Here is a 46,774-nt window from a genome sequence, read left to right as displayed (position 1 = left end):
ATTTGCTCCTTGTCCATACTTTCATCGATCATCCCGGAGATCTTTACGTATCCTCCCAGTGGCAACCAGCCTATGCCATAGACCGTTTCCCCAATTTTCTTCTTGACCAGAGCGAATTTTACATCAAAAAAGAGAAAGAATTTCTCGACCCGAGTCTTAAATATCTTTGCAGGAATAAAATGCCCCAGTTCGTGTAGAATAATTAATATAGATAAGCTAAGTAACAGCTGAAGGGCTTTCACCACAAATGGACTCATAGTCGTAAAAATTAAGGCACAAAAGTAATCTATTCTACCTTGTTAAAAAAATTATTAGCAGCTTGGCATAGGTCGTGCCAAACTTTAATACGTTACATCCTTCAAAAAAGTATTTTAGGTAGTAATTTTGCACAAAATTATATTTGAAGATGCTTCAGTTCTTTGCTAAATATAAATTCTTCGGAGTGGTTCTCTTGGTGCTTTCCGTGATCATCATTACCATTATCTACTATATTCTGAAACCTACGGTTGTCCTGCCTGTGTACCAACCTTCGGAGGTAAATGCCGAATTAGTCGACAGTACTCTTCAGCATGTAAAGAAATATCACACTATTGGAGATTTCTCACTTACCAACCAAAACGGACAACAGATCACACAAGAAGATTATAAGGATAAGATTTACGTAGCCGATTTCTTTTTTACCACCTGCCAAACCATCTGTCCTATTATGACCGATCATATGGTCAAGATACAAAAAGAGCTAAGGAATGACACTCAAGTATTGTTGCTCTCCCATACCGTGACCCCCGAGATCGATACCGTTGCACAACTTAAGCGATATGCAGTGGAAAAAGGAGTGAACGATGCCAAATGGAATTTGGTCACCGGCGACAAAAAACAAATCTACAATCTGGCACGTAAATCGTATTTGGCTGCAAAGGACAATCCGTATAGCCCTGACGACCTGATCCACACAGAGAATTTTGTACTTGTTGACTCTAAAAGACGTATTCGCGGTTTCTACGACGGAACCAATCCCGAAGCCATTTCACAGCTGCTGAAAGACATCCAAATTCTTAAGAAGGAAGATTGATCTTTTTTGGGCGGAAAATGTTTTTCCAACTGCCTTTTTTCTGTTACTTTTGCCTTGTTTAAAATCAATCTAAATAAACTTAATGCTAACGATCGCTTCATTAAAAAAAGGCCAACGCGCTGTTATCAAAGAGTTTTCGGTGGAAGTGGTTCCACTGAAACTTTTGGAGATGGGATGCCTTCCCGGCAATGAAGTTTTTTTGGTGCAAACAGCCCCTTTTCAGGATCCTATGTACTTAAACATAAACGGCAGCCATCTAGCTATTCGAAAAGAAACGGCCGCACAGATTGAAATTGAATTGATACCTTAATGGCCCGACAAATAAATGTTGCTCTTATTGGAAATCCGAATACGGGAAAGACCTCCGTATTCAACAGACTTACGGGTCTCAATCAAAAAGTGGGGAATTATCCCGGTATTACGGTAGAAAAAAAACAAGGTGTCTGTAAATTGGATCGCGGTCTAAAGGCTCATATTCTCGACTTGCCGGGTACCTACAGCCTAAATGCTTCGTCATTGGATGAGAATGTGGTCATTGAACTCTTACTCAATAAGAACGATAAAGACTTTCCCGATGTGGCTATTGTGGTGGCAGAGATCGAAAACCTAAAACGGAATTTGCTGCTCTTTACTCAAATAAAAGACTTGGGTATTCCTACCATCCTCGCCATCAACATGAGTGACCGGATGAAACGAAAAGCGATTTCCTTAGATATTGATCGTTTGGAAGCGACCCTTGAAACCAAGATCGCGCTTATTAGTTCGCGTAAGAACCAAGGTTTTGAGAACCTAAAGGAACTTATCACCAATTACGGTCACCTCTCTACGGCTCCCTGCGTGAATGCATCGTCCATTGCCCCCGAATATTTTGACCGACTACGTAAAGCCTTTCCGAAGCAAGACCTATACAAGCTATGGCTGGTCATTACGCAGGATGTTAACTTTGGAAAATTAGACCGACAAGAAATGCAGGGTGTGGCGACTTTTCAAACCGAGTCGAAGAGTAATTTAAAGCGGCTTCAGCAAAAGGAGACCATTGCCCGCTATCAATTTATTAATAACGCCCTCAAAGAAACCCTTACGGTAGATACGGCCAATGCCAAGGATCTTAGAAGCAGGCTGGACCGCATTCTTACCCATAAAGTCTGGGGATATGTTATTTTCTTCGGAATCTTACTGCTCATTTTTCAAGCTATCTTTGATTGGAGCAGCTATCCAATGGATTTTATTGACAGTTCTTTTGCACGTTTTAGCGAATGGACCAAAAATTCACTTCCGGCAGGAGATTTTACGAATCTTATTGCCGAAGGTATCATTCCCGGCCTAGGCGGTATCGTTATATTTATACCACAGATCGCTTTTCTGTTCCTGTTCATTTCCATCTTAGAAGAAAGCGGATACATGAGTCGCGTTGTCTTTCTTATGGATAGAGTCATGCGGCGCTTCGGCTTAAGCGGAAAAAGTGTCGTTCCTTTGGTATCAGGAACTGCCTGTGCAATTCCTGCCATCATGGCCACGCGAAATATCGAGAACTGGAAGGAACGGCTTATCACTATTTTAGTTACACCGTTTACCACATGCTCGGCCCGTTTACCGGTATACCTCATTATCATCGCGCTTGTCATTCCCGAACAACGCGTGCTTGGTATTTTCAGCCTTCAAGGGCTAACCTTAATGTTTTTATACCTGTTAGGCTTTGCTTCCGCCATCTTTTCGGCCTATTTATTGGATCGTATCTTAAAAATACGCAGTAAGACCTTTTTTGTCGTAGAGATGCCTAATTATAAGCTACCCTTGTTCAAGAACGTGGTGATCACTGTCGTCGAAAAGACCAAATCATTCGTAGTGGGAGCAGGTAAGATCATTTTAGCTATTTCGGTGATTCTTTGGGTGCTCGCCTCCTACGGTCCGGGAGACTTTAACAATGCTGAGTCCATTGTGGCACAGGAGTTGGAAGGTACCAACCCTTCCGAAGAGGAGATCGAAACACGTATTGCTTCCTATAAGTTAGAACATTCTTACATTGGCATCCTTGGCAAGGGAATAGAACCTGCGGTACGTCCTCTGGGCTACGACTGGAAGATCGGGATTGCTATCGTGAGTTCTTTTGCCGCACGGGAAGTATTCGTAGGAACGCTTGCTACTATTTATAGCGTTGGGAGCGAGGAAGAAGAGACCATAAAAAACCGTATGGCTGCTGAAGTAAACCCTGTTTTGGGCACTCCGCTGTTCAATTTTGCCAGTGGTGTTTCACTCTTGCTGTTCTATGCTTTTGCTATGCAGTGTATGAGTACCTTGGCGGTTGTTAAAAGGGAAACCAATAGTTGGAAATGGCCCTTGTGGCAGTTGGTAGTAATGAGTAGTATCGCCTATGTGGTAGCTTTGGCTGCGTATCAATTTTTAAAATAATATCTTTGTAGTATGCAAACTATTCTAGTCCTTATCACATTCTGTTTAGCGACGGGCTACTTATTAAAGAAGTTCGTTTGGAATCCTATTTTTGAAGGACGTCAAAAAACCCCGGGAACTTTAGACGGAGGAAAGACCAAGTGTGGTAAAAAAGATTGTGGTTGCCATTAGGCTCAACGCGTTTTTTCAGAAACTAAGAGCACATAAGATCTATCCCCAGTATCTTCACTTGTAGGATATGGCAGTACTCCAACAGCTTCTAAAAATTGATCCTTTGTGTTGTAAATTTCTGTTTCTTCAACTTCTCCGGGTTTGGTAGCGCCTAATAACAATTCTTTAAGTAGTACAGCCTTTTGATCAATTTCTACTGCTATTTGTAGTCGAATACGTCCTTCCCAAATACAATTTACATCTTTTGGACAACGCGAATCTTCCAACACTTCTTTAAATGTAATGGCAACATCTCCCAGGATAACTTTTTCTCCCAAAGGAACTTTTATGGCAATGGTAGGAACTTCAACAGGTATTTCCGTTTGAGCGTTCGACGAATAAGTGAGTGCAAAGGCACATAATAATAGCAATTTTTTCATAGCGGTAAATTTACGCTTAAAGGTACGATCTAAACATTAACCGCGAAAAAGAAAGAAGTCGTCTTTCATGGTTTCAATGCGTTCATCCTTATTGGTAAGAATGTATTCAAGGGCGCGTTGTGTGAAATCATTGCCTTTGTCTGTGAGCGAAACGACCTCATCCTTTATGGTAATCATGTTATTTTTGAGGGCAAGGTCTACCACTGTTTTAGAACGTACCTTTTGCCAATTGATATGCTCATTTAAATGATTGATGTGCCGTTCGTTTTCTTCGGAATGGTTATTCAAATGTAGTAAGAACGTAATGAGAGAGACTTCGGTGCGTTGTTGTTTCTGCCGATACAGTACTGCCAGCAGTCCTTTTTGTGGTGCAAAGAGATACACTCCTAAGAAGACCAGCCCCAGTACGCTAGTCATAGAGCCTGAAATGGACGCATCCAATACATGCGCCACCCAATACCCGCCAATCGCTGCAAAAAGTCCGAATCCTATGGAAAGACCAATCATGCGCTTTAGATCGCTCGTAAGCAGGTAAGCAGTTGCTGCGGGAGCGATCATAAGTGCCACCACTAAAATGGCCCCTACGGCATCGAAAGCTCCTACAACCGTTACCGATGAAACAGACATCAATCCATAGTGCATGACCACGGGAGAAATACCTAATGCCGAAGATAACCCCGCATCGAAGGTACTCACCTTTAATTCTTTAAAGAACAAAAATAACAGACTTACTGTGATCAAAAGAATGCTGCCCATAAGCCAAAGAGACTTCGGACCTACATCCATACCCGATAGTATAAGTCGGTCAAAGGGAGCAAAGGCCAATTCTCCCAAAAGTACAGCGTCAATATCCAAATGCACATCGTTGGCGTTCTTTGCAATGAGGATGACACCAATGCTAAAAAGGGCCGGAAAGACCAAGCCAATAGCGGTATCTTCCTTCACCAAGCCCGTTTTTTGGATGGTCTCCACCAAGACGACCGTAATAACACCGGTAATCGCTGCCAGAAGGATTAACAAAGGGGAGTTTAGGTCCTGTGTGATGAAAAATCCGGCAACAATGCCCGGAAGTATGGAATGACTAATCGCGTCGCTAATAAGGGCCATTTTCCGAAGCACCAAAAAAACACCGGGAATCGCACAGGAAATGGCGACAATAGCAGCAATTACTTGTATTTCGATCTGCGGACTAGTCATGTGTTTTGTTATAAAGGTTCATTGCTTCATTAAAACCCTTATGGGTCAAGGCCCACTGTTGTCCTTGGAGGGTGATCCATTCTTTATCCTCCATCTGCTGAAGGGATTTTTTGGTAAACCCTTGAAAATTATTAAGAATACGGATGGCGTGCGGATGCGAGATATTGTCGTGCGTTTTTGCAATCCCGTACATGAACTGAAGGGTTTTCTTCAATTGAAGGTCTTTACGGTTATTTCTGAAACGGATCTCTCTAAATAATAATCCCCTTCCCGGAGAAAAAATAAATGAAAATACCACAAAGACCGTCGCCACCAGAACGATCACCGGTCCTGTGGATAGGTTATTTTGACTCGCACTAATAGCGGTACCTATCACTCCGGAAAGAATACCGAAGATGGCAGCCAATAAGATCATCATGCTCAATCTATTGGTCCACTGCCTTGCCGCTGCGGCAGGTGCCAATAACATGGCACTCATTAAAACAACGCCTACAGTTTGTAAGCCCAATACAATAGCCAATACAATAAAAAAGGTGATCAACACATCGATGAATTTGGTGTTGAAGCCCAATGTTTTGGTATAATCGGCATCAAAGAGCAATATTTTAAACTCTTTCCAAAAGAGCAACAAGATGCAAAGACTAATCCCTGTAACGATCAACATGAGTCGTACATCATCTTCCACCAAGGTAGCCGCCTGCCCAAATAGATATTTATCCAACCCCGCCTGATTGGCGTTGGGTTGTTTCTGAATAAAGGTGAGTAACAGCATTCCGAAACCAAAGAATAGGGAAAGCACAAGGCCTAGGGCCGTATCGCTTTTTAGGTGAGTCTTTGAGGTCATTCCTTTAATCCAAAAAGTCCCAATTAATCCACTTACCAAAGCCCCCAATAGCAAAATATTGGTATCCTTAGCTCCTGTGATAAGAAAAGCCAAAGCGATGCCCGGCAAGGCTGCGTGAGAAATCGCATCACCTAAAAGGCTCTGCTTCCTCAGTACGGCAAAACTTCCTAACATTCCGCAAATTGCTCCCAGCACGGCTGTTCCCAACGTAATAGTACGAAGGGTGTAGTCGCTAAAAAGAAGTTCGAAATATTCGGAGAAAGTCATAATAAGTTTCTAATTACTATTTCAGTTTAAAGAGTGAAAAAAATCTCCAATCGAATGGGGCAAGATTAAATGCCCGATATCCTAATACGCTTCCCTTTTTCTCTACTCTTTACTTATTAATAGCCACCTTGTAATTAATGCCGTACGTCTTGGTCAAATTGTCGTCGTTAAAGATCTCTTTTACGGGTCCGGTGGCTATCTTTTTTACGTTCAAAAAGGTCACCCAATCAAAATATTCGGGGACGGTCTGCAGGTCGTGATGTACGACGATAAGGGTTTTTCCGGCTTTTCGTAGTTCTTTCAAGATATTGATAATGGCGATCTCGGTGGTTGCATCAACACCTTGAAAAGGTTCGTCCATAAAATAAATAGCGGCATTTTGCACCAACGCTCTTGCCAAAAAAACACGCTGTTGCTGACCCCCGCTCAACTGACTTATCTGTCGGTTCTTAAAAGAAAGCATCCCTACTTTTTCCAACGCTTCAAGCGCTGCCTTTTTTTCCTTTTGTCCGGGACGTTTTATCCACCCCAAACTCCCGTAAGTGCCCATCATCACTACATCCAATGCCGTGGTAGGAAAGTCCCAGTCAACACTGCCTTTTTGCGGAACATAGGCTACCAATTTTCGCTGTTCTTCGTAGGGCTTACCATATATGGAAATACTCCCCGCAATGGGTTTAATAATCCCTAAAATAGCTTTTATCAAGGTAGATTTCCCGGCACCATTGGGACCTACAATCGCCATGAGCACTCCTTCAGGGACCGCAAGATCGATATCCCAGAGTACCGGCTTATAGTTATAAGCAACGGTTAGGTCATCGACTTGGACTGCGAGTGGCGTTTTCATTTACTTAAGCGAATTAACGATGGTGTTCACATTATAGCGGAACATACCAAGGTAGGTTCCTTCTTCGGTGCCGGCATTTCCAAGTGCATCGCTATACAGCGAACCTCCTATAGTGACTTCAGCGCCTTTGGACAACACAGCTTGTTGCAATGCTTCAATGGTTCTTCTGGGTACAGAACTCTCCACAAAGATAGCCTTTACCTTCTTTTCAATGATAAAGTCGGATAGACGCTGCACATCCTGAACTCCTGCTTCTGTTGCAGTCGAAAGCCCCTGCAGACCAACCACTTCAAAATCGTATGCCTTTCCGAAGTAATTAAAAGCATCATGTGCGGTAACTAAAATGCGCTGCTGCTTCGGAAGTGTTGCTATCGTGGTTTTAATTTCAGCTTCCAGATCTTTTAGTTTTGTGACGTAGTTCTCTTTGTTCTTCTGAAACGTTTCAGCGTTTGCTGCATCAGCTTCAGAAAGTATTGCGGCTACTTTTTCAGCAAATTGAATATAATAATGAATGTCAAACCAAACATGCGGATCATAATTGGAGGCAAAATATTCAGAACCGATCAATGTATTTTTATCCAGATACTCTGCCAATGCGACTTGGGTCTTATCCTGTGTCTCCATCTTTTCAAAAACCTCGACCAGCTTCCCTTCCAGGTGTAAGCCATTATAGAAAATGATATCGGCGTTGTAAAGTTTTGACACATCACCCTCGCTCGCTTTGTAGAGGTGTGGATCGACTCCGGCGCCCATGAGGCCTTGCACGGTCACTGCATCTCCTCCAATGTTCTTAACCAAGTCGGTGATCATGGTCGTAGTAGTGACTATGTTTAATTTATCGGACGGGTCCTTCGTTTCTTTGCAGCTAAAGAAACTTACGGTAAGTAAAAGTATGAGGATTCTTTTCATAATAATTATTTTGGTAATCGCATGCTTAGACCGGCACTTAACAGAATGTCTTGCCCGCTGGTTATACTTCTTCCTACGGTGGCATCCAATTGAAAATTCGGTGCGACAAGGAACGTGAGTCCCGCATCCCAATAATGATTGGCCCTACTATCTTCCGGGAGATCCCCGTACAGTTCGGCATACAATCCCATTTTTTCGGTAAGTTGATAGCCGTATACCAACGTATACACATAGGCAGCTTCCGGGCTGTCATTTCCCCATTGGGCACCTATATTATAAGCCAGTCCGGCGCGGTCGCTTAAAGTATGAGCCATGGAGAACCGAAAATCGACTCCCGTTGTTTCAGGTCGGAAATCGTCTCCTGCCGTAAAGGGAAGAAACAAATGTCCTAAGAGGCCAATTTCGGGAAGCCAGCCGTTTTCTTCGGCAATTTCAACCTTCATACCAAGGAGGAGGGGCGAGAAACCAGAAAGCACATTCCGGTGTTGTATAGTATCGATCTTGGTTCTTATTTCTTCAAAATTCCACCCTAATCTCACCTCAAAATTATCTAGGACTCCGTAGCGTAACAAGGTTGTGTTATATCCCAAGGTTTCGGTTTGAATTAGGCCTTCATCAAAAGATTCATAGAATGCTCCCGTCTCAATTTGAAGCATTGCTTTCGGTACTGTATTGGGAGATTCGGTTGCATCCGGACGGTCGGTGATCATTTCTGGAACGACCCCCTCTTCTTGACACATTAATTGTAAAGTAGTTAGGCCGAAAAGGCAACACAATATGGTTTTTATATTTTTCATTTTAATTGGTCTGTACATAGAGATTCTCTGCTATCTTTTGGGAAATAAAGAATTGGTCACTGCCCACTTGAATGATCATGGAGCCATCGAAGAATTCCTTACCAAGCACTTTAATCTTGGTCCCAATACTTATTTTACGCTTATCCAAATACTGAAGGAATTCACCACTCGACTCCTTTACTCCTACACAAACACCTCGCTGGTTCTTTTCACATTCCGACAGTAATTTCTTTTCGGTGCGTTTTACATTACCATGTTTGTCGGGAATAGGATCCCCATGCGGATCGAAATCCGGGCTGCCTAAGAATTTATCAAGGCGGGCAATAAGTTCATCGGACTGGATATGCTCTAATTGCTCTGCGATCACATGGACCTCATCCCAATGGAAATTGAGTTTTTCTACCAAAAACACTTCCCACAAACGGTGCTTTCTTATCACATTGGCTGCAATCTTACGCCCTGAGGGTGTAAGTAAGGTACCTTTGTATTTTTTGTAGGAAAGGAGGTCCTTTTCGGCCAATTTCTGTACCATGTCTGTCACCGAAGACGGTTTGGTATCCATGCGCTCGGCGATGGCATTCGTGCTTACTTCCCCCTGATTCTCATGCTCCAGATGGTAAATGGCCTTAAGATAATTTTCTTCTGCTAGTGAAAACATAGGGCAAAGGTAAAACTATTTTTCTATTTATACTATAAATATTTTTACCCTTGTCTAAAAATTAAGACTTAATGGAACACTGAGGGAGTTCTTTTTATTGTTTCCAATTAAAATCCTCGCTCTTTTTGAAGTTGTTCGTACGCTTCTTGGACTTTTCTGAATTTCTCTTCGGCTCCTTGTTGGTAGGCTTCATCCATGTGTTGCAACTTGTCCGGATGGTATTTTTTGGCCATGGTACGATAGGCGGCTTTGATCTCATTTATAGAGGCCGATGGATCGATTTCTAGGATCTTGTATGCTCGGTCGGGGTTTTTGAAGAACATGGCCTTGATACTCTCAAAATCGCGAAATTGAACCCCTAGGAAGCCGGAAATACGATGAATTTCCTGCACTTCCCTATCTGAGACATGCCCATCGGCATTGGCAATACTAAACAGAAAATGGAGTATCTGTAAACGGGATTCATAGCGTGTTCTGGAGCGAAGCAAACTGCAAATGGTATGTGCAGAGATCTGGCGCTTTTTGATCACGTCATTAAATACCCGAAAGATTGCATTGGCTCGTTCGGTTCCATAGGCCTGTACAAAGTACTGTCGAACATAATCCAATTCGCTTTGGTTCACGGTTCCATCTGCCTTGATCACAAGGGAAGCCAGCGATAACAGATTTAGTTCAAAGTCGGCAGGAGAAACATGATCCCTCCTTTGTTGCTGAAAGACTTGTTGAAAAGCACCACCACCGGCACTTTTCGTGGTAAGATTGTCCAATAAACTTCCAAGTAAAAATCCTAAAATTGCTCCGGGAAACCGAAAAAAAGTAAAGCCTAGAATGGCTGCGATCCAACGAATCATGTATTTGTAATTTCAATAAATAAAATGCGACCAAAGATAACTAATTCAACAGAGAGTTTTGACGTTGGAAGCTGCTAAGATCCCCTTAAAATTGGTTATCTTTGCCGTAAATTTGTTACACAATTAAAAGTAAAATGCTATGTATCCACCAGAATTAGTAAAACCCATGCGTGAAGACCTAACAAATATAGGTTTCGACGAATTGTATACTGCCGAGGACGTAAATGCAGCCTTGCAGAAGGAAGGAACCACGTTGGTGGTGGTTAATTCGGTATGTGGTTGTGCTGCCGCTAATGCACGTCCGGGAGCAAGAATGTCTCTTCAAAACACTAAAAAGCCCGATCATTTGGTAACTGTATTTGCAGGTGTAGACCGAGAAGCTGTTGATGCTGCCAGAGCACAAATGGTGCCATTTCCACCAAGTTCTCCGTCCATGGCCTTATTTAAAAACGGAGAGTTGGTTCACATGCTTGAGCGTCATCATATAGAAGGACGACCCGCCGAAATGATCTCGGAAAATCTTAAGGGCGCCTACAACGAATATTGCTAAGATATTCCTTCAGCATAAACAGGAAAGACCACCATTCTGCAAGAAGGTGGTTTTTTTATATTTTTATACTACGACTGAACTATCCTTCGGCATGAAACAAGCAGCTAGAATATTGAGTTATCCAATATCGGTAATCTTTTATTTCTTTTTTGGAATCAATCTCCTATTGTTCCATCCTATACAATGGATCTGCTTGCACCTTTTTGGATATCAAGCACATAAAAGCAGTGTAGATTATTTCAATTGGTGGATCCTGCGATGTTTAAATATTCTGGGGACCACTTTCAATATGAATCTTCATACAAGCATCCCAAACAATCTCCCCATAATTATTGTATCTAATCATCAAAGCATGTGGGACATCCCTCCCATTATCTGGTACCTACGCAAATACCATCCAAAATTCATCTCGAAAATCGAGCTTGGCAAAGGCATCCCATCCATATCATTTAATCTGAAACACGGCGGAAGTGTCCTTATAGACAGGAAGAATCCCAAACAAGCTACGGAACAAATCATTAAGATTGCCCAATATATATCTCAATACAACCGAAGCGTGGTTATTTTCCCGGAAGGAACCCGAAGTCGTGATGGCATTCCGAAACCATTCAAACGACGCGGACTTGAGACTTTGTTTCAACATGCTCCCGAAGCGTACGTACTTCCGGTAAGTGTAAGCAATTCCTGGAAATTACAACGTTACGGTATGTTTCCCATGCCTTTAGGGGTTCAATTGAAATTTATAGCCCATCCGGCGATAAAAGTTTCCGACTTCAGCACAGATGAGCTGATCGATAAGGTAGAATCCATCATCAAAGCGGGGGTGGAAACTTAAGATTCATCAAACAATCGCAGTTGTGGTTCTTTAAGGGCTTGGTATGGTGTTGTGTTCAATGGCGCAATAGGATCATGATGTAAATACTTCTTCTTGGCGAGTTCCATAGTATCTTTAATTTGCATTGCAAATGTTCCTTCGCCACGCATTCGCCGCCCAAATCTGCTGTCGTTAAGAGTTCCGCCATGGCATTCTGCGATCTGGTTCAAAATACGTTCTGCGCGATCCGGGAGGGTTTTTTGTATCCAGTCTGTAAATATCTCTGCAATCTGCCCATTAAGCCGAACGACCGTGTAGGCGACATCCCGTGCTCCCAGTGTGGCTACTTTTTTTACTAAAGGTAAGATCTCATGACTGTTGAGGGAAGGAATGATGGGTGCCATCATTACCCGTACGGGTATGTTGTTTTCTGAAAGCACTTCTACAGTCTTTAAACGTTGTGCGATACTTGCCGTTCTGGGTTCAAGCAAACGTCTGGTAGCTTCGGAAAGTGATGTGATGGATATATTAACCTGAACTAAATTGTCCTTGGCGAGTTCCTTCAGGATATCAAGATCCCGAAGGATAAGGGAATTCTTTGTAATGATTCCCACCGGATGTTTCCATTCCAGGAATACATTTAGACAACTTCGCGTGATCTGAAGGGTTCGCTCTATAGGCTGATAACAATCGGTATTTCCGGAAAAAACAATGGGATAGGCTTTCCAAGATTTACTTTTTAATTTATCGCGCAATAATTGAGGTGCGTTCCGTTTTACCAAAATCGTCCTTTCAAAATCCAATCCTGCACCATAGCCCCAATACTCATGACTGTTTCGTGCGTAGCAATAGACACAACCGTGTTCACAGCCTTGATAGGGATTTGCTGAATAGCCCATTCCTACATCCGGACTGTCGACCCTATTCACTAATGTTTTAGGGAATACATCAATATACTTGGTCTTATTTGAATCTGCCGCTTCATCTTCGGCATGGCAAAAATTTAAAAAATCATTTCGAATTTCATGATGAAGCTCGAAAAAACGGTTATGTACCTGTTTTTGGGCACCACGCCCTTTTATGGGTTCTTGAGACATGAATACTTTTGAAAATGAACTATCAAAAATATTCATTATTTGGAATTATTCCAATTTATTTTGGAATTATTCCAAATTATTTACCCGGAAAATTTGCTTTCCGCTTTTCCAAAAATGCCTGTGTTCCTTCGTGGAAATCGGCCGTACCGAAGCATTTTCCAAATTGCGTGATCTCTTCTTCAAAACCATTCTCTCCATCTTCGTAGCCTGCATTAATAGCGGTTATAGCCGCGGCAATAGCCACCGATGAATTACGTATGATCTTTTGTGCGATCTTTTGTGTAAACTCCATGAGTTCCTCCAGTGAGGTGACGTGATTTACCAGACCGTATTGCAGTGCTTGATGTGCATCGATCATGCCAGCCGTCATGATCATTTCCATGGCCCTTCCTTTCCCAACCAATTGAGGAAGTCGTTGTGTACCACCATATCCCGGAATAACTCCTAAAGACACCTCCGGAAGACCCATTTTGGCATTTTCGCTGGCGATCCTAAAATGAGCCGCCATAGCAAGTTCCAAACCACCACCAAGTGCAAAACCGTTTACCGCAGCGATCACAGGTGTGGAAAGGTGTGCTACAAAATCAAACAGTTTTGCTTGTCCTTCTGCTGCTAACTGTTCTCCTTGTGCCACCGAAAAATCTGCAAATTCGCTAATGTCGGCTCCGGCAACAAATGCTTTTTCACCGCTTCCGGTAAGAATAATAACCTTTATCCCCTTGGCCGCATCAGCTTCTTTTAGTGCCTTGTGAAGCTCCTTGATGGTGGCACTGTTCAGGGCATTGAGTTTGCTGGGTCTGTCGATCGTAATGATAGCAATTCCTTCATTCTTATCTAAACGAATATTCTCGTATGTCATGGTAACTGTTTTTGTGGTGTTTGGTTATTATCCTTTTAAAATTACTATAATTTTCTGGGGAATGCCACTTTAAATGTGGTTCCTTTTCCTTCTTCAGAATTAAAATAGATGGATCCTTCATACGTTTCAACAATTTTTTTAACCATTCCTAATCCAAGTCCCATTCCACTCGTCTTGGTAGTGAATTTAGGCTCGAATACCTTGGTCTTGTTTGCTTCAACTACACCTATTCCATTGTCTTGCACCGTGATCACCGCATTCGCTCCCTCGGGATATACACGAACTTCTATACGAGGGTGGTCCGGTGCACGTTGTTCTATGGCATGAATACTGTTCTTGACCAAATTAGTGATCACACGAATAAGTTGTGTTCTGTCGAATTTAGCAATAAGGTTATCTTCTTCGGAAAAGAAATAGATATAGTCTTCATTAAAAATGTCTAAAGCCAGTTTGGTGATCTTAACCACATTCAATGTTTCATCCTGTTGGGCAGGCATTTGGGCATAGGTCGAAAAAGCCGAAGCGATAGAACTCATGGTATCAATTTGCTGAATAAGTGTATTGCTGTATTCCTCCAATTTCTTTTCAACATCGGGGTCATTCGGATTAAATTTTCGCTGAAAACTTTGTACTGTAAGCCGCATAGGTGTTAAAGGGTTCTTTATCTCATGTGCTACTTGTTTTGCCATCTCTCTCCAGGCAGCTTCCCTTTCGTTTGCGGCTAATTGGGCCGCACTGCTCTCCAATTCATCGATCATTCGATTGTATGCATTTACCAACGTAGAGATCTCTTGTGTCGTGTCGTTAATGAGTATACGCTTATTACGTTTGTTTAAGCGGGTTTCGGTGATCTTTTGGCTGATAGCGTTCAGGGATCTGGTGATGTATTTGGAGAGGAAATATGAGATCGCTATGGCAATAAGCAACATAAAAATGTATGCGTAACCAAGCCGTGTAAGGTTTTCTTTAAGTTCTTTATTAAGAAACCCGTCATCCTCAATATAGGGGAGGTTTAGGATTGCTAACGGCTTAAAATAGCTGTCGGTGATATATGAATAGGAGGATTGATATTCCTGACCATCTTCGGTGAATTGCTCGACAAAATGCTTGGTTTGAGAATTCTCCAGTGCATCGATCACATAATCGGGCAAAGTCGTATCTGTGGTGTCCTTGTAAAATGTGGCCTTAGACGATTTAAGGAGATTTCCTTCCAAGTCATATAGATACAGTTCAAGATTGTGAATGTTCTTGATCTCGTAAATCTTGTCCTTAAAAATCAATGGGATGTTCTGGGTGTCTACAGGATAGGTCGTGGTCTTGAGCGCATAGTTAATATTCTCACGAATGGCTGTTTCTTTTCGCAGCAAACGTTCCCGATGGTAATCTTCGGCCTCTTCCCGATATTGATAAATGGTTACGGCCGCAATAAGGATAGAGGCCCCAATTACAATAAGCAACATGGATAGAAAGATTCGAAAACGTAAGGATTTGGTAAATCTCATTCTAGTACATATGTTTCAGAAAGATAGCAATAATTACACCAAAGCGGCTGCTCTTTTACATTACAGGATTTCAGAAGGAGGTACAACACAAAAACCGTGATTTTTCATTCACTGTTTTCGTTGCGTTCACGCCATCGCTTGTAGAAGCGATATCCCAGCATAAGAAGCAGCGAAAAGAGCATGAGGCCTACTACGCCGTAGATCCAGTTCACTGCATTTTTCAGAATCACCAGAAAAACGACGGCAAATAGAATGATGGTTGCACCTTCATTGAACAGTCGCATAAAGTTTGATGAATAGCGAACCTTGTCGTTTTGAAGCTCTTTGTAAATGCTGTGACATTTAACATGGTAGAAAATCAACGCTATAACAAACCCAAGTTTAACCTGCATCCATGCATCGGTGAGGTAAAAGGGGCGCAGTGCGATCACCCAAATTCCAAAACCCAGCGCTAAGATCATACTAGGCCAAGTGATGATGGTCCAAAGGCGTTTGGCCATGATTTTAAATTGTTTGCCAAGAATCTCCTTTTCCGGAGAGACCTTGTGGAAGGCCTCAATTTGGTATACAAAAAGACGTACGATATAGAACAATCCCGCAAACCAAGTTATAACAAAGATGAGATGCAGCGATTTAATATAATTGTATTCCATTATTCCTTCCCTTCTTCAACAAACAAATAATTTAAATTCCGGGCGTTGAAAGCGTCATTAAATTCTTTAATCTCTTTAGACACCAAGGTATCAAACTTCATCAATTCTGCATCGATCTTTTGTGTGAGTTCATTCTTAACAGCAACATCCTGCCGGGTTGGCGGAAAGTCGTCCATTCCTACCAAACTGTTTAAGTGCGCGAGTTTGTTAGTAAGTCGGATCGGGAAATTGAGCGGATCCTGACCACTCTGATTTTGTGTTTGATACAATGCTTTTTCTATTTCGCTGAACGCTTCACTAAGCGACTTCGCTTTTTCCACTAAAGGCTGTACAGATTCATTGTCTTTATATTGTTTCTGAAACGCTTCTAGTTGTTCATTGATCTTTCGGATCTTTTTGATGGATTTGTGCGCCTTGTCCACTGTTGCATTGACGTCTGTTATAAAATCAAATTGTCGCTGCATACCGTCTTGATCAGTCTCGGCATTGGCGTCCGGCAGAACGGTAAAAGATTGTGTTTGCACCTCATCACCCACTTCCAGAACCACCTTATACGTGCCGGGAACCGCCTGCGGAGCTTCTGTACTGGCCCACCATAAAATCATTCCCTTAAGTCGTTCTGCACCTTTACCTCGAAGATCCCAGATATGGAGATTCGCTCCCTTCTTCACTTCCAATTTGTCCTCTTTGTTTTTTGAGCTGAAAGATTTTATAGTGTCATTCTTCGTATTGAGATAACTTAATCGAATCTCTTTTTCCGAAGGATCCTTCACATAAAAATATGTCATCACTCCATTGGGATGATTCATTCCGCTGGTAAGGGATCCCGAACGTGAATTTCCATCCATGCGGTAGGTGTCTTTTGGTTTGAATAAAAATACATCCTTATCTTTCGCATTCGCCAATTGGTGAATGACCGTAAGATCATCGAGGACCCAAAGACTTCTCCCCTGTGTGGCCACAATAAGATTATTTTGTTTTACGGCGAGATCGGTAATGGGTACAATGGGTAAATTAAGCTGAAACGACTGCCAGTTGCTTCCGTCATCAAATGATATGTACATTCCGGTCTCGGTGCCGGCATACAGCAATCCCTTTCGTTTTGGATCTTCCCGAAGCACACGAGTAAAATGTTCTGCCGGAATTCCATTGGTAATCTTCTTCCAAGTTTTTCCGAAGTCATTTGTTTTATACAAGTAAGGAGCAAAATCCCCCGTCTTATACTTTGTTCCGGCAACATAGCACGTGCCTGCATCAAACACCGAAGGTTCCACACTATTAATCATCATCCATTCGGGCATACCTTTGGGAGTTACATTTTCCCAGGTTTTTCCGCCGTCTCGGGTTACATGCACGAGTCCGTCATCGCTTCCGGTCCAGATCACTCCCGGGGTCACCGGAGATTCGGATGCGGCAAATATGGTTCCATAATATTCTACCGATGTGTTATCCTGTGTGATAGGTCCTCCCGAAGATTTTAGCTTGCTTGGATCATTTCGCGTAAGATCTGGGCTGATCACGTCCCAGCTTTCTCCTTCATTTGTAGTGCTATGCAAATGATTGGAAGCTGTAAATAGTTTATTTGAGTCATGCGGTGAAAAGAAAATTGGGAAATTCCATTGGAACCTGTACTTCATAGCTTCGGCTCCATGCCCCATGGGATTGTCCGGCCAGACGCTTACGCTGCGCACCGTACCTGTCTCATGGTTGTATCGTGTCAAGAAGCCATCGTAACTGCCGCCGTAAACAATATCATTGTTCTCGGGATCTACCGCAATATGAGCACTTTCGCCCCCCGCTGTAGATTCCCAATCGTCTTCATCAATACTCCAGCCCTCGTTACGATGCTTGATACGAATGGTTGAATTATCCTGTTGCGCTGCATAGATTCGGTATGGGAATGAATTATCGGTGGTGACCCTGTAGAATTGTGAGGTGGGCTGATTGTAATAGGTGCTCCAGGTTTCCCCGCCATCGTAGGTGACCTGTGCTCCTCCGTCGTCACCTATAATCATTCTATTAGGATTTTCCGGTGCGATCCACAGGTCGTGGTGATCTCCGTGCGGTGCATTGTAGGTTTCATAGGTTTTACCTCCATCGGTGCTCTTATGGTAATTCACATTAAGAACGTACATCACATCTTCATCGACCGGATCGGCATAGATTCTTGTATAATACCAAGCCCGTTGTCTCAGTTTGCGCTCACTGTTAATATACTCCCAAGTTGCTCCACCATCGTCACTTCTATAGACGCCTCCTTTATCTTTATTTTCTACAATGGCCCACAGTCTGTCGCTATTGGCTGCAGATACCGTAATCCCGATGATCCCTAAGGTGTCGGTTGGGAATCCTTTGTTCTTAGATATCTCTTTCCATGTTTCTCCACTATCTGTACTTTTCCATAAAGCAGAACCGTCTCCGCCACTGCTTAAACTATATGGTGTTCGCTGTACATTCCAAGTTGAGGCATACAAAACACGCGGATTGTTAGGGTCCATTATGAGATCCACAGCTCCTGCTTGCTCATTCGCAAAGAGCGTTTTCCGCCACGTCTTTCCACCGTCGGTACTTTTATATACCCCCCTATCCTGGGTAGGTTTATAGATATTACCCAACACTGCGGCATACACAATGTTATGATCTTTCGGGTGAATGGCGATGCGCGGTACATGCCGACTTGTTTCAAGCCCCATTAGTTTCCAGGTTTTACCGGCATCTTCAGATTTCCAGATCCCGTAACCCGATGATACATTCCCACGTACCGTCTTTTCTCCTCCGCCTACATAAATAACATTTGGGTCATCATTGGCGACCTCGATCGCTCCTATAGAACCTCCAAAGAATCCGTCTGAGATGTTCTTCCAGTGTCTTCCTCCATCTTTAGTTTCCCAGATTCCGCCTCCTGTCGCGCCAAAATAAAAAAGATTCGGTTTTCCGGGAACGCCGGTTACGGCTGCACTTCTTCCGCCACGGAAAGGGCCGATAAGCCGGTATTCCAAGGCATCGAGTTGCTGGGTGTTGTATGTTTGTGCTGAAGCTTTTTCAGAAGTGATTCCGAAGCAAATAAAACAAAGAAAAAGAGCGAGTTTTAGTAAAGAGCGATTCATGAGATTGTAAAAAGTTTTGTTTAAAGATAGTGGTTCCCTTCGGTTTCAAAAAATCTATACGATCATTTTCCGAACTTCGCGATTCAAATAATAACCGGTCACGATGGTCGAGAGCACATCGGCAATTGGGAATGAAATCCAGACGCCCCAAACACCAAAATATTGAGGAAGAATTAAAACCAACGGAATGAGGAAAAACCCTTGTTTGGTCAAACTAAGCAGGAGGGCTGGCGTCGCTTTTCCAATGGCCTGAAAATAAGAAGCGCCAATAAGCTGGATCACAATGACCGGGGTTGCGGCAAAAACCCACCGCAATGCATCGGGAGTTCGTTGTAGAATCTCAGCATTATTAGAAAGTGTTACAGCATCCAGTGCATCGTTATTACTTATAAAAATAGAAACGATATCGGTTGGAAAGACCATGATAATTGCAAAAATAAGAAGCGCCAATGCTCCGGAGTATTTAATAGACGTATTGATTGACTCGCGAACGCGCTTGTATTGTTCGGCTCCGTAATTATATCCGGCGATGGGCAGAAAACCTTGATTAACCCCTATTACCGGAAACAGTGCAAACATAAGCATCCTACTAATAATACCATACGTAGCCACATCCAGCGCATCCCCATGAGTGATCAATACGTTGTTAAGTAGTACGGTCATCACGGCAATAGTGCCTTGACGTGCAAGGGTAACAAAGCTCAAACTGCTAATTTCGGAAACTAGTTTCTTATGAAGTGTGAACGATTCCCAACGAAGCCTGAGCTCGCTTTTTGCGAAGAAAAACCACAGTATAAATACAAAACATACAGCATAACTAATAAAAGTAGCCCAAGCTGCACCTTCCATTCCATAATCGAGGACATTGATAAGAATATAGTCCATAAAGATGTTCCCAATGGCAGGAAGCATCATAGCGTACATAGCAAATTTTGGTTTGCCTTCGGCGCGTATCACATTATTGCCCATCATACACATAGCCAACATGACGATTCCATAGAGTACGATCCGATAATAGGTGAGCGCCAGATCTTTAAAAGATTCATCAGCGCCAAAAAATTCTATAAGGTCGTGCTGAAAAATTAATCCGAGTACCGCCAGCAAGCCCGAGCTCAAAAATGTAAGTGTGATCTGGTTGCCAAATACCCGAAGTGCTTTTTTGTCGTTGCCGGATCCCAATGCTCTGGATAGTACGGAGCTTCCGCCAATCCCAATCGAAAGACCTATGGCTCCAATAAAGAATGTAATAGGAATCACCACGGTAATGGCTGAAATCGCTAAAGGACCGATCCATCTTCCAACGAAAATGGTATCTACGATCATGTTCAAGGACATGACCAAGATCCCAATAGAGGCAGGCACCGCCTGACGTATCAACAATGTACTGATAGAATCCTTACCAAGCGTATCCGATCTCCGTTCGTTGGCCATTAAGCTATTGCTGTGTTTACATCCACAATGCGCCACGCATCGATCCATCCGGTTAGGATGTCTGCCCAGTCGTCGCGATCGTTCAAACAGGGAATGGTCGTGAACTCCTTACCACCTACTTCGTGAAAGATCTCTTCGCCTTCCATAGCAATCTCTTCTAAGGTCTCCAAGCAATCACTAACAAATGCCGGAGTTACAACAACGAGTTTTTTGACGCCTGCCTTTCCCATACGTTCTATAGTCCGATCTGTGTAAGGTTGCAGCCAAGGGTCAAAACCTAAGCGCGATTGAAATGACAAGGAGTATGTCCCCGGAGCCAAGTTCAAATTTTCGGCGACCAAGCGAGTTGTCTCATAACATTGATGACGATAACAGAACTGATGCGCCGGAGAGGGCATGATGCAACAACTGTTGTCTATAGTACAGTGTGATTTAGTGATATCACTTTTTCTAATATGGCGTTCCGGAACCCCATGATAACTAAAAAGCAGATGATCGTATTCCAGAGTGTCTAGCGTTTCTGAAATGCTTTTCGATAAAACGTCAATATACTCGGCTTTGTGATAGAAAGCCGGCAAGGATGTGATCTCTAACTGCGGAAAGAATTCATTTTTGAGTGCTGCGATCGCCACCTCGATCGTTTCGGTGGTAGCCATGGCAAACTGCGGATAGAGTGGCACTACTAGTACATCATCTACTCCTTTGTCTACCAATTCCTGAAGTCCTTTCTTTAAGGTCATACTACCATATCGCATGGCCAAAGCAATAGGCACTGTGGTACGATCTTGTATTTTTTTCTGAAGGCGCTCTGAGATCACAATAAGTGGAGAGCCTTCCTCCCACCAGATACGCTCGTAAGCGGCAGCCGATTTTTTGGGACGTGTGTTCAAGATAATCCCACGTACCAATAAGATACGGGCCCAACGCGGAACATCAATGACCCTTGGATCCATTAAGAATTCATCCAGATATCTTTTAACATCCTTTGGGTTGGTACTGTCCGGTGATCCGAGATTCACAAGGAGAACTCCTTTCATGATACTTTTTTTAGTTTCGGAACAAAATTAGTTTTTAAAACTGCAAGCGTCAAATCGCTTCCCTATTAAATACCAATCTTTCCATTAGTTATTTTTATGCCGTAAGGCTCATCAAGTATTTTTTTGGGGTGGTGCCGAAGCGTTTCTTGAACGAGGCAATAAAATGACTTGCTGTACTGTAGCCTACCTTGAGTCCAACCTCATTTACATTGTGATTCCCTGAAGCTAACAACTGCCTGGCCACTTCCATTTTGTAATCAAAAAGAAAGCTAAAGACAGAATCCCCATAGATCTGCTTGAATCCTTCTTTTAATTTGTTGATGGGAAGCTTGATCTCTTCCGCCAGTTCCTGTAACGTAGGAGGTTCTGCCATTCTTGCAATAATGATCTCTTTTGCCTTCTTTATTTTTAGCACATTGTCTTCATCTGCTAAAAATGGGCATTGTTCCACATTCGCTTCCGCAGGACGATTAAAGTACAAACTAAGCAATTCGTAAGCCTTGGCCTTGAAATACAGTGGTTTTATAGAGGGATGTAAATTATAATTCATCAATTGATTCAACACGATTGCCATGGAGGGCGATATGGTGGCATCTTTGTAGTACTTCCGGTCCTTATTCTCATCACTTAAAAAGTGAATGTAGTTGGCTTCTTTGGAAAAAAGGCTGTGGAATTTTTCAATAGGCAACAACATGGAAAGCACCCAAGATTGGCTATTCACCCGTAGGTTCAAGGGAAGATCGCGCTGCGGGTTATACAATAATAACGAACTATCCTCTTGCAATGGCAGTCCGTAGGCACCTTCGTTAAAACTAAAATGTGCCGCTCCCTTTACACAAAAATGAAACTGTATAAAATGCGCCCCGATCTCTCTGGTAAACACTTGGCTGTCAATAGTTTCATTGTTGAATTTTAAGATAAAAAAATTAGCATCTACCGATACTTCTTCATAATAACTTTGAGCGACATTTTTTTGTACTTCCATAAAGCGGCTGAGCAATTTTATTTAGAATCTATCTAAATAAAAAATAAGTAAGAATTTGTTAGAATCGCGAATTTACAGTATAAAAACATGACAAATATCAGTTTTTAGGCAAATTTAACAGCCAACGATACAATTGATACCGCTGGCGTTATTTTTTAAATTAGATTGCGATTACTTTTGCGCCATCAGGTATGAAAAATAACGGTATAAAAACATCTTCGCTTTCTTCGGATGGGAACTTTTATGCGATCGGATTGAACTACAAGAAAGCCGATGCAGAAATTAGAGGTCACTTTAGCATTTCTGAAGAAGCTCAGGCAAACATGCTTCAACAAGCTAAGGAAGAAGGTATTGTATCTTTAAGTGTCATTTCTACTTGCAATCGAACTGAACTTTATGGCATTACACAGCATCCCTTTCAGCTTATAAAACTTTTATGCCAACACACGAACGGGACCGTAGAAGAGTTTGAAAAAGTAGCATACATCCACAAGAATAAGGATGCCGTAAACCATCTTTTTAAAGTAGGTACCGGACTGGACAGTCAGATTCTTGGAGATTTTGAGATCATCAGTCAGTTGCGAAATGGGTTCCGGCGGGCTAAAAACATGGGTGTGATGGATCCTTTTTTGGAGCGATTGGCGAATGCCGTGATCCAGGCCAGTAAGCGCATTAAAAATGAAACCGAGATTTCTACCGGGGCTACGTCAGTGAGTTTTGCGGCCGTTCAGTACATCATGGCTCGTGTTCCTTATGTTTCAGAAAAGAACATTTTACTCTTCGGAACGGGTAAAATTGGACGAAATACATGAGAGAACCTTATAAAGCACACCAAAAACGAACATATTACCCTCATCAATCGCACTAAGAATAAAGCAGAAAAAATCGCCGGAAAGTTCAATTTGGTTGTAAAAGATTACGCAAACATTCAAAGTGAGATTGCGCAAAGCGATATTCTTATCGTTGCTACCGGGGCGCAGCATCCCACCATTTCTAAGGAGCTGTTGTTCCTGAAAAAGCCATTATTGATATTGGACCTCTCCATCCCTAAGAATGTTTCGGAGGATGTAACCAAGAATCCCATGGTGACATTAGTTCACTTAGACAATCTTGCTTCGGTGACCGACAAGACCTTGCAAAAACGAGCGCAGCAAATCCCAATGGCCGAAGCTATCATTCACGAAATAATGACCGATTTCAATAATTGGGCAGAGAACCGAAAGTTTGCGCCTACCATTAAAGCGCTAAAATCGAAGTTGGCAGAGATTAAGGCCGGTGAGATCGATTTTCAACGTAAAAAGATCGATAATTTCAACGAAGAGCAAGCTGAGATCATTAGCAACAGGATCATCCAAAAGATCACCACACATTTTGCGAATCACCTTAAAAGCGATTCGGTTTCTACTCCGGAAAGTGTCGAATTGATTAAACAAGTCTTTCAACTTTCAACCGCAGAGTCGTGAGCAAGACCATTAGAATTGGAACAAGGGACAGCCAGTTAGCGTTGTGGCAGGCCGAAACAGTCCGGTCGCAACTAGAGTCTTTGGGCTATGCGACACAATTAATCCCTGTAAAATCAACAGGCGATCTCGTACTGGATAAGCCTTTGTATGAAATGGGTATAACAGGTATTTTCACCAAAACATTGGATGTAGCCATGTTGAACGATAGCGTAGATATTGCTGTCCACAGTATGAAGGATGTGCCTACCCTTTTGCCTAAAGGCATTGTCCAAACCGCGGTATTGGAACGTGCTTCCTCAGAAGATATTATGCTTCCAAAGGGTGCTTTTAATCCAGAGGCACCTGCTACCATTGCTACGGGAAGCCTCCGCCGAAAAGCGCAGTGGTTACATCGGTATCCACATCATCAGGTGGTGGATCTGCGCGGTAATGTAAACACCCGTTTGCAGAAATTAAGAGACCAGCCGTGGCAAGGCGCTATTTTTGCAAAGGCGGGTCTGGAACGAATTGACCTGCTTCCTGAAAATTATATCCCCTTGGACTGGATGGTCCCTGCGCCGGCACAAGGTGCCATGGTCGTGGTGGCATTGGAAAAGGATTCCTTCTGTCGGGATGCTACAATCCAGTTAAATCATAAGGATTCTGCGCTTTGTACTCAGGTTGAGCGGGAATTCCTAAATGTTTTGGAGGGTGGCTGTACCGCTCCAATAGGTGCCATTGCCCAGATTTCACAATCTACGCTGCGTTTTAAGGGCGTGCTATTCTCGTTGGACGGCACGACCAAGATCGAGATAGAAAAAGATGTCGAAATAGATGCCTGTGATCACTTCGGAAGGAAATGTGCAGAAGCCGTATTAAACAATGGGGGATCTGAATTGATGAAACAGATAAAGCATGCGTCGTCCTAATGCTACTATACTTTCTACGAAAAAGCTATCGGCAGCGCAAAAGGAATTACTCTTGGGCTCTGGTTTTAGTTTTTTAGAGTACAATGCCGTAAAAATTGAATTTTTAGACTTTTCGGCACCGAAAAGCATTAAAAATGCCATTTTTTCGAGTAAAAATGCTGTTAAATCGATTAAAATACGCTATCCTGAATTTTACAATGGAAGCATTGAAAATTGCTTTTGTGTAGGTGAATCGACAGCAGCACTTTTGGCAAAAAATGGACAAAACGTAGTGAAAAAGGCGCCATATGCTTCAGAATTGGCAGAATTCTTGACAAAAACCCTTAAAAACGAACAATTTTATTTTTTCTGTGGAGCGGACCGTCTTGATGAACTTCCTTCAGCATTAGAAAAGGCAGAAATGACCCTTTTTGAAGTAAAAACATATAAAACCGAACTAAATTTGAAGAAATTCGATCAAAAATTCGATGGAATTCTATTTTTTAGTCCGAGTGGGGTGCGAAGTTTTGTGCAAATGAATGAGTTGGATTCCAGTATCGCCATTTGTATTGGGAAAACAACCGCTTCCGAAGCTAAGAAATTTACAAAACACGTTGAGGTGGCCACTACTACTTCGGTGGAAAGTGTGATTGCTAAAGCCGCAAAAATATTAAGAACATCATAAAAGAATTGATTCAATATGATTAAGAACGATCTATTTTTAAAAGCCCTTCGTGGCGAAACTGTGGACCGCCCACCGGTTTGGATGATGCGACAAGCCGGACGGTATCTCCCCGAATTTCAGGAAATAAAGGCCAAATACGATTTTTTTACGCGTTGCCAAACCCCCGAACTTGCCAGCGAGATCACGGTACAGCCCATTCGCAGGTATGGCATGGACGCCGCTATCTTGTTTAGTGATATTTTAGTGATTCCACAAGCTATGAACATTCATGTAGAGATGAAGCCCGGTGTAGGTCCTTGGCTCCCGGAACCCATCCGTTCTAAAAGGGACTTGGACCGAGTGATCGTGCCGGATATTAACGAGACGCTTGGGTATGTCATGGAGGCCATAAAAATGACGAAGGAAAAATTGAACGATGAGATCCCGCTAATTGGTTTTGCCGGCAGCCCTTGGACCATCCTATGTTATTGCGTGCAAGGTCAAGGAAGCAAGAATTTTGACAAAGCCAAAGAATTTTGTTTTACCCAACCCGAGGCGGCTCACGAATTGCTTCAACGAATCACAGATACAACCATTCTTTACTTGAAGGAAAAAGTAAAGGCCGGAGTCAATGCCGTACAGGTTTTTGACAGTTGGGGTGGCATGTTATCCCCTACCGATTATCAGGAATTCAGCTGGAATTATATACAACAGATCATTGATGCCCTAAAAGATGAAACGCCGGTGATAGCGTTTGGAAAGGGCTGTTGGTTTGCATTGGATACCATGGCAAAAAGTGGCGCTGCAGCTTTAGGTGTAGACTGGACCTGTTCTGCTCGTAACGCTCGATATCTTACGGGAGGTGCTATTACCTTACAGGGAAATTTCGATCCTACGCGATTGTTTAGTCCTCCTTCAGAAATAAAGAAAATGGTCACGCAAATGATCAATGACTTCGGAAAAGATCGCTATATCGTGAATCTGGGGCATGGAATCCTGCCCAATATTCCATTGGAAAATGCGGGGGCCTTTATAGAAGCGGTAAAAGAATATAAAGCAGAAGTGTGACAATTTGGGCGCGCATACAAAAACTGAGCCTTGGCCAACTCTGGAAGTTGTCCATCCTATTTTTAAGCAGACCCCGCCTCATTGCTCCTACACTGCGTGCCACACATAAAACCATGGAAATTTGTGATCGCTTGTACGGCAAAGAACATCACAAGAGCACAAGAGGGAACGCATTTAGACATGCCTTCTGGAATTATTTGATGTGTCATGAGCACTATAAATTGGTCAAAAATGAACAAAAAGCGGTCATTTGGGCAAAAAAAGTGACAGATTTATATGAAAAAGTGACTCAAAACTCGATTATGGATGAAAAAATGGATTTGCATAATAATAAGATAGGTCGCGTTCAATTCCAACTAAATACTCTATTAAATGAGGAAGAAATGGTATCTTTTTTCACTGAAAAAGCCAAAAAAGCGGTAAAAATTACCTCTGTAAATGAAAATTACCCTCAAAATGAATTAGTTTATATTATAGCGCAATGATCCGAAACGTTCTCAAAGGAATACAAGCATACCGTACAGCTTGGCCGCTCATTAACAAACTAAATCTGTGGCAGTACTTTGCTGTTCCCATGGTTATAAGTTTCTTAACTGGGTTGCTCATAGGTTTTGCTGCTTGGGGGCTTTCAGACGATCTAGGTGCATTCTTCTCTTTGGCATGGGTCTGGGAGTGGGGTGCAGATGTGGTGCGTACCATAAGCGAAATCTTGGCAGCCATGCTTATTGTGGCTTTGGGGCTTATTTTATACAAACATATTGTTATGGCGGTGAGCGCGCCTTTTATGTCGCCTGTTTCTGAAAAAATAGAAACACATCTTATGGGCACAACTCATACCCACAGAAATACTACCAATGCAAGTCAGCTGTGGCGCGGCATTAGGATCAACATTCGGAATTTAGGTATGGAACTGCTCCTAACCGTCCCCATTCTCTTGTTAAGCCTCATTCCCGTGATAGGGGTCGTCGCTACTCTATTGCTGTTTTTAGTCCAAGCTTTCTATGCCGGCTTCGGAAATATGGATTACACCCTGGAACGGCATTTATCCTATGCCGAAAGTGTACGCATTGTCAAACAGCATCGCGGAATTGCCGTTGGAAACGGAATCGTTTTTATGGCAATGTTGTTCATTCCCGTCATCGGGATCATCTTGGTCCTTCCATTATCTGTTACGGCAGCTAGTACTGAAACTATTGCTATTTTAAAAGAAACACGGCGGCTTGCCCCAAAAGAACCCACACAAAACCTATCGCAATGAAAGAACAGTTTGTCGCATACATCCGTTCCCTTCAAAACACCATAACTACTGCGTTGGAAGCTGTAGACGGTGTTGCTGCTTTTACCGAAGATCTATGGGATCGACCGGATGCAGTTACCGGGCAAACCACGGGAGGTGGCGGTGGCCGCAGTCGGGTCATCGAGAATGGTGCTGTATTTGAGAAAGGCGGTGTGAATATTAGTGAGGTGCACGGCAAGCTACCGGAATCCATGCAACAATACTTTGGTGTCACCAACGCCGATTTCTTCGCATGTGGATTGAGTTTGGTGCTCCACCCCAAAAATCCCTTTGTCCCAACCGTACATGCCAATTGGCGCTATTTTGAATTGTACAGTCCCGATGGAAATATTGTGGAACAATGGTTTGGAGGCGGACAGGACCTCACGCCCTATTATCTTTTTGAAGAAGACGCCAAACATTTTCATACAGTGTGCAAAGAAGCTTGCGACAGTCATCATCCCGATTTCTACGAACAATACAAAAAAAGATGTGATACCTACTTTTACAATGCACATAGAGAAGAGGCCCGAGGGATTGGCGGATTGTTCTTTGACTATTTAAAAACAACCGAAGACATGAGCATGCAAGATTGGTACGCTTTTGTGACAGAAGTTGGCAATAGCTTTTTGAAAAGCTACGTCCCCATTGTGGAAAAAAGAAAAGGACTTCCCTTTTCTGAAGCGAACAGGAACTGGCAAGAAATACGGAGAGGACGGTATGTGGAATTTAATCTCGTTCACGACAAAGGAACCTTATTTGGTCTAAGAACCAACGGCCGGATTGAGAGTATTTTGATGAGTTTGCCGCCAGTAGTGCAATGGAGATATGATTATCATCCAGATGTTGGTAGTGAGGAAGAAAAATTACTAGAAGTACTGAAACATCCTCGTGAGTGGATCGATTAACTTAAATGATTAGAGGTTCGTTCATGACTGAGCCTAAAATTGAGGCTCATCAGAACGGATAAAAATAAAAACAAACGTTATGTACCCATTAAGAAGAAACAGAAGACTGCGAACCTCAGAGAACATTCGAAGCTTAGTGCGTGAGACCATCCTTTCGCCTAAGGACTTCTTGGTGCCTCTTTTTGTCGTGGAAGGCAAAGGTATCAAAGAAGAGATCGCTTCCATGCCTAATTATTACAGATACAGCCTGGATCTTCTTGCCGGCGAGGTAAAAGATCTGGCTTCTCTGGGATTGAAATCGGTGTTGCTGTTCGTAAAGGTATCTGAGGATCGTAAAGACAATACCGGAAAAGAAGCACTCAATCCGGAAGGATTGATGCAGCGCGCCATAAGAACAGTGAAAGACGCAGTGCCGGATATGTTGGTAATGACCGATGTGGCCCTAGATCCTTATTCAAAATTTGGCCATGACGGGATCGTTTCAGAAGGAAGTATCGTAAACGATGACACCAATGCTGTTCTTGCCGAAATGGCGCTTTCGCATGCAAAAGCCGGAGCCGATTTCGTTGCACCCAGCGATATGATGGACGGACGTATCTTCGAGATACGCTCGCTTCTTGAAGACGAGGGTTTTTATGATACGGGTATTATGAGCTATAGTGCTAAATATGCCTCGGCTTTTTACGGTCCCTTCAGGGATGCGTTGGATTCGGCGCCTGTGAACATACAAAATGTACCTAAAGACAAGCAAACCTACCAAATGGATCCTGCAAACAGGAAAGAGGCAATTAAAGAGACCCTCATGGATATACAGGAAGGCGCCGATATTGTCATGGTTAAACCCGGCTTGTGCTATTTGGATATTGTTCGAGATATTCGTGATGCGGTAGATGTTCCTGTGGCGGTATACCAAGTAAGTGGAGAATACGCCATGGTAAAAGCTGCAGCTCAGAAAGGGTGGTTAGATCACGATGCAGTCATGTTAGAACAGCTTACGGCCATTAAAAGAGCCGGCGCGCATGTGATCGCTTCGTATTTTGCAAAGGATGTAGTGAAATTAACTTTATAATTATTACAGGGTTTTTCCTGTTTTTTAAAAGTATTCTCTTTTGTATTTTGCTAAGATATATTATATAAAAAATGACAGCGGTAATTGGAATATTAAATAAAAATGCTGTGGCAATCGCAGCAGATTCGGCAGTAACTATTACTGGAAGTAACGGAAGTAAAATATATAATACTGCAAACAAAATTTTTACATTATCAAAATATCATCCCGTATCAGTAGTTATATATAATTCCGCTAACTTTATTGCTACACCTTGGGAAATAATCATCAAACTATATAGAAATAAGCTAGGCAAGAATTCTTTTTCCTCATTAAAAGAATATTCAGAAGATTTTTTTAAATTTTTAAAATCAAATAATTTTTTCGCCAGTAAAGAGACAGTTGACCATTTTATTCAATCCTTAATATATTTTTCTATAGAAGATTTTGTTCGAAAAGCGTATGAATCTGCAATGACAAATGAAGAAAATTTAATTATTTCCTCAGAAAAAGATAGACTTAAAGTATTTAGAGAATATATAGTACAAATTCTTAATCAAGAGATAGTAGAATTAGAAAAAAGCGAACAACTTGAAGACTTTAAGTCACTTACAAAAGAACATTTTGATGAAATCACAAAAAAAACAATAAATAAAATATTTGATCAAGAATACAAAGAATTAGCTAATAAAAAAATTAGAGAAAAATACTCTATGTTTTTATTTAATTATTTTAAAAGCAAAATGTTTTATGGTCAATGGAGTGGCTTGATTTTTGCCGGTTATGGAGAAAACGAAATCTATCCTTCAACAATAAGCACAAAAGTAGCAAGTGTCTTTGATGATAAGATAAGGTTCTATACAGAACATGTTGAAAATATAAATGATAGTAATACTGGCTCAATAATGCCTTTTGCCCAAAGAGACGTAATAGATACTTTAATTACTGGTATTAGTCCCGATATAGACGAAACATTATTTTTTACATTTAACAAATTCTTAAAAGGGTATAATGATCAATTAATTAACTTAGTAATTGAAGCTAATCCTAAGTTAGCTGAAAATTTAAAAAAACTTGATATAAATAAAGTTTCAAAAGATTTTATAACTGAAATTAATAAGGTTAGAGATATTAAACATGTTAAACCTACTGTAAGTACAGTTTCGATTCTTTCTAAAGAGGATTTAGCCGAGATGGCCGAAAGTTTGATATATTTGACATATTTAAAAAGAAGAATTAGCTCTCATGAAGAATCTGTTGGAGGACCAATAGATGTTGCGTTGATCTCCAAAGGAGATGGATTTATCTGGATTAAAAGAAAACATTACTTTGAAGAAAAATTTAATCCCCAGTTTAATAGAAACTATTTTAACGCCTAAAGAATTAAAAAATGTTTACAAAAAGAAATAGAATAGAGCAAAGTAATCTTTCTCTTTCCTTTATAAAAAAGTTAACAGATAAAAATGAAAGAGAATCAATGTTGATTGATGCTGAAACTGATCCAGAAATAATTTCTGATATTATTTCAGAAAAGCTTTTAAAGACTGTTCAAAAGACTTTACGCTCTTAATCTAACTTTATAACTTTTTATTAATTCATCTGATGTTTCTATTCAATGAAGCACACGTTACTTTTCCTTTTCATGAGCTATGGAGTCGTCCTCTTTGGCCAGCAAATTACTGTAAAAACTGCATTTCTTGAAAAATGGGAAAACTCAAAAAGCTACTTGTTGACTATAGCCGAAGCCATGCCCGAAGAACTCTATGATTTTCGACCCACCGAACGGCAAATGACCTTTAAAGAGCAATTGGTGCACATGAAGAGCAATATGGATTGGCTGAGCTTGACCTACTTCACCCAAGAAACCTTCGATCGCTCGAACATACCTTTACCTGAAACCAAAGCGGCTACGATCACCCTGCTTACTGAAGCCTTCGAGAATACGGCTACCCTCATTCAAAACACTTCCGAAGCCGATTTTGAAGCGGTCGTGGATTTCTTCAGCGGACCCAAAAGCAAATTGCAGATCCTTAATCTGCTTCAAGATCATGTTAGCCACCATCGCGGACAGCTTATCGTCTACCTGAACCTCAACAATATAGCCCCGCCGCCTTACGTAGGCTGGTGATCTTTTCTGAAGAAATATTTAGCAAAACTTTTACAGTACGAATTGGTTTTTCGCATACATTTACCGCGTGAAACTGAGACACATTTGTAGTATCGTGATGCTGCTGTTTGCCTTCTTGGCAAGTACAACAGCATGGAGCTATTCGGTGCCCGAAAAGGCTTCGGAAGGTCAACTTGTTTCTGAAGCAGATACATTCAAGGACGTCCCGGCCAAATCGCTTACCATAGAGCATCAAGGGGTTTCAGAAGGATCTCAAATCAATTCCGAAGAGCAAATCCTTTCACTTGTATGGTTTACTTCTACTGTAAATTTTTCAGAAAAAACTACCCGAAAGGACACTCCGGTAGGCTATTTTTCTCGTGCACAGGACCTGCGCCGATTGCTATCGCTTCAAATTTTTCCTTTCCATTTTTTTTGGTGAGCACTGACTGTTTAAAGTGTTATTCCTACGTAAGAATAGCTACTGTGACTTTGTCACACCCTTAACATTCATTATTTCACTAAAAAATTATGCAACATGGAAACAAGTTCTGTCATTATTGACATCATCTTACTATCAATTATTATCGTACCCTTAGCATTTTTGGTTGTGTACACCACCCGCGGGGAAAAAAAGGCAAAAAGAAAACTGCAACAGCTTTGCAAAGCCAACGGAATCACGTTATCAACCTTCGAAATCAACGGAGATACATTGCTGGGTCTGGACCCCGAAGGAAAAAAATTGATTCTATCACACCGCAAAGACATCGAAAAAGAGTTTCAGGTGATCGACCTGCAAGAACTGAGAGAATGCCGCTTAAAGACCGTAAAACTATCTAAGCACACCTTAGATTGGGTGGGACTGGAATTGCTTTCAGCAACCACTAAAAAAGACATTCCTTTCTATCTTGAAGAAGATGAAGAAAGTCCCGCAACCGATTCTTTAGTATGTTTGCAGCGGGCAACGAAATGGGAAAAGATGATAAAACCCCTGCTAAAAGCATCATAAACAATAAAAAGGGCGGTATTTACCGCTCTTTTTTTGTAATTAACATTCCATTGTAGTAAAAAAGCGTTTAAATCTTTAATTTAGTCGAAACTTATATTCTAGCAATGACGCTACTTATCGTATACGCTGTACTTTCTATTTTCTTTTCTTTTTTGTGTTCTATTCTTGAAGCAGCATTATTAAGCTTCACACCCACATTTATTAGGGTGAAGACACAAGAAGGGAAACGCTATGCAACCGTTTTGGGGAATTTCAAAAAAGACATCGACAAACCGCTTATTGCCATACTTACCCTTAACACTGTGGCGCATACAGTAGGGGCCATATTGGTAGGGGTTCAAGCTGAAAAGCTTCCCTACAAGATTGATGTTTGGGGAGTCAATATCGTTGGGATTGTTTCTGCCATTATGACGCTGCTTATCTTAATTGTCTCGGAAATTATTCCCAAGACCATTGGTGCAACGTATTGGAAACGACTGGGTCCTTTTACGGCCATCTTTCTAAATGTTATCATTTTCCCGCTAAAATATACGGGAATCCTTTGGCTATTGATGCTTACTACAAAATTGATCGGTAAATCGGCACATGTGAGTACCATGAGCCGTGAGGAATTTATCGCCATCACCGATGCTGCCGAACAGGAGGGCGTTTTTGAAGAGAATGAAAGCGCAGTGATCAAGAACCTGCTCATTTTCAAATCGGTTACAGCCAAAAATGTGATGACCCCGTTTCCGGTGGTTACAAGCGAGGACGAGTCCATGACCTTAAGTGAATTTCATAATGCGCACAAGAACCTGCGTTTCTCGCGAATTCCCGTTTACAAAGAAAAGAGTTATAACATCACGGGCTTTATCCTGCGGGATGATCTGCTCGAAGAGATCGTAGAAGAACACGGCAGCAAGACTCTTAGTGATATTAAACGTGAAATGAACATTGTACAGGACGATACTCCTATTCCTAACTTATTCGACACCTTTATAAAAGAGCGGGCTCACATTGCCATGGTGGTTGATGAATTTGGCAATACTACCGGTATCGTGACCATGGAGGATATTATTGAAACCTTGCTTGGACTGGAGATCATGGACGAAAGCGACGCCATAGAAGATATGCAGGCGCAGGCAAGAAAGAACTGGGAGCGTCGTGCCGAGCGTATGGGAATTCAATTACAAGACCCTAACCTGGAAGAGAACGAAGAATGAAAACGGGTTGGCTCGAAAGTCCGATAGGACTCATACAATTGGAAGGAACTGCTTCGGGACTTGCCAAGGTATCTTTTGTTTCCGCTTCGGAAGGTATGGCTTCGGAAATTCCTTCCGAATTGGAAGAGGCAGCAAAACAACTTACGGAGTACTTCGCCGGAGACCGCTCTCATTTTACCATCGCACTTGCAGCTGAAGGGACCGAATTTCAGAAGAGAGTATGGAAACTACTTACCCAAATTCCCTTCGGAAAAACAGTTTCCTATCAAAGTATGGCCAACCGGCTTGGCGATCCGAAAGTCATTCGTGCTGCTGCAGCTGCCAACGGAAAAAATCCTATCGCTATTCTAATTCCTTGTCATCGCGTTATTGGAAGTGACGGTTCGTTAACCGGGTATGCCGGCGGTTTGGAACGTAAAAAGTGGTTGCTGGCGCATGAAAACCCCGTAAAGCAGACTTCGTTATTCTAAACAGATGAAAAGATTCCTTCTTTGGTTCGTCGGTATATTGATAAGCATTGTGATTTTATTGTACATAACCGATTACAACTATATCCTTAAAGGCGTACGTGTAGTTTACCTAACGGGACACACTACCGCTTTTATCGATGATCATGTGTATTTTGAGAACGACACGATCCAGACGGGGACTGCGGCCCAACCGTGGCCAATTCATAATGAGTACAACACTATGGCACCTACCCGAAGACTCATGGAACTCAACAAGGAGTTAGGAACTGTGGCTTTTTTGATCATCAAGAACGATAGCCTTTGGTATGAAAACTATGCTGAGGGTTATGGCCCAAGGTCCCAAACCAATTCGTTTTCCATGGCGAAAAGCATCACTTCGGCCTTGTTGGGTAAGGCTATTAAGGACGGTTATATCACCGGACTGGAGCAGCCGGTCTCTGCGTTTTTTGAAGCATTTAAAGGCAGCAACATGACGGTTGGCGACCTCTCCTCCATGGCCTCAGGACTCGATTGGGACGAATCGTACACAAGTCCGTTTAGCGTTACAGCTCGTTCTTATTACGATGATGACTTGGCGGAAACCATACGCTCTTTAAAAGTGGTGGACACCCCTGGACAAGGTTTCAAATATTTAAGTGGAAATACACAGCTGCTTGGCATGGTGATAGAAAAAGCCACCGGAAAGCGGCTGGCAGCATATCTTTCAGAAAGTTTTTGGATCCCAATGGGGTTTGAGCAATCGGCCTTATGGCAGGTGGACGATGCAACACATCAATTGGTAAAAGCGTATTGTTGTATTGCGGGAAATGCTAGGGATTTTGCGCGATTTGGAAAATTATATAGTGATCATGGTCGATGGAACGGCGCACAACTGTTAGACTCCTCCTTTGTTGCACAGTCAATCACTCCAAGATTTAAAGCGAATCCGGAGTATGGCTATGGTTTCTGGTTGAGTGACCATTTAGATAAAAAAATCTTTGTTATGCGTGGTATCTTGGGGCAATATGTAATCACAATTCCCGAAGATGAGCTTATTATTGTTCGTTTGGGACATGAAAGAGGGGAGAAAAACGAGCTGCCTTTTAGTGAAGATTTCTACACCTATTTGGAGGAAGTCTATGAAATGATCGAACACCATTAGATTTTTTTGTATTTTTAAAACTCCAACTTCCCTCTTATTTTTCGCAACATGATCACACGTCTCCATTTGGAACATGTTCTTTTTTTGGATATAGAGACCGTTCCACAGCACGCTCAATACGATGAACTCGATGCTACGGCAAAATCTCTTTGGGAGTTAAAAACGCAATACCAACGCAAGGATGACTTCACGCCGGAAGCGTTCTACGACCGAGCCGGGATCTGGGCAGAATTTGGTAAAATTATTTGTATTTCTGCAGGATATTTTGTCCTAAAAGGGGATACGCGACAGTTTAGGGTAACCAGTTTACACGGTGAGGAAACGTCCATCTTAAAGGAATTCAAAGTACTTTTGGAGACCCATTTCAATAAACCCCAGCACGTGTTGTGTGCGCACAACGGGAAGGAATTCGATTTCCCTTACATCGCCAGACGTATGATCATTCATGGCATACCGTTACCGTTCAAGTTGGATCTCTTCGGAAAAAAACCATGGGAAGTTCCACATTTAGATACCATGGAACTGTGGAAGTTTGGTGACTATAAAACCTTTACATCGTTAAAGTTGATGGCGTATGTATTAGGTATCCCTTCACCTAAGGATGATATCGACGGAAGTCAGGTACGTGATGTGTATTACAATGACGGAGATATCGATAGAATTATTGAATACTGTGAAAAAGACACTGTCACTGTCGCTCAAATCTTTTTAAGACTTCGCAATGAGTCATTGCTGAGGGAAGATGAGATACGCTCTGTTTGATTCATTTTTCATCTCAAATTGAATAAAATAGACTAGTTCCTCCTTTTTTTTGTAGTTTTAGGGCTCATTTTTAAAACGAAGTTATGAAAGAGATACATTTTTCGGCTAAAAGAGCAGCGCTGGTATTGAGCCTTTGTGCTTTCCCTGTGTTCTTTGCCTGTAAAGAAGATTCAAAAAAAGAAAGTCCCGCTACGGAAACATCTTCCGAAGCGCCTATTAAAACAGAAGCCGCGACTCCTGCTGCCGATGGCGATGTTGCCTTGAATCCTGCACACGGGCAACCGGGGCACCGCTGTGACCTTCCTGTGGGTGCACCTTTAAATGCAACAAATGTCAATACCACAACCAAAAGCCAATCGCCCTTGTTAGATACTTCGGGTTCCTCCAATGGAACAACCGCAAAGGTGAATCCGCCGCATGGACAACCGGGACATCGTTGTGATATTAAGGTTGGTGACCCTCTTTAATTACTATAACGAACAGGATATAGGAAATTTTTCTTCTTAAAATAAAAAACCCCTTGATGTACATCAAGGGGTTTTCTGTTATCAAAATGATTTATCATTCTTTAATGAAACGCTCGATGAATTTTTGATCACCTGCATTCACTTCAATAATATAAGCTCCTGTTTGTAGTGCCGATACATCGATCGTATTGATGAAAGCACCTTTTAGGATCACTTGTCCTACCAGATTGTAGATCACGTAATCGGTGGCAGTTACTTGCAACACTTCAACATTTAACAATTCTCTTGTTACCGGATTTGGATATATGGAAAATACCCCTTCAGCATCCGGAGTGCTATCTACAGCCGCTATAGGAGATTCTCCACCATCGTCATTCGAATTATTCCCGGCACCAATAACAACTGTATAATCTTCTACTTCTCCATAAGTGAAGGATTCACAAGCTGTAGGAATTGCGTTGTATTTCATGGACACTCGCATTCTCGTTGGTCCTACCGAAGCCCCTGCGGGAACGGTAAAGGATCCTGAAATTGGCGTAGCTGTTGTAGCTGCACGAGAATAGACCAATTCATTTGCATCGCCAAAATCACCATCACGATTGTAGTCGATCCATACAGCATAACCTTCAGCATAGATCGTCCCGGTCCAAGCCGGAGTGATCGTAATAGTATTGGTCGAATTTAAGTTAGTCGATAAGGATGTGAAGTCTCCGTAACCTCCCGTTGAAGCTCCCGTGGCATTATTGATACTTCCCAATTGTACCCTTTGGATGTATTCGTCGGAAGTATTATTTCCGTTCGAAGCACAATATCCTGTTGGCGGAACCAAGCCTGCCGTTAGCGATATATTATCTATCGCAATGTCTGCCTGCCAAGTTGAACCTGTCAATCGATTGAATCGCAATTGAACACTTCCTCCGGTATAAGCAGCCAGGTCGATATTTGCATTCAACCATGCATTGCCTTTGTTCCCGGTTTGACTCCAAATACCTGTCCAAGAAGCTCCATTATCGTCACTTGCCTCCAGCGTGATACTTCCCATATCATTTGCGCCATACATGTGATAGCTAAAATTGAAGCTCGCAGCAGTTTCACCGCTTAGATCAAAACACGGAGAGTTAAGGATCGCGCGTTTGCTTGGGTAGTTTGGAGAAGAAGCTTCTACATACATATACCAAGAGCCGGCAGCACCGCTTGACGGTCCTGTATTACTTGAAGGTGTTCCTCCTGAATCGCGTGTCCAGTTGATATCATCGGCAGTTGATTGCGTCCATCCCCCCAGTCCGCTTTCAAAACTTTCAGTATAAGGGAAGCTGGCAATTCCACCCGTACACCCTCCTGTACTTCCACCAGTGGTAGTAATACTAACCGTATTACTTGCTGTGGAAATATTTCCTGCTGCGTCCTTGGCCCGCACACTAAAAGAATAGGCAGTTCCCGCCAATAGGCCGGTAACCTGAGCGGTTGTTCCTGTAACAGAGCCAATATTCGTTGCTCCTTGATATACGTCGTATCCTGTCACTCCTACATTATCTGTAGATGCATTCCAAGAAAGATCTACTGTTGTATCTGTAATGTTGGAAGCCGATAAACTTGTTGGAGCCGAAGGTGCCTGAGTATCCGGTGGTGTGTTTGTAGTCACATTCACAGTATTGCTATAGCCAGAAACATTTCCGGCCGCATCACGTGCTCTCACGCGGAAGGTGTAGGCGGTAGCAGCTGTAAGACCCGTTATTTGTGTCGAGGTTCCGGTAACTGTACCTAAGTTGGTTGATCCTTGGAATACGTCATAGCCCGTCACTCCCACATTATCAGTAGATGCATTCCAAGACAGGTTCACCGTAGTTTCGGTCACACCGGAAGCTGAAAGTCCTGTAGGATTGGTAGGCGCTTGTGTATCAGGTGTCGATCCCATAATATTCACTGTATAGTCCTCAACTTCACCATAGGTAAAAGTTTCACATGACGTAGGAATGCCGTTGTATTTCATAGAAACTCGCATCCTTGTATTTCCGTCTGTTGCAGAAGCAGGAATCGTAAAGCTTCCGCTTACCGGTGTACTTGTGGTTGCTGCAAGGCTCCATACTTGTTCTCCGGCGTCTCCGAAATCACCATCCTGATTGTAGTCTATCCAAACGGCGTAGCCTTCAGCATACACTGTACCGGTCCAGGTGGGGGTCACAGTGATCGTGACATTGTCCGATTTCGTAAGGTTGGTACTAATATTGGTGAAATCTGAATATCCATTCCCCGACCCACTGGTATTATTGATTGTTCCCAGCTGTACACGGCTAATGTACTCGTCATTGACATTGTTCCCTTGTGAGGCACAGTAATTTAGCTGTACCTGCGTGGTTGTAAAGTTCACGGAAGCCGAATACGGAGAAGTCGTTCCATCGTTACATTTGCTTCGTACTTGGGCTTCGTAAGAGGTCTCTGCTGTCAATCCGTTAAGAGTAGTAGAAGTTCCTGCTGAAGCAACTGTTGTCCATGTGCTGGTTCCTGCAACGCGATAGCGCACATCGTAGGTTGCAGCCGATACGGCATCATAACTAATTATAGCTGAGTTCGATCCTATCCCGCTCACATTCACATTGCTTGGAGTGGTTGCAGTACAAACAGCACCACTATCTATGATTCCGGTAACAATTAAACTGTAATTCTGGCTCCCGCCACTAAGAGACCCTTTGTGGGTGATCGTAATGGTATACGTTCCTGAAGCATTTCCTACCGAAATTCTTTCAAAAGGATCCACATTGTTATCTCCTAGTCCATTTGTAGTTACACCTGTTAAACGGTAGGGGAAGTAGGTCGTACCTCCTTTAGAAACACGTATATCCAAATCATTTACCAAACGAGGTGTGTTCGAGTTGGTTTGTGTTGTGGCCGTTCCTGCTGGGTCTGTCCATGAAATAGAGGCCATTAAATCATTTACTCCGTCAGAATCCACAGTGATGGTATAGGTTTGTCCGGCTGTAAGTGTCAATTCTTCGATCTTTGAATTGACACCTTCGGCAGTGATGGCTTCGGCAGCCCGCTTTGCATTCAACAGTCCCCATCCGTAGACAGCATCAGGACCGGTAGGTCCTGCATCGTCTGCAGTATGTAGTGCCAATCCTTTTAAGGTTGCTGCACGCATATAATTTCCGAAGGTATTGTTTGCATGTTGCTGCAATAACAGCAGTGTTCCAGCTACGTTGGGTGAAGCCATGGATGTTCCCGAGATGGTTCCGTAGGCTGTATTGCTCGAATCGTAGGTTGAAGTAACAGAGGTACCGTTTCCTGTGATATCCGGTTTAATTCGGTAATCGTCGGTAGGACCTTCACTGCTCGAGCTGCTAATAGTGACACTTATCAAATTACCACTTCCGTCGATATTGGCATCTTGACCATTTGCCACAACCAAGTTATTCTTGGAAGTAGAATGACCTGTAAGTTTATCGTATGCCGAATTGCCATCCAGGGGTGCCCCGTTGTAACCGTTGTTATTACCATCATTACCCCCTGCTACTACCATAAGGTAATAAGGTGCATTGTACATGATCTGATCCCAATCGCGAGATTCTGTGATGTAGGCTCCAAAATAATAGTCGGGAACCAAATCGGACCGATACCCGTAGCTGTGGTTAGATAGAAGCATCCCTGCTGCCGCGGCAGCCGTTGCTTCTGCTTTATCATCATTCCACATGTATCCTCGAACCCGTGAATGCGGTGCCATCCCTTTGGCATTCGCCTGAACACCGGACGCTGTAATCGTTCCCGTCACGTGCGCCGCATGGTAATTAAGTTGCGTGCCTCCTTCGGAAGCAGCGTCTTCTACGGTTACTCGGTTGGTACCACCCGGACCGTCATATTCTTGGTGCGATACGCGTGCGTGACCCCCGTCCCATACATAACAGATCATGCTTTGACCGTCAAGTGAAAGTCCAAGACCGCCCCCGCTATTCAAATAATTGGCTCTTGTAGAGATCGCAGCGTTCACATTGAACGTACGATAATAGATAGGACTGCCGTCCGGAGCAATGTATTGAAGTTCTGCAATGCCTCCGTCCGGAAGGATCAAACGTTGTTCTAAATTACGCTGTTGCGCTATTGTGGCTGCCTCCTGTTTTTGTAAGGTTGCTTTGGAGCGAAGTGAACTTTCCAATTGATCCAATGCTTGCACATCGTATCTACTGGTAATTTTTTCACGTTCTGTAGGTGTTTGTGCAAATAGCATCCCACACGTTAAGAGTGCCGAAGCTACTAGAAATGGCTTCGGAAAAATAAATTTTTTTCTCATAATGTTAGGTTTGATTAAAATTAAACATGGTTCGATTTATTTATAGGATTTAAAGCCGAATAAAAAGCAAAGTTTTTGCTACTATGCTTTCTAATTGCTAAGGATAGGGAGTATTTATAAATAGATCCGTACGAAAAAAGCAATTTAATTATGAAATTAAAAATCTTTTCGATAAACGGCATTAAGAATTTATTAACAATGAGCTATGTAGCTTGTAAAACCTTAGGGTTTTATTGGGATGCTTTGAAATTTTATACGGTGAGTATAAAAATCCTATCTTTGAACTAATGAGGCAACATCCATTATTGACTGTACAGGATCTTTCTGTTTCCTTTGGCTCTAAAAAGTCTAAAGTCACAGTTGTTCATGGTATTTCTTTTGATGTTTCTGAAAATGAGATCGTAGGAATTGTAGGAGAATCGGGCTCCGGGAAATCGGTCACATCCATGGCTGTGATGGGGCTTCTTCCAAAAAAAACCGGGCAATGTACGGGGGAGATCATTTTCGACGGAAAAGACCTGTTAAAACAAGAAGCAAAAGTATTGCGCACCATTAGAGGCAAGGAGATCGCCATGATCTTTCAGGAACCCATGAGTGCATTAAATCCTTCGCTCACCTGCGGGTTTCAGGTTTCGGAGATTCTTCGGCATCATGAGAGATTAAATGCTTCGGAAGCGAAAAAAGAGACCCTTTCCCTGTTCGAAAAAGTAAAACTTCCACGGCCTCGAGACATTTTCAGCAGTTATCCGCATCAAATTAGCGGAGGTCAAATGCAACGTGTCATGATCGCCATGGCCATTGCCTGTAAACCTAAATTGTTAATTGCCGACGAGCCAACAACCGCTTTGGATGTAACCGTTCAAAAAGAGATCTTATTGCTGTTAAAAGCACTTCAGAAAGAGACCCACATGAGTCTGCTTTTTATTTCTCATGACCTAAGTTTGGTATCGGAGATCGCAGATAAGGTGATAGTGATGTATCAAGGCGAGGTCGTAGAACAAGGTGCTGTCGAGCAAATTTTTAAAAATCCGAAAAACCCTTACACGAAAGCATTATTAGCATCGCGACCCACGCTTGACAAACGCTTGGCAAAATTACCCACGATTGCTTCATTGGCGAACAAGACATTTTTTCCTTCCGAAATAACACCGCAGCAGCGCGCCATGCGGCACAAAGCGCTCTATACCAAACCTCCGCTTCTAGAGATACGCAATTTAGAGAAGGCTTATTATAGCAATGCCGGATTCTTTCAGAAAAAAAGAATTGTAAAGGCCGTTGACGGGGTAAGTTTTAAGGTTTTTGAAGGCGAGACCTTAGGGTTAGTGGGTGAATCGGGTTGTGGAAAATCTACCTTAGGAAAAGCAATCCTACAACTGGACAAAGCAACCGCCGGGAGCATACTGTATCGCGGAAAATCTTTAGAAGCATTGTCTCATTCAGAAATCAGGAAGCTGCGCAAAGAGCTTCAGCTTATCTTTCAAGACCCTTATTCTTCTTTGAATCCTCGAATAGTAATTGGAGAAGCATTATTGGAGCCTATGAAAGTACATCGCATTGGTCGTGACAAAAGGGATCGTAAAAGAAGGGCTCTAAATTTATTAGAGCGGGTAGGGTTGGATGAATCGTATTATTACAGATATCCGCATGAGCTATCCGGCGGCCAGCGACAGCGGGTAGGCATTGCACGTACCATTGCCATGGAACCAAAACTGGTTATTTGTGACGAATCGGTATCGGCATTGGACATATCGGTACAAGCACAGGTGCTCAATCTATTGAACGAGCTGAAAGATGATTTTGGATTTACCTATATCTTTATCTCACATGATCTCGCTGTGGTGAAGTATATGGCAGATCAACTGATTGTGATGAAAGAAGGCGCCATTGTGGAAATGGGTGATGCCGACGAGATCTACGCCAACCCCACACAATCCTATACCAAGCGATTGATCGATGCCATCCCAAAAGGAATTTAATCAATAAAAAAAGCCCCGTTCTAACCTCACAAAGAACGGGACTCACTATTTGAATCATGAAAGATTCGGGGGTAATGTACTCTCTAAAAAATTACATCAATAAAAAAACTTTTTTTGCTACGTACAATACATTTCGCAAGAGACGCATGGTACTTTTTAAAGAACATACAATAGGTTTCATAAGTAGGTTATGTTAGTTACGTTTGGGACTGCTAATATGATATCTTTTTTAAATAAAAACGATTAAATGCATTATAATTCGATGAAATGCATTTTATTTTAACATATTAAGAATACTGTTAAGTTTTTTCTTACAAATAGGAAATAAAAAAACCAATGTTCTCACATTGGTTAAGAGGGCTTTGTATTCGGTTAGAAGACGATCTCCGGGATGGTCCCTTCCACGATAAGATCACCCTCGGTAGCTTCTTTTATTTGTTCGACAGTTACACCGGGGGCTCGCTCCAATAGTTTAAATTGATTGTCTACAATTTCAAGAACACACAAATCGGTAACGATCTTTTTCACGCAGTTCACCCCTGTAAGAGGCAGGCTGCACGCCTTTAACAATTTAGAGTCTCCGGCGCGGTTGGTATGCATCATCGCTACGATGATATTCTCTGCAGAAGCCACCAAATCCATAGCGCCGCCCATTCCCTTCACCATCTTTCCGGGTATCTTCCAATTAGCGATGTCGCCGTTTTGTGCTACTTCCATAGCCCCTAAAATGGTTAAGTCTACATGTTGACCACGGATCATTGAAAAACTCATAGCGGAGTCAAAAAAAGATGCCCCCGGCAATGCGGTAATCGTTTGTTTCCCAGCATTAATAAGATCGGGGTCCTCTTCCCCTTCGAATGGAAACGGTCCCATTCCCAAAATGCCATTCTCACTCTGAAACTCAACTTCAATATCGTTACGCACAAAGTTAGCTACCAATGTAGGTATCCCAATCCCGAGGTTCACATAATAACCATCCTTTACCTCCTTTGCAATACGCTGTGCGATCTGTTCTTTGGATAAACTCATTTTATTTCTTTCTTACAGTTCGTTGTTCAATTCGCTTTTCATATCGTTCTCCCTGAAAGATGCGTTGCACGAAAATACCGGGAATGTGAATATGATTGGGGTCCAATGTACCGGCGGGAACGAGTTCCTCAACTTCGGCAACGGTAATAGTGGCGGCTCCGCACATATTCGGGTTAAAATTGCGAGCCGTCCCTTTAAAGATAAGATTACCGGCCGTATCACCCTTCCATGCCTTCACGAAAGCAAAATCGGCTTTAAAAGCGTGCTCAAGAATATGCATTTTGCCATTGAATTCCCTTGCTTCTTTTCCTTCTGCTACTTCAGTTCCATAGCCGGCAGGTGTATAGAATCCGGGAATCCCGCTTTGTGCCGCTTGACAACGCTGCGCCAAAGTTCCTTGCGGGATGAGCTCTACTTCTAACTCGCCACTTAACATCTGTCGTTCAAATTCGGCATTTTCCCCAACGTAGGAAGAGATCATTTTTTTGATTTGACGTTTCTGAAGTAACAACCCAAGTCCAAAATCATCGACGCCCGCGTTATTGGAAATACATGTAACATTCTTTACCCCGCGTTTTACAAGCTCCGCGATCGCATTCTCCGGGATACCGCTGAGGCCAAAGCCTCCCAGCATGAAGGTCATGCCATCTGCAATACCTTCGCACGCTTCGGAAACATTGGCAACCGTTTTATTGATCATATTCGTATTTTTTTCTGAAAAAACCTTCGGTGTAAAGAACCGTCGGATCTGATTAATTTTTTATAAAAATACTGAAATTGCTTCAGAAAAACGCGGATTAAAAACGCCCATTTACAAAAAAACCCGATCGGAAGATCGGGTTGCTGTTTTATTCAGAATTGCTAGAAATCCAACTCATCGGGTATGCCTTCCACATCCGAATTTCCTTCACGGAATGCACCGCAATCGGTAATAATGGAAAGGTTTGACGGTCGGGGAAATCGCCCTTTGGATACGCCCAACTCTTCATTTTCATAGCATTTACGCATATAGATCGCCCAAATAGGCAAGGCCATGGTTGCTCCTTGTCCATAAGCGGTAGATCCGAAATGTGTAGCGCGGTCTTCGCCACCAACCCATACCCCTGTAACCAGGTTGGGAACCATCCCCATGAACCATCCATCGCTGTTATTTTGAGTGGTCCCGGTCTTTCCGGCTATAGGATTTTCAAATTTATAGGGATATCCGGTCACGGCATTTTTGTATACAGCTGCACCTTCGCGACCGGAGCCTCGCAACCTGCTTCCCGATCCTGATTGTGTTACACCTTCCATAAGGCTCACTGTGACATAGGCTGTCTCATTTCCAATGACATCCCGTGTTTCCGGTACATTTTGGAACAAGACGGTTCCATTCTTGTCTTCAATACGAGAGATCAAGGTAGGCTTCACAAATACCCCTTCATTGGCAAAGGTGCTGTATGCTCCCACCATCTCATACAATGATACATCGGGTGTTCCCAAAGCGATCGATGGAGCGACCGGCATGTCTTTGGTATCTACGTCCATCTTTTTAACAAGATCAATCACCGGTTGCGGACCTACTCTATCGATCAATCGCGCTGTAACCGTATTGATGGATTGTGCCAAAGCGCTGCGCAAGGAGACCATGCCCCCGTATCCTCCGCCGGCATTCTTGGGTGTCCAAGGTTTCAGCAGGCCGTACTTGCCTGCCGGTATCGTATACATGGTATTAGGCAAAGTGTCGCAGGGCGACATGTGCATTTGGTCGATTACCGTAGCGTAGACAAAGGGTTTGAAGGTAGAGCCTATTTGACGCTTCCCCTTCTTCACCATGTCGTACTTAAAGTGTTTGTAATTGATGCCGCCAACCCAAGCTTTTACTTCGCCTGTTTGAGGTGTCATTGACATTAAGGAAGCCTGTAGAATCGATTTATAGTACCGTATCGAATCCATTGGTGTCATGGTGGTATCGATGTCGCCTTTCCAAGAAAAGATGCTCATAGGTGTCTTCTTTGAAAAGCTCTTAATGATCTCTGCTTCCGATTTGCCTTGCGCTTTCATCACTTTCCATCGGTCGCTTCGACGCATGGCGGTATTCAAGATCGTTTCGGTCTCTTCGGGCGTAATATCTCGAAAAGGAGCCGTTTTGTTCTTCTCGTTCTGCTTCGCAAATTCTTTTTGGAGGTTTGCCATATGCATGGTCACGGCTTCTTCGGCATATTCCTGCATCTTAGAGTCAATGGTGGTATATACCTTTAAGCCATCACTGTATATATCGTAGTAGGAACCGTCACTTTTCGGGTTTTCTTTGATCCAATCGGCCATAAATGCGCGGGCATACTCCCTAAAGTAGGTAGCAATCCCTTCGTCATGCCCTTGAGGCGTGAATTTGATGTTGAGCGGTAATGCTTGCAAGGAATCTTTAACTTGTTCGGTTATATAATCGTATTTGGCCATCTGTGCCAACACTACATTCCTACGATTGCGAACACCTTCGGGATTTCTGCGCGGATTATACAAGGATGAATTCTTGAACATCCCAACCAAAACTGCCGAT

Annotated in this window: 45 protein-coding genes and 1 pseudogene; 25 read left to right on the top strand and 21 right to left on the bottom strand. The window is 42.6% G+C overall.

The features are described 5' to 3' along the window. Positions 1-257: site-2 protease family protein (locus AACZ11_RS10175; protein ID WP_290626454.1), on the bottom strand; the 257-nt coding region annotated here is incomplete at its 3' end. 149 nt (positions 258-406) lie between these two features. On the opposite strand from AACZ11_RS10175, the gene AACZ11_RS10170 reads away from it, so the two are divergent. The 4 genes from AACZ11_RS10170 to AACZ11_RS10155 all read left to right on the top strand — a co-directional run bounded on the left by AACZ11_RS10170 (position 407) and on the right by AACZ11_RS10155 (position 3,652). Continuing rightward, positions 407-1,072 (top strand): SCO family protein, encoded by a 666-nt coding sequence (locus tag AACZ11_RS10170; protein ID WP_290626456.1) that lies wholly within the window; start codon positions 407-409, stop codon positions 1,070-1,072. A gap of 82 nt (positions 1,073-1,154) precedes the next feature. After that, positions 1,155-1,382 (top strand): FeoA family protein, encoded by a 228-nt coding sequence (locus AACZ11_RS10165; protein ID WP_034260181.1) that lies wholly within the window; start codon positions 1,155-1,157, stop codon positions 1,380-1,382. Next, positions 1,382-3,481: a ferrous iron transport protein B gene (feoB, locus tag AACZ11_RS10160; protein ID WP_290626459.1), complete on the top strand. Its 2,100-nt coding sequence runs from the start codon at positions 1,382-1,384 to the stop codon at positions 3,479-3,481. Before AACZ11_RS10165 ends, feoB begins: the two co-directional genes overlap by 1 nt. Before the next feature lie 12 nt (positions 3,482-3,493). Further along, positions 3,494-3,652 carry a hypothetical protein gene (locus tag AACZ11_RS10155; RefSeq protein WP_160172966.1) on the top strand — a complete coding sequence of 53 codons (159 nt, stop codon included), beginning with the start codon at positions 3,494-3,496 and terminating at the stop codon, positions 3,650-3,652. Positions 3,653-3,654: 2 nt separating this feature from the next. Here AACZ11_RS10155 and AACZ11_RS10150 read toward each other — a convergent pair whose 3' ends face one another. From AACZ11_RS10150 to AACZ11_RS10115, 8 genes are all read right to left on the bottom strand, one after another. Further along, on the bottom strand, positions 3,655-4,071 hold the full coding sequence (locus AACZ11_RS10150) for a hypothetical protein (protein ID WP_290626462.1): 417 nt from the start codon (positions 4,069-4,071) through the stop codon (positions 3,655-3,657). A gap of 36 nt (positions 4,072-4,107) precedes the next feature. Continuing rightward, positions 4,108-5,268 carry a metal ABC transporter permease gene (locus tag AACZ11_RS10145; RefSeq protein WP_290626464.1) on the bottom strand — a complete coding sequence of 387 codons (1,161 nt, stop codon included), beginning with the start codon at positions 5,266-5,268 and terminating at the stop codon, positions 4,108-4,110. Beyond that, entirely contained in the window at positions 5,261-6,379 is a 1,119-nt protein-coding gene (locus AACZ11_RS10140; protein ID WP_290626466.1) for a metal ABC transporter permease, read from the bottom strand. Before AACZ11_RS10140 ends, AACZ11_RS10145 begins: the two co-directional genes overlap by 8 nt. 109 nt (positions 6,380-6,488) lie before the next feature. Then, complete coding sequence (locus AACZ11_RS10135) at positions 6,489-7,226, bottom strand: metal ABC transporter ATP-binding protein (RefSeq protein ID WP_290626468.1); 738 nt, start codon at positions 7,224-7,226, stop codon at positions 6,489-6,491. Then, entirely contained in the window at positions 7,227-8,135 is a 909-nt protein-coding gene (locus tag AACZ11_RS10130; protein ID WP_290626470.1) for a zinc ABC transporter substrate-binding protein, read from the bottom strand. A 5-nt stretch (positions 8,136-8,140) separates the two neighbouring features. Further along, a complete protein-coding gene (locus AACZ11_RS10125; RefSeq protein ID WP_290626472.1) occupies positions 8,141-8,875 on the bottom strand; it encodes a transporter in 735 nt (244 codons plus the stop codon). A 58-nt stretch (positions 8,876-8,933) separates the two neighbouring features. Beyond that, a complete protein-coding gene (locus AACZ11_RS10120) occupies positions 8,934-9,590 on the bottom strand; it encodes a metal-dependent transcriptional regulator (RefSeq protein WP_290626474.1) in 657 nt (218 codons plus the stop codon). Between the two features lie 107 nt (positions 9,591-9,697). Next, on the bottom strand, positions 9,698-10,441 hold the full coding sequence (locus AACZ11_RS10115; RefSeq protein WP_339832343.1) for a TerB family tellurite resistance protein: 744 nt from the start codon (positions 10,439-10,441) through the stop codon (positions 9,698-9,700). Positions 10,442-10,580: 139 nt separating this feature from the next. Here AACZ11_RS10115 and AACZ11_RS10110 point away from each other — a divergent pair, with 139 nt between their 5' ends. Both AACZ11_RS10110 and AACZ11_RS10105 read left to right on the top strand, forming a co-directional pair. Continuing rightward, on the top strand, positions 10,581-10,991 hold the full coding sequence (locus tag AACZ11_RS10110) for a BrxA/BrxB family bacilliredoxin (RefSeq protein WP_290627868.1): 411 nt from the start codon (positions 10,581-10,583) through the stop codon (positions 10,989-10,991). Positions 10,992-11,082: 91 nt separating this feature from the next. Next, positions 11,083-11,826: a lysophospholipid acyltransferase family protein gene (locus AACZ11_RS10105; protein WP_290627870.1), complete on the top strand. Its 744-nt coding sequence runs from the start codon at positions 11,083-11,085 to the stop codon at positions 11,824-11,826. On the opposite strand, the gene AACZ11_RS10100 is transcribed toward AACZ11_RS10105, so the two are convergent. The 8 genes from AACZ11_RS10100 to AACZ11_RS10065 all read right to left on the bottom strand — a co-directional run bounded on the left by AACZ11_RS10100 (position 11,823) and on the right by AACZ11_RS10065 (position 22,476). Beyond that, complete coding sequence (locus AACZ11_RS10100) at positions 11,823-12,938, bottom strand: PA0069 family radical SAM protein (RefSeq protein ID WP_290627872.1); 1,116 nt, start codon at positions 12,936-12,938, stop codon at positions 11,823-11,825. The genes AACZ11_RS10105 and AACZ11_RS10100 overlap by 4 nt on opposite strands. A gap of 40 nt (positions 12,939-12,978) precedes the next feature. Continuing rightward, positions 12,979-13,761: an enoyl-CoA hydratase-related protein gene (locus AACZ11_RS10095; protein WP_290627873.1), complete on the bottom strand. Its 783-nt coding sequence runs from the start codon at positions 13,759-13,761 to the stop codon at positions 12,979-12,981. 44 nt (positions 13,762-13,805) lie between these two features. Continuing rightward, positions 13,806-15,263: an ATP-binding protein gene (locus tag AACZ11_RS10090; RefSeq protein WP_290627874.1), complete on the bottom strand. Its 1,458-nt coding sequence runs from the start codon at positions 15,261-15,263 to the stop codon at positions 13,806-13,808. Positions 15,264-15,367: 104 nt separating this feature from the next. After that, positions 15,368-15,916 (bottom strand): CopD family protein, encoded by a 549-nt coding sequence (locus AACZ11_RS10085; protein ID WP_290627875.1) that lies wholly within the window; start codon positions 15,914-15,916, stop codon positions 15,368-15,370. Then, complete coding sequence (locus AACZ11_RS10080) at positions 15,916-19,023, bottom strand: glycosyl hydrolase (RefSeq protein WP_290627876.1); 3,108 nt, start codon at positions 19,021-19,023, stop codon at positions 15,916-15,918. Before AACZ11_RS10080 ends, AACZ11_RS10085 begins: the two co-directional genes overlap by 1 nt. A gap of 54 nt (positions 19,024-19,077) precedes the next feature. Beyond that, positions 19,078-20,454, bottom strand: a complete 1,377-nt coding sequence (locus AACZ11_RS10075; RefSeq protein ID WP_290627877.1) for an MATE family efflux transporter — start codon at positions 20,452-20,454, stop codon at positions 19,078-19,080. Continuing rightward, positions 20,454-21,494: a ferrochelatase gene (gene hemH, locus AACZ11_RS10070; protein ID WP_290627879.1), complete on the bottom strand. Its 1,041-nt coding sequence runs from the start codon at positions 21,492-21,494 to the stop codon at positions 20,454-20,456. The genes AACZ11_RS10075 and hemH overlap by 1 nt, the downstream gene beginning before the upstream one ends. 91 nt (positions 21,495-21,585) lie before the next feature. Then, entirely contained in the window at positions 21,586-22,476 is an 891-nt protein-coding gene (locus AACZ11_RS10065; protein ID WP_290627878.1) for a helix-turn-helix transcriptional regulator, read from the bottom strand. A 191-nt stretch (positions 22,477-22,667) separates the two neighbouring features. Here AACZ11_RS10065 and hemA point away from each other — a divergent pair. The 18 genes and pseudogenes from hemA to AACZ11_RS09975 all read left to right on the top strand — a co-directional run bounded on the left by hemA (position 22,668) and on the right by AACZ11_RS09975 (position 36,948). Beyond that, positions 22,668-23,939: pseudogene (hemA, locus tag AACZ11_RS10060) on the top strand (glutamyl-tRNA reductase). Further along, positions 23,936-24,847 carry a hydroxymethylbilane synthase gene (gene hemC, locus AACZ11_RS10055; RefSeq protein WP_290625056.1) on the top strand — a complete coding sequence of 304 codons (912 nt, stop codon included), beginning with the start codon at positions 23,936-23,938 and terminating at the stop codon, positions 24,845-24,847. The pseudogene hemA and the gene hemC overlap by 4 nt, the downstream one beginning before the upstream one ends. Further along, entirely contained in the window at positions 24,834-25,511 is a 678-nt protein-coding gene (locus AACZ11_RS10050; protein ID WP_290625054.1) for a uroporphyrinogen-III synthase, read from the top strand. The genes hemC and AACZ11_RS10050 overlap by 14 nt, the downstream gene beginning before the upstream one ends. 15 nt (positions 25,512-25,526) lie before the next feature. Next, positions 25,527-26,558, top strand: a complete 1,032-nt coding sequence (gene hemE / locus AACZ11_RS10045) for a uroporphyrinogen decarboxylase (RefSeq protein WP_290625053.1) — start codon at positions 25,527-25,529, stop codon at positions 26,556-26,558. Beyond that, positions 26,555-27,043, top strand: a complete 489-nt coding sequence (locus AACZ11_RS10040; RefSeq protein WP_290625052.1) for a hypothetical protein — start codon at positions 26,555-26,557, stop codon at positions 27,041-27,043. Before hemE ends, AACZ11_RS10040 begins: the two co-directional genes overlap by 4 nt. After that, on the top strand, positions 27,040-27,816 hold the full coding sequence (locus AACZ11_RS10035; RefSeq protein WP_290625050.1) for an EI24 domain-containing protein: 777 nt from the start codon (positions 27,040-27,042) through the stop codon (positions 27,814-27,816). The genes AACZ11_RS10040 and AACZ11_RS10035 overlap by 4 nt, the downstream gene beginning before the upstream one ends. Next, positions 27,813-28,742 (top strand): oxygen-dependent coproporphyrinogen oxidase, encoded by a 930-nt coding sequence (gene hemF, locus AACZ11_RS10030; RefSeq protein WP_290625048.1) that lies wholly within the window; start codon positions 27,813-27,815, stop codon positions 28,740-28,742. Before AACZ11_RS10035 ends, hemF begins: the two co-directional genes overlap by 4 nt. 79 nt (positions 28,743-28,821) lie before the next feature. Then, a complete protein-coding gene (hemB, locus tag AACZ11_RS10025; RefSeq protein WP_290625047.1) occupies positions 28,822-29,811 on the top strand; it encodes a porphobilinogen synthase in 990 nt (329 codons plus the stop codon). Between the two features lie 71 nt (positions 29,812-29,882). Next, positions 29,883-31,169 carry a hypothetical protein gene (locus AACZ11_RS10020; RefSeq protein WP_290625046.1) on the top strand — a complete coding sequence of 429 codons (1,287 nt, stop codon included), beginning with the start codon at positions 29,883-29,885 and terminating at the stop codon, positions 31,167-31,169. An 11-nt stretch (positions 31,170-31,180) separates the two neighbouring features. After that, the gene (locus AACZ11_RS10015; protein ID WP_290625045.1) at positions 31,181-31,360 is read left to right on the top strand and encodes a hypothetical protein; all 180 of its coding nucleotides are present in this window, start codon (positions 31,181-31,183) and stop codon (positions 31,358-31,360) included. A 72-nt stretch (positions 31,361-31,432) separates the two neighbouring features. After that, positions 31,433-31,918, top strand: a complete 486-nt coding sequence (locus AACZ11_RS10010) for a DinB family protein (RefSeq protein WP_339832334.1) — start codon at positions 31,433-31,435, stop codon at positions 31,916-31,918. Between the two features lie 67 nt (positions 31,919-31,985). Continuing rightward, a complete protein-coding gene (locus AACZ11_RS10005) occupies positions 31,986-32,339 on the top strand; it encodes a hypothetical protein (RefSeq protein ID WP_290625043.1) in 354 nt (117 codons plus the stop codon). A 96-nt stretch (positions 32,340-32,435) separates the two neighbouring features. Next, the gene (locus AACZ11_RS10000) at positions 32,436-32,906 is read left to right on the top strand and encodes a hypothetical protein (protein WP_290625042.1); all 471 of its coding nucleotides are present in this window, start codon (positions 32,436-32,438) and stop codon (positions 32,904-32,906) included. Between the two features lie 104 nt (positions 32,907-33,010). Further along, positions 33,011-34,108, top strand: coding sequence for a hemolysin family protein (locus tag AACZ11_RS09995; protein ID WP_290625041.1), 1,098 nt, complete (start codon positions 33,011-33,013; stop codon positions 34,106-34,108). After that, a complete protein-coding gene (locus AACZ11_RS09990; RefSeq protein ID WP_290625040.1) occupies positions 34,105-34,578 on the top strand; it encodes a methylated-DNA--[protein]-cysteine S-methyltransferase in 474 nt (157 codons plus the stop codon). Before AACZ11_RS09995 ends, AACZ11_RS09990 begins: the two co-directional genes overlap by 4 nt. 4 nt (positions 34,579-34,582) lie before the next feature. After that, positions 34,583-35,719: a serine hydrolase gene (locus tag AACZ11_RS09985; protein ID WP_290625039.1), complete on the top strand. Its 1,137-nt coding sequence runs from the start codon at positions 34,583-34,585 to the stop codon at positions 35,717-35,719. Positions 35,720-35,767: 48 nt separating this feature from the next. Beyond that, entirely contained in the window at positions 35,768-36,481 is a 714-nt protein-coding gene (locus AACZ11_RS09980; protein ID WP_290625038.1) for a 3'-5' exonuclease, read from the top strand. An 83-nt stretch (positions 36,482-36,564) separates the two neighbouring features. Further along, on the top strand, positions 36,565-36,948 hold the full coding sequence (locus AACZ11_RS09975) for a hypothetical protein (protein ID WP_290625037.1): 384 nt from the start codon (positions 36,565-36,567) through the stop codon (positions 36,946-36,948). Between the two features lie 94 nt (positions 36,949-37,042). Here AACZ11_RS09975 and AACZ11_RS09970 read toward each other — a convergent pair whose 3' ends face one another. After that, entirely contained in the window at positions 37,043-41,230 is a 4,188-nt protein-coding gene (locus AACZ11_RS09970; protein WP_290625036.1) for a GEVED domain-containing protein, read from the bottom strand. Between the two features lie 287 nt (positions 41,231-41,517). Between AACZ11_RS09970 and AACZ11_RS09965 the strand changes: the two genes are divergently transcribed. Further along, positions 41,518-43,206: an ABC transporter ATP-binding protein gene (locus tag AACZ11_RS09965; protein ID WP_290625035.1), complete on the top strand. Its 1,689-nt coding sequence runs from the start codon at positions 41,518-41,520 to the stop codon at positions 43,204-43,206. Positions 43,207-43,578: 372 nt separating this feature from the next. On the opposite strand, the gene AACZ11_RS09960 is transcribed toward AACZ11_RS09965, so the two are convergent. The 3 genes from AACZ11_RS09960 to AACZ11_RS09950 all read right to left on the bottom strand — a co-directional run. Continuing rightward, on the bottom strand, positions 43,579-44,235 hold the full coding sequence (locus tag AACZ11_RS09960) for a CoA transferase subunit B (protein ID WP_290625034.1): 657 nt from the start codon (positions 44,233-44,235) through the stop codon (positions 43,579-43,581). 1 nt (position 44,236) lies between these two features. Continuing rightward, a complete protein-coding gene (locus AACZ11_RS09955; RefSeq protein ID WP_290625033.1) occupies positions 44,237-44,935 on the bottom strand; it encodes a CoA transferase subunit A in 699 nt (232 codons plus the stop codon). 161 nt (positions 44,936-45,096) lie between these two features. After that, a partial coding sequence (locus AACZ11_RS09950) for a penicillin-binding transpeptidase domain-containing protein (protein ID WP_290625032.1) occupies positions 45,097-46,774 on the bottom strand: 1,678 nt, incomplete at its 5' end.

It is taken from the genome of uncultured Altibacter sp., assembly GCF_963972995.1.
Lineage (GTDB): Bacteria > Bacteroidota > Bacteroidia > Flavobacteriales > Flavobacteriaceae > Altibacter.
The sequence above is the reverse complement of the archived record's forward strand: the minus strand, read 5'-3'. Positions and strand labels throughout refer to the sequence as shown.

Excerpts from the sequence above, each read along its gene's own strand:
- AACZ11_RS10170 (WP_290626456.1), top strand. The coding sequence starts at position 407 with ATGCTTCAGTTCTTTGCTAAATATAAATTCTTCGGAGTGGTTCTCTTG.
- AACZ11_RS10165 (WP_034260181.1), top strand. The coding sequence starts at position 1,155 with ATGCTAACGATCGCTTCATTAAAAAAAGGCCAACGCGCTGTTATCAAA.
- feoB (WP_290626459.1), top strand. The coding sequence starts at position 1,382 with ATGGCCCGACAAATAAATGTTGCTCTTATTGGAAATCCGAATACGGGA.
- AACZ11_RS10155 (WP_160172966.1), top strand. The coding sequence starts at position 3,494 with ATGCAAACTATTCTAGTCCTTATCACATTCTGTTTAGCGACGGGCTAC.
- AACZ11_RS10150 (WP_290626462.1), bottom strand. The coding sequence starts at position 4,071 with ATGAAAAAATTGCTATTATTATGTGCCTTTGCACTCACTTATTCGTCG.
- AACZ11_RS10145 (WP_290626464.1), bottom strand. The coding sequence starts at position 5,268 with ATGACTAGTCCGCAGATCGAAATACAAGTAATTGCTGCTATTGTCGCC.
- AACZ11_RS10140 (WP_290626466.1), bottom strand. The coding sequence starts at position 6,379 with ATGACTTTCTCCGAATATTTCGAACTTCTTTTTAGCGACTACACCCTT.
- AACZ11_RS10135 (WP_290626468.1), bottom strand. The coding sequence starts at position 7,226 with ATGAAAACGCCACTCGCAGTCCAAGTCGATGACCTAACCGTTGCTTAT.
- AACZ11_RS10130 (WP_290626470.1), bottom strand. The coding sequence starts at position 8,135 with ATGAAAAGAATCCTCATACTTTTACTTACCGTAAGTTTCTTTAGCTGC.
- AACZ11_RS10125 (WP_290626472.1), bottom strand. The coding sequence starts at position 8,875 with ATGTGTCAAGAAGAGGGGGTCGTTCCAGAAATGATCACCGACCGTCCG.
- AACZ11_RS10120 (WP_290626474.1), bottom strand. The coding sequence starts at position 9,590 with ATGTTTTCACTAGCAGAAGAAAATTATCTTAAGGCCATTTACCATCTG.
- AACZ11_RS10115 (WP_339832343.1), bottom strand. The coding sequence starts at position 10,441 with ATGATTCGTTGGATCGCAGCCATTCTAGGCTTTACTTTTTTTCGGTTT.
- AACZ11_RS10110 (WP_290627868.1), top strand. The coding sequence starts at position 10,581 with ATGTATCCACCAGAATTAGTAAAACCCATGCGTGAAGACCTAACAAAT.
- AACZ11_RS10105 (WP_290627870.1), top strand. The coding sequence starts at position 11,083 with ATGAAACAAGCAGCTAGAATATTGAGTTATCCAATATCGGTAATCTTT.
- AACZ11_RS10100 (WP_290627872.1), bottom strand. The coding sequence starts at position 12,938 with ATGAATATTTTTGATAGTTCATTTTCAAAAGTATTCATGTCTCAAGAA.
- AACZ11_RS10095 (WP_290627873.1), bottom strand. The coding sequence starts at position 13,761 with ATGACATACGAGAATATTCGTTTAGATAAGAATGAAGGAATTGCTATC.
- AACZ11_RS10090 (WP_290627874.1), bottom strand. The coding sequence starts at position 15,263 with ATGAGATTTACCAAATCCTTACGTTTTCGAATCTTTCTATCCATGTTG.
- AACZ11_RS10085 (WP_290627875.1), bottom strand. The coding sequence starts at position 15,916 with ATGGAATACAATTATATTAAATCGCTGCATCTCATCTTTGTTATAACT.
- AACZ11_RS10080 (WP_290627876.1), bottom strand. The coding sequence starts at position 19,023 with ATGAATCGCTCTTTACTAAAACTCGCTCTTTTTCTTTGTTTTATTTGC.
- AACZ11_RS10075 (WP_290627877.1), bottom strand. The coding sequence starts at position 20,454 with ATGGCCAACGAACGGAGATCGGATACGCTTGGTAAGGATTCTATCAGT.
- AACZ11_RS10065 (WP_290627878.1), bottom strand. The coding sequence starts at position 22,476 with ATGGAAGTACAAAAAAATGTCGCTCAAAGTTATTATGAAGAAGTATCG.
- AACZ11_RS10050 (WP_290625054.1), top strand. The coding sequence starts at position 24,834 with ATGCGTCGTCCTAATGCTACTATACTTTCTACGAAAAAGCTATCGGCA.
- hemE (WP_290625053.1), top strand. The coding sequence starts at position 25,527 with ATGATTAAGAACGATCTATTTTTAAAAGCCCTTCGTGGCGAAACTGTG.
- AACZ11_RS10035 (WP_290625050.1), top strand. The coding sequence starts at position 27,040 with ATGATCCGAAACGTTCTCAAAGGAATACAAGCATACCGTACAGCTTGG.
- hemF (WP_290625048.1), top strand. The coding sequence starts at position 27,813 with ATGAAAGAACAGTTTGTCGCATACATCCGTTCCCTTCAAAACACCATA.
- hemB (WP_290625047.1), top strand. The coding sequence starts at position 28,822 with ATGTACCCATTAAGAAGAAACAGAAGACTGCGAACCTCAGAGAACATT.
- AACZ11_RS10020 (WP_290625046.1), top strand. The coding sequence starts at position 29,883 with ATGACAGCGGTAATTGGAATATTAAATAAAAATGCTGTGGCAATCGCA.
- AACZ11_RS10015 (WP_290625045.1), top strand. The coding sequence starts at position 31,181 with ATGTTTACAAAAAGAAATAGAATAGAGCAAAGTAATCTTTCTCTTTCC.
- AACZ11_RS10010 (WP_339832334.1), top strand. The coding sequence starts at position 31,433 with ATGAGCTATGGAGTCGTCCTCTTTGGCCAGCAAATTACTGTAAAAACT.
- AACZ11_RS10000 (WP_290625042.1), top strand. The coding sequence starts at position 32,436 with ATGGAAACAAGTTCTGTCATTATTGACATCATCTTACTATCAATTATT.
- AACZ11_RS09995 (WP_290625041.1), top strand. The coding sequence starts at position 33,011 with ATGACGCTACTTATCGTATACGCTGTACTTTCTATTTTCTTTTCTTTT.
- AACZ11_RS09990 (WP_290625040.1), top strand. The coding sequence starts at position 34,105 with ATGAAAACGGGTTGGCTCGAAAGTCCGATAGGACTCATACAATTGGAA.
- AACZ11_RS09985 (WP_290625039.1), top strand. The coding sequence starts at position 34,583 with ATGAAAAGATTCCTTCTTTGGTTCGTCGGTATATTGATAAGCATTGTG.
- AACZ11_RS09980 (WP_290625038.1), top strand. The coding sequence starts at position 35,768 with ATGATCACACGTCTCCATTTGGAACATGTTCTTTTTTTGGATATAGAG.
- AACZ11_RS09975 (WP_290625037.1), top strand. The coding sequence starts at position 36,565 with ATGAAAGAGATACATTTTTCGGCTAAAAGAGCAGCGCTGGTATTGAGC.
- AACZ11_RS09970 (WP_290625036.1), bottom strand. The coding sequence starts at position 41,230 with ATGAGAAAAAAATTTATTTTTCCGAAGCCATTTCTAGTAGCTTCGGCA.
- AACZ11_RS09965 (WP_290625035.1), top strand. The coding sequence starts at position 41,518 with ATGAGGCAACATCCATTATTGACTGTACAGGATCTTTCTGTTTCCTTT.
- AACZ11_RS09960 (WP_290625034.1), bottom strand. The coding sequence starts at position 44,235 with ATGAGTTTATCCAAAGAACAGATCGCACAGCGTATTGCAAAGGAGGTA.
- AACZ11_RS09955 (WP_290625033.1), bottom strand. The coding sequence starts at position 44,935 with ATGATCAATAAAACGGTTGCCAATGTTTCCGAAGCGTGCGAAGGTATT.